The 57,067-nt window shown below is 65.8% G+C and carries 49 protein-coding genes (1 of these 49 only partly in view); 22 read left to right on the forward strand and 27 right to left on the reverse strand.

All coding sequences use genetic code 11. The features are described from left to right. Positions 1-676: 676 nt before the first annotated feature. From C1922_RS02850 to C1922_RS02860, 3 genes are all read right to left on the reverse strand, one after another. Positions 677-1,300: an outer membrane beta-barrel protein gene (locus C1922_RS02850; RefSeq protein ID WP_108748408.1), complete on the reverse strand. Its 624-nt coding sequence runs from the start codon at positions 1,298-1,300 to the stop codon at positions 677-679. A 92-nt stretch (positions 1,301-1,392) separates the two neighbouring features. Next, entirely contained in the window at positions 1,393-2,016 is a 624-nt protein-coding gene (locus tag C1922_RS02855) for a hypothetical protein (RefSeq protein WP_108748409.1), read from the reverse strand. Positions 2,017-2,244: 228 nt separating this feature from the next. Next, positions 2,245-3,654 carry a DEAD/DEAH box helicase gene (locus C1922_RS02860; RefSeq protein ID WP_108748410.1) on the reverse strand — a complete coding sequence of 470 codons (1,410 nt, stop codon included), beginning with the start codon at positions 3,652-3,654 and terminating at the stop codon, positions 2,245-2,247. A 943-nt stretch (positions 3,655-4,597) separates the two neighbouring features. Here C1922_RS02860 and C1922_RS02865 point away from each other — a divergent pair. From C1922_RS02865 to C1922_RS02875, 3 genes are read left to right on the forward strand one after another with little or no spacing between them, the layout of a single operon-like run. Beyond that, positions 4,598-5,587, forward strand: a complete 990-nt coding sequence (locus tag C1922_RS02865; RefSeq protein ID WP_108748411.1) for a fumarylacetoacetate hydrolase family protein — start codon at positions 4,598-4,600, stop codon at positions 5,585-5,587. 14 nt (positions 5,588-5,601) lie between these two features. Continuing rightward, entirely contained in the window at positions 5,602-6,273 is a 672-nt protein-coding gene (gene maiA / locus C1922_RS02870; RefSeq protein WP_108748412.1) for a maleylacetoacetate isomerase, read from the forward strand. Between the two features lie 8 nt (positions 6,274-6,281). Next, positions 6,282-7,112, forward strand: a complete 831-nt coding sequence (locus C1922_RS02875) for a hypothetical protein (RefSeq protein ID WP_159091844.1) — start codon at positions 6,282-6,284, stop codon at positions 7,110-7,112. Positions 7,113-7,318: 206 nt separating this feature from the next. Here the strand turns inward: C1922_RS02875 and C1922_RS02880 are convergent, their stop codons facing one another. From C1922_RS02880 to C1922_RS02890, 3 genes are all read right to left on the reverse strand, one after another. Next, the gene (locus tag C1922_RS02880; protein WP_234413454.1) at positions 7,319-8,764 is read right to left on the reverse strand and encodes a UdgX family uracil-DNA binding protein; all 1,446 of its coding nucleotides are present in this window, start codon (positions 8,762-8,764) and stop codon (positions 7,319-7,321) included. Position 8,765: 1 nt separating this feature from the next. Further along, complete coding sequence (locus tag C1922_RS02885; RefSeq protein WP_108748414.1) at positions 8,766-10,055, reverse strand: putative DNA modification/repair radical SAM protein; 1,290 nt, start codon at positions 10,053-10,055, stop codon at positions 8,766-8,768. Between the two features lie 70 nt (positions 10,056-10,125). After that, positions 10,126-11,256 (reverse strand): PilT/PilU family type 4a pilus ATPase, encoded by a 1,131-nt coding sequence (locus tag C1922_RS02890; protein ID WP_108748415.1) that lies wholly within the window; start codon positions 11,254-11,256, stop codon positions 10,126-10,128. 123 nt (positions 11,257-11,379) lie between these two features. Here C1922_RS02890 and C1922_RS02895 point away from each other — a divergent pair, with 123 nt between their 5' ends. The 11 genes from C1922_RS02895 to C1922_RS02945 all read left to right on the forward strand — a co-directional run bounded on the left by C1922_RS02895 (position 11,380) and on the right by C1922_RS02945 (position 22,756). Continuing rightward, positions 11,380-11,745 (forward strand): DUF4398 domain-containing protein, encoded by a 366-nt coding sequence (locus C1922_RS02895; RefSeq protein ID WP_108748416.1) that lies wholly within the window; start codon positions 11,380-11,382, stop codon positions 11,743-11,745. After that, a complete protein-coding gene (locus C1922_RS02900; protein ID WP_108748417.1) occupies positions 11,742-12,626 on the forward strand; it encodes an OmpA family protein in 885 nt (294 codons plus the stop codon). Before C1922_RS02895 ends, C1922_RS02900 begins: the two co-directional genes overlap by 4 nt. 323 nt (positions 12,627-12,949) lie before the next feature. Further along, positions 12,950-13,186 carry a YdcH family protein gene (locus C1922_RS02905; RefSeq protein ID WP_108748418.1) on the forward strand — a complete coding sequence of 79 codons (237 nt, stop codon included), beginning with the start codon at positions 12,950-12,952 and terminating at the stop codon, positions 13,184-13,186. 404 nt (positions 13,187-13,590) lie between these two features. Next, positions 13,591-14,961, forward strand: a complete 1,371-nt coding sequence (locus C1922_RS02910; RefSeq protein ID WP_108748419.1) for a pyridoxal-phosphate dependent enzyme — start codon at positions 13,591-13,593, stop codon at positions 14,959-14,961. A 123-nt stretch (positions 14,962-15,084) separates the two neighbouring features. After that, entirely contained in the window at positions 15,085-16,260 is a 1,176-nt protein-coding gene (locus C1922_RS02915; protein WP_108748420.1) for a cystathionine gamma-synthase, read from the forward strand. Between the two features lie 50 nt (positions 16,261-16,310). Next, positions 16,311-17,120, forward strand: coding sequence for an FkbM family methyltransferase (locus tag C1922_RS02920; RefSeq protein ID WP_108748421.1), 810 nt, complete (start codon positions 16,311-16,313; stop codon positions 17,118-17,120). Positions 17,121-17,169: 49 nt separating this feature from the next. Beyond that, positions 17,170-18,246 (forward strand): SDR family oxidoreductase, encoded by a 1,077-nt coding sequence (locus C1922_RS02925; RefSeq protein WP_108751460.1) that lies wholly within the window; start codon positions 17,170-17,172, stop codon positions 18,244-18,246. Beyond that, positions 18,243-20,198, forward strand: a complete 1,956-nt coding sequence (locus C1922_RS02930) for a glycosyltransferase (protein ID WP_234413455.1) — start codon at positions 18,243-18,245, stop codon at positions 20,196-20,198. The genes C1922_RS02925 and C1922_RS02930 overlap by 4 nt, the downstream gene beginning before the upstream one ends. Before the next feature lie 16 nt (positions 20,199-20,214). After that, positions 20,215-20,517, forward strand: coding sequence for a hypothetical protein (locus C1922_RS02935; protein WP_234413456.1), 303 nt, complete (start codon positions 20,215-20,217; stop codon positions 20,515-20,517). After that, positions 20,517-21,671: a glycosyltransferase family 2 protein gene (locus tag C1922_RS02940; protein ID WP_108748423.1), complete on the forward strand. Its 1,155-nt coding sequence runs from the start codon at positions 20,517-20,519 to the stop codon at positions 21,669-21,671. Before C1922_RS02935 ends, C1922_RS02940 begins: the two co-directional genes overlap by 1 nt. Then, complete coding sequence (locus C1922_RS02945; RefSeq protein WP_108748424.1) at positions 21,668-22,756, forward strand: acyltransferase; 1,089 nt, start codon at positions 21,668-21,670, stop codon at positions 22,754-22,756. The genes C1922_RS02940 and C1922_RS02945 overlap by 4 nt, the downstream gene beginning before the upstream one ends. Before the next feature lie 82 nt (positions 22,757-22,838). Here the strand turns inward: C1922_RS02945 and C1922_RS02950 are convergent, their stop codons facing one another. The 13 genes from C1922_RS02950 to C1922_RS03010 form a co-directional block, all read right to left on the reverse strand. Continuing rightward, positions 22,839-25,790 carry an FkbM family methyltransferase gene (locus C1922_RS02950; protein ID WP_108748425.1) on the reverse strand — a complete coding sequence of 984 codons (2,952 nt, stop codon included), beginning with the start codon at positions 25,788-25,790 and terminating at the stop codon, positions 22,839-22,841. Further along, entirely contained in the window at positions 25,787-27,103 is a 1,317-nt protein-coding gene (locus C1922_RS02955) for an ABC transporter ATP-binding protein (protein WP_108748426.1), read from the reverse strand. The genes C1922_RS02950 and C1922_RS02955 overlap by 4 nt, the downstream gene beginning before the upstream one ends. Beyond that, a complete protein-coding gene (locus C1922_RS02960; protein ID WP_108748427.1) occupies positions 27,093-27,911 on the reverse strand; it encodes an ABC transporter permease in 819 nt (272 codons plus the stop codon). The genes C1922_RS02955 and C1922_RS02960 overlap by 11 nt, the downstream gene beginning before the upstream one ends. 66 nt (positions 27,912-27,977) lie before the next feature. Beyond that, entirely contained in the window at positions 27,978-28,385 is a 408-nt protein-coding gene (locus tag C1922_RS02965; RefSeq protein ID WP_108748428.1) for a GtrA family protein, read from the reverse strand. Next, positions 28,382-30,256 (reverse strand): hypothetical protein, encoded by a 1,875-nt coding sequence (locus C1922_RS02970; RefSeq protein ID WP_159091846.1) that lies wholly within the window; start codon positions 30,254-30,256, stop codon positions 28,382-28,384. The genes C1922_RS02965 and C1922_RS02970 overlap by 4 nt, the downstream gene beginning before the upstream one ends. A gap of 11 nt (positions 30,257-30,267) precedes the next feature. Then, positions 30,268-31,566, reverse strand: coding sequence for an NAD(P)/FAD-dependent oxidoreductase (locus tag C1922_RS02975; protein WP_108748430.1), 1,299 nt, complete (start codon positions 31,564-31,566; stop codon positions 30,268-30,270). A 92-nt stretch (positions 31,567-31,658) separates the two neighbouring features. Next, on the reverse strand, positions 31,659-32,603 hold the full coding sequence (locus C1922_RS02980; protein ID WP_108748431.1) for an NAD-dependent epimerase/dehydratase family protein: 945 nt from the start codon (positions 32,601-32,603) through the stop codon (positions 31,659-31,661). 1 nt (position 32,604) lies between these two features. Beyond that, positions 32,605-33,336, reverse strand: a complete 732-nt coding sequence (locus C1922_RS02985; protein ID WP_108748432.1) for an SDR family oxidoreductase — start codon at positions 33,334-33,336, stop codon at positions 32,605-32,607. A gap of 2 nt (positions 33,337-33,338) precedes the next feature. Beyond that, on the reverse strand, positions 33,339-34,652 hold the full coding sequence (locus tag C1922_RS02990) for an FAD-binding oxidoreductase (protein WP_108748433.1): 1,314 nt from the start codon (positions 34,650-34,652) through the stop codon (positions 33,339-33,341). Further along, a complete protein-coding gene (locus C1922_RS02995; RefSeq protein ID WP_108751462.1) occupies positions 34,649-36,046 on the reverse strand; it encodes a UbiA family prenyltransferase in 1,398 nt (465 codons plus the stop codon). The genes C1922_RS02990 and C1922_RS02995 overlap by 4 nt, the downstream gene beginning before the upstream one ends. A 144-nt stretch (positions 36,047-36,190) precedes the next feature. Continuing rightward, on the reverse strand, positions 36,191-37,171 hold the full coding sequence (locus tag C1922_RS03000; RefSeq protein ID WP_108748434.1) for a lysylphosphatidylglycerol synthase transmembrane domain-containing protein: 981 nt from the start codon (positions 37,169-37,171) through the stop codon (positions 36,191-36,193). Further along, entirely contained in the window at positions 37,171-38,109 is a 939-nt protein-coding gene (locus tag C1922_RS03005; protein ID WP_108748435.1) for an electron transfer flavoprotein subunit alpha/FixB family protein, read from the reverse strand. Before C1922_RS03005 ends, C1922_RS03000 begins: the two co-directional genes overlap by 1 nt. Further along, on the reverse strand, positions 38,109-38,855 hold the full coding sequence (locus C1922_RS03010) for an electron transfer flavoprotein subunit beta/FixA family protein (RefSeq protein WP_060380126.1): 747 nt from the start codon (positions 38,853-38,855) through the stop codon (positions 38,109-38,111). The genes C1922_RS03005 and C1922_RS03010 overlap by 1 nt, the downstream gene beginning before the upstream one ends. Before the next feature lie 288 nt (positions 38,856-39,143). Here C1922_RS03010 and rfbB point away from each other — a divergent pair, with 288 nt between their 5' ends. The 4 genes from rfbB to rfbD are packed head-to-tail and all read left to right on the forward strand — an operon-like array spanning position 39,144 to position 42,551. After that, a complete protein-coding gene (rfbB, locus tag C1922_RS03015; protein ID WP_108748436.1) occupies positions 39,144-40,199 on the forward strand; it encodes a dTDP-glucose 4,6-dehydratase in 1,056 nt (351 codons plus the stop codon). 14 nt (positions 40,200-40,213) lie between these two features. Beyond that, positions 40,214-41,101: a glucose-1-phosphate thymidylyltransferase RfbA gene (gene rfbA / locus C1922_RS03020; RefSeq protein WP_108748437.1), complete on the forward strand. Its 888-nt coding sequence runs from the start codon at positions 40,214-40,216 to the stop codon at positions 41,099-41,101. After that, positions 41,098-41,655 (forward strand): dTDP-4-dehydrorhamnose 3,5-epimerase, encoded by a 558-nt coding sequence (rfbC, locus tag C1922_RS03025; RefSeq protein ID WP_108748438.1) that lies wholly within the window; start codon positions 41,098-41,100, stop codon positions 41,653-41,655. Before rfbA ends, rfbC begins: the two co-directional genes overlap by 4 nt. Further along, on the forward strand, positions 41,652-42,551 hold the full coding sequence (gene rfbD, locus C1922_RS03030) for a dTDP-4-dehydrorhamnose reductase (protein WP_108748439.1): 900 nt from the start codon (positions 41,652-41,654) through the stop codon (positions 42,549-42,551). The genes rfbC and rfbD overlap by 4 nt, the downstream gene beginning before the upstream one ends. 139 nt (positions 42,552-42,690) lie before the next feature. Here rfbD and C1922_RS03035 read toward each other — a convergent pair whose 3' ends face one another. From C1922_RS03035 to C1922_RS03045, 3 genes are all read right to left on the reverse strand, one after another. Then, positions 42,691-44,094 (reverse strand): mannose-1-phosphate guanylyltransferase/mannose-6-phosphate isomerase, encoded by a 1,404-nt coding sequence (locus C1922_RS03035; protein ID WP_108748440.1) that lies wholly within the window; start codon positions 44,092-44,094, stop codon positions 42,691-42,693. Positions 44,095-44,107: 13 nt separating this feature from the next. Next, positions 44,108-45,454, reverse strand: a complete 1,347-nt coding sequence (locus tag C1922_RS03040) for a phosphomannomutase (RefSeq protein WP_108748441.1) — start codon at positions 45,452-45,454, stop codon at positions 44,108-44,110. Between the two features lie 96 nt (positions 45,455-45,550). After that, positions 45,551-48,865, reverse strand: coding sequence for a DEAD/DEAH box helicase (locus C1922_RS03045; protein WP_108748442.1), 3,315 nt, complete (start codon positions 48,863-48,865; stop codon positions 45,551-45,553). 164 nt (positions 48,866-49,029) lie between these two features. Here C1922_RS03045 and C1922_RS03050 point away from each other — a divergent pair, with 164 nt between their 5' ends. Beyond that, positions 49,030-49,761: a CoA transferase subunit A gene (locus tag C1922_RS03050; RefSeq protein ID WP_108748443.1), complete on the forward strand. Its 732-nt coding sequence runs from the start codon at positions 49,030-49,032 to the stop codon at positions 49,759-49,761. Between the two features lies 1 nt (position 49,762). Continuing rightward, on the forward strand, positions 49,763-50,395 hold the full coding sequence (locus C1922_RS03055; protein WP_108748444.1) for a CoA transferase subunit B: 633 nt from the start codon (positions 49,763-49,765) through the stop codon (positions 50,393-50,395). A 32-nt stretch (positions 50,396-50,427) separates the two neighbouring features. Here C1922_RS03055 and C1922_RS03060 read toward each other — a convergent pair whose 3' ends face one another. After that, entirely contained in the window at positions 50,428-52,494 is a 2,067-nt protein-coding gene (locus C1922_RS03060) for a glycoside hydrolase family 99-like domain-containing protein (protein ID WP_108748445.1), read from the reverse strand. A 118-nt stretch (positions 52,495-52,612) separates the two neighbouring features. Between C1922_RS03060 and C1922_RS03065 the strand changes: the two genes are divergently transcribed. Next, positions 52,613-53,203 (forward strand): alpha-ketoglutarate-dependent dioxygenase AlkB, encoded by a 591-nt coding sequence (locus C1922_RS03065; RefSeq protein ID WP_108748446.1) that lies wholly within the window; start codon positions 52,613-52,615, stop codon positions 53,201-53,203. Positions 53,204-53,295: 92 nt separating this feature from the next. Here the strand turns inward: C1922_RS03065 and C1922_RS03070 are convergent, their stop codons facing one another. The 4 genes from C1922_RS03070 to C1922_RS03085 are packed head-to-tail and all read right to left on the reverse strand — an operon-like array spanning position 53,296 to position 56,814. Continuing rightward, positions 53,296-53,937, reverse strand: a complete 642-nt coding sequence (locus C1922_RS03070; protein WP_108748447.1) for an ABC-type transport auxiliary lipoprotein family protein — start codon at positions 53,935-53,937, stop codon at positions 53,296-53,298. Beyond that, positions 53,934-54,860 (reverse strand): MlaD family protein, encoded by a 927-nt coding sequence (locus C1922_RS03075; RefSeq protein ID WP_108748448.1) that lies wholly within the window; start codon positions 54,858-54,860, stop codon positions 53,934-53,936. Before C1922_RS03075 ends, C1922_RS03070 begins: the two co-directional genes overlap by 4 nt. Before the next feature lie 3 nt (positions 54,861-54,863). Next, positions 54,864-55,691 carry an ABC transporter ATP-binding protein gene (locus C1922_RS03080; protein WP_108748449.1) on the reverse strand — a complete coding sequence of 276 codons (828 nt, stop codon included), beginning with the start codon at positions 55,689-55,691 and terminating at the stop codon, positions 54,864-54,866. A 1-nt stretch (position 55,692) separates the two neighbouring features. Next, positions 55,693-56,814 carry an ABC transporter permease gene (locus C1922_RS03085; RefSeq protein ID WP_199912003.1) on the reverse strand — a complete coding sequence of 374 codons (1,122 nt, stop codon included), beginning with the start codon at positions 56,812-56,814 and terminating at the stop codon, positions 55,693-55,695. Positions 56,815-56,906: 92 nt separating this feature from the next. Here C1922_RS03085 and C1922_RS03090 point away from each other — a divergent pair, with 92 nt between their 5' ends. Then, positions 56,907-57,067 carry the 5' portion of a threonine/serine exporter family protein gene (locus C1922_RS03090; RefSeq protein WP_108748451.1) on the forward strand. 1,099 nt of this gene lie beyond the right edge of the window, so the window shows 161 of its 1,260 coding nt (coding positions 1-161); it begins with the start codon at positions 56,907-56,909; the stop codon falls past the right edge of the window.

A 57,067-nucleotide genomic window follows, 5' to 3' on the forward strand; every position in this document is an offset into this window, starting at 1 on the left:
GTGTCCAGCTCCAGCAACTGTTCGGGCGGATCAAGGGAGAATCCGGCGTGGGCGCCAAGCTACACGGCGATCGTCGAGATCCAGGCTCATACGGCGGCCCACGCCGGCTCTCGACACCTACGCTGCCAGATTTCCATCAGATAAGGCTCGTAGGCGCCATCCATGGCGCCTGCGGTCCTGCGCAACCCCTCCGTCCTCCCCAGACAGTTTCCAGCGGGCGCGGACGCGTCAAACCCCAAGGCGGGAGCAAGGGCAAAAGCAAAAGCAAAAGCAAAAGCCGAAGCTCCTGCTTCGGCTTTTGTTCTTGAACTTGAATTTGAACTTGATCTTTCTTCTCCCGGCTACCCGGCGGGACGAGAAGGCGCTGGAGATGTCTGTAGCGTTGGGGAGCGGGGGCGGCGCAGAACCGCAGGCGCCATGGGCCCGAGGCATGCCTCGGGCGGGTTGGGCAGGACGCCCAACCCCGGTCTTGCCGTGTGCGCAGGATTGCGCACACGAGCAAGGCGCCTACGAGCCCCCATGGATGGGTTAACGGCGTGTTTCGCGCTCCCCCCGCCCCGATCCGCCCCAAGCAGAACCAACCGCAGGCTCTCAAGCCATCCCGGTAGCCAGCCCAAAAAAAGGACGGCGCGTCAGCGCCGTCCCCCGATAGCCCCCCGCGCAGCGGGAAGCACGACTAGAAGCTGGCGCGCACGCCGGCCCGGTACTCGGACGCGTCCTTGTCGAACTGGCCTTCCAGCACCACGCCCCAGGTATCGGTAATGTTCAACTGGCCGCCTGCCACGCCATACCAACGTGCGTCCTGTCCGTCGCCACCGTTCGCGTAACCGCCCTTCAGCCAGCCCTCCAGGTGGTCGGTAAACCGGCCGCGCACACCGACCATGCCCAGCACCTGATTGAACCGCGACGTCTGGCGCGACCGCTCATCGCCAACGCGATAATCCGACTCCGCAGAGCGGTGGTTCCAGGCGAACTCGCTGGTGAAATCCACGCTGTCGCTGATCGGCGCGTGGTAGCCCAGCCCGAGGTACGGGGCATCGACTGTGGTTTTCACCTTCGCAGCGCCGGCGTAGTCGCTGCCGCTGACGCGTGATGCGCCCACGATCACATGGAACTGCGGTGTGACGGCGAACGAACCTCGTACATAGCCGCCATCGCTGGTGAAGTCGCCGGCATTGCCGGCGTCCAGAATCAGTCTGTTCCAGCCACCTTCAACGTAGGTGTAGCTGAGCTCGTCGCTGGCTGTCGCCAGTGCTGGAAGTGCAAGCAACAGGCTGGCTGCCAGCAGCATCTTGCGCATCGTTCAAGTCCTTGTGTCGAGCGAGGGTGCAGGTGGGCGCCGGCACCGCAACGCAGTGCGGGGCCGGGCATTGGGTTTGCAGCGCGGGCGGATCAGAAGCTTGCGCGGACGCCGACGCGGTACTCGGCGAAGTCGTCGTAGAACTGGCCCTCGGCAACCACACCCCAGGTGCGGTTGAAGCTGACCTGGCCACCGAGGGTGCCCGTCCACGTGCCGTCGAAATTGCTGTTGCCGTCGATGTAGCCCGCCTTGAGCCACGCCTCGGTCTTCGCCGACGGCTTGCCGCGTACGCCGAACGTGCCCACGGCCGTGTTGACCGACGTCGTGCTGGAGTAGGTCACCCCATCGGAACGCACTTCGCCCTTGCCGCGGCGGCGGTTCCACGCCAGGTCTGCGGTGAAGTCCACCCGATCGCTCATCGGCATGTGATAACCAATACCCAGGTGGGGCTGGTCAAGCGTGGTCTTCACGCTGGAATAGGCATAACGGGTGGTGTCGGTCACACGCGACCAGCCACCGAACACGTTGACCTGTTCGGCGATGGCGAAGGAGCCACGCACATATCCGCCATCGGCCTTCGGATCGTTGAGTGCACTGGAACTGATCTGCAGCTGGTTCCAGCCCCCCTCCACATAGGTGTAGCTCATGCCGTCGTCGGCGATGGCCGTCAGCGGAGCACCAAGAAGCAACGTGGAGGCCAGGAGAATCTTGCGCATCATGCGTGTCCTTATCGGGTAGCGATCCAGACCGGGACACTCAGGTGGGACCCGGCTGCGACGTCGTGTCGCCGGCCGAGTCTATCCATATTTCACGCCGCGTGAACGGGCTGCGTCCCGAGCACACCGCCCGGTATCGAGCCGTTCAGAAAGATGGTGCGGCCCGTGCCAACGAAAAAGGGGCGCAGTTTTCACTGCGCCCCTTTCTGTTCTGCAACGTCGCCGTAATCAGCCGGCGCGACCGCCGCCGTTGCCGCCCTGGCCGCGGCCACGGCCGCCGCCACCACGACGCTGGCCCTGGCCGGCGCCCGCACCTGCACGCTGCTGGCCATTACCACCGCCTTCGCGACGGCCGCCGCCCGACTTCTTCGGGCCGGCATGCGCGTGGCGCGGCGCATCGCCGTGCGGACGACGGGCGTGGCTCTTGCGTGGGGCGCGTTCACCGGTCTCGTGCTCGGCCTTGCCCGGCGCACTGTTGCCCCAGCGGATCGGCACCTGCAGCTCGAAGCCCGGCACATCGCGGATATCCATGTCGCGGCCCAGCAGACGCGTGATCGCGCGCAGCAGCTTCACTTCATCCTGCGCGACCAGCGAAATCGCCTGGCCAGTGGCGCCGTTGCGGCCGGTGCGGCCAATGCGGTGCACGTAATCTTCGGCCACCATCGGCAGATCGAAGTTGATCACCTTCGGCAGTTCGTTGATGTCGATACCGCGCGCTGCGATATCGGTGGCCACCAGCACGGTCACCCGGCCGGCCTTGAAATCACCCAGCGCACGCAGGCGCTGGCCCTGGCTCTTGTTGCCATGGATCGCCGCAGTCTTGATGCCGGACTTTTCCAGGAACGCAGCCAGCTTGTCGCTGCCGTGCTTGGTACGGGCGAACACCAGGGTCTGCTCGCGGCTGTCCTGCGCCAGCAGGTGCAGCAGCAGGTCGCGCTTGCGGCCGCCGTCGACCGGGTGCACGCGGTGGGTGATGGTTTCGGCCACGGTGTTCTTCGGCGTCACCTGGATCTGTTCCGGGTTGCGCATGAACTCCAGCGCCAGCTGGCGGATGTTGTCCTCGAAGGTGGCCGAGAACAGCAGGGTCTGCCGGTTCTGCTTCGGCAGCTTGGCCAGGATGCGCTTGATGGACGGCAGGAAGCCCATGTCCAGCATGCGGTCGGCTTCGTCCAGCACCAGCAGTTCAATGCCGGACAGGTCGATGCTGCGACGCTCCAGGTGGTCGATCAGGCGGCCCGGGCAGGCCACCAGCAGATCCACGCCACGGCGCAGGATGTCCAGCTGGTTGCCCATGCCCACGCCACCGTAGATGCAGGCGCTGGGAATGCGCAGGTACTTGCTGTAGCCGCGCAGGCTGTCATGCACCTGGGTGGCCAGTTCGCGGGTCGGGGCCAGGATCAGGGCGCGCGGCTTGCGCGGGCCGCTGCGCACTTCCTGCGACGCGGTGCCCAGGTGCTGCAGCAGCGGCAGGCCGAAGGCGGCGGTTTTGCCGGTACCGGTCTGGGCACCGGCCAGCAGGTCGCGACCGGCCAGCGCCAGCGGAATTGCCTGCTGCTGGATCGGGGTCGGGTTTTCGTAGCCCTGCTCGGCAAGCGCACGCAGCAGGAAGGGCGCCAGGCCCAGCGATTCAAAAGACATTGAGTTTGCTCCAAGTACAAGAAACGCCTGACCGATCGGACAGGCGGGGGCAGATCAAACTGATCGGCTGACTCGGAGCGTTCCCGTGAACCGCGCTGCGAGAAGTTGGGTGCAGCCGGCGCGGAGCACAGGCTGGAATGCGTGACGAACGGTGTCGGAGTGGGGGCGGGCGAAGGGGCGGACCCCGGTCGCCGGCGATCCCGAAGGGAAACGGACGGCCGCTGCAGACCCGCCTAGTCTAACCGAAGCCTGAGACCTCACGCAAAAACCCCTGTTCAGGGAAGGGGAGGGGGCAGGCAGGGCTGCGCCCTGCACCCGCTACCGTCAACGTCAACGTCAACGTCAACGTCAACGTCAAAAGCGGGCTATCCGTGGGTTGGCGGGGTGGGTCCGGTTGCGGGGGACGCCGTTAACCCATCCATGGGGGCTTGGCCGCGGCATCCATGCCGCGGACACCCCCGCAACCGGACCCACCCCGCCTTCGACAGTTGGCCGCGAACTGTCGGAACGGCATTCTGCTCTGGTGGGTGTCGACCTTGGTCGACACGGATGAATTCAATCGATATCTGACAGATGTGTCGACCAAGGTCGACACCTACCAACAGCCGCGCGGAACGACAGGCGCAGTTACCAACAGCCGCGTGAACCTGTCGAAGGCGGGGCGGTGTCGGATTGCGGGGTGTCCGCGGCATGGATGCCGCGGCCAAGCCCCCATGGATGGGTTAACGGCGTCCCCGCAATCCGACACCGCCCCGCCATCCCACGGAATGCCCGCTTTTGACGTTGACGTTGCCGTTGCTGTTGCTCCAAGCAGGTGCAGGGCTGCAAGCCCTGCCGAACCCCCTCCTGCGGTAGGGTGAGCCGATGCCGCGCTGCAGCTTGGCTGCACCGTGCATTTGATTACACTTGAAACTTGTTTGCCCACGACTCCGGACACCCACCCATGAAGCTTGGTTCTTTGAAGGAAGGCGGCCGCGACGGCACCCTCATCGTCGTCTCGCGTGACCTGCGCCACGGCGTACGCGCCACCGGCATCGCCGCCACCCTGCAGCAGGCGCTGGAAGACTGGAGCCACGTCGCACCGCGCTTGAACGCCCTGTACGAATCGCTGAACGCCGGCGATGCCGATGGCGTGTTCGACCTGGACCCGCAGGCCCTGGCCGCACCGCTGCCGCGTGCCTATGAATTCGTCGATGGCAGCGCCTACCTGCCGCACGTCGAGCGTGTGCGCCGCGCCCGTGGCGCCGAAGTGCCGGAAAGCTTCTATACCGACCCGCTGATGTACCAGGCCACCAGCGCCGCCTTCTACGGCCCGCGCGATGCCGTGAAGGTGACCAGCGAGGATTACGGCATCGATCTGGAAGCCGAACTGGTGGTGATCACCGACGATGTGCCGATGGCAGTCAGCGCCGAACAGGCCGCCGGTCATATCCAGCTGATCGGCCTGGTGAACGATGTCTCGCTGCGCAACCTGATTCCCGGTGAACTGGCCAAGGGCTTCGGTTTCCTGCAGTCCAAGCCGCGCTCGGCGCTGTCGCCGGTGTTCGTCACCCCCGATGAGCTGGGCGACGCCTGGCAGGACAGCAAGGTGCACCTTCCGCTGCTGACCCACATCAACGGCGCCTGGTTCGGTGCTCCCGAAGCCGGCGTGGACATGCAGTTCAACTTCGCCCAGCTGGTCGCGCATGCGGCCAAGACCCGCCCGCTGGGCGCCGGCGCCATCGTCGGCTCGGGCACCATCGCCAATGAAGACACCAGCAAGGGTGCCTCCTGCTTCGCGGAACAGCGCACCGTGGAAACCCTGCGCGACGGCAAGCCGAGCACGCCGTTCATGTCGTTCGGCGATGTGGTGCGCATTGAAATGCTTGATGCCGCCGGCAACAGCATCTTCGGCGCCATCGAGCAGCGCATCGAACAAGCGGCCAAGCCCTGAGCATGGAGGCGGCGATGGACCTCCTGATTGATGACGGCATCGTGCTGTACACCTACTGGCGATCCAGCGCCGCCTACCGCGTGCGCATCGGCCTGGAACTGAAAGGCCTGGCCTGGGAAGGCCGGCCGGTGCATCTGGTGCGCGACGGTGGCGAGCAGCATGCCGGTGCCTATGCCGCGCTCAACCCGCAGCAACTGGTGCCCAGCCTGCTGCATGACGGCCATACGCTGAACCAGTCGCTGGCGATCCTGGAATACCTGGACGAGCGCTTCCCGCAGGTACCGCTGCTGCCGGCCGACGCCGCCGGTCGTGCACGTGTGCGCGGCCTGGCGCAGCTGGTCGCCTGCGATATCCACCCGATCAACAACCTGCGGGTGATGCAGTACCTGGAGCGCGATCTGCAGGTGCCGGCCGACGCACGCACGCAGTGGACCCTGCACTGGATGGCCGAAGGGCTGGCGGCGATGGAAACGATGCTGGCCAGCAGTGGCGACACCGGCCGCTTCTGCCACGGTGATCGCCCGACCTTGGCGGATCTGTGCCTGATGCCGCAGCTGTACAACGCGCACCGGTTCGGGCTGGACCTGGTGCCGTACCCGACCCTGCGCCGCATCGAGGCCGCCTGCCAGGGCGTGGACGCCTTCGATCGCGCGCGTCCGGAAAACCAGGTTGATGCGGTGAGGTGAGTCATTCAATGGCTGTCTTCAATGGGAAACTTGCAGTCATCGGTGCTGTAGTTGTTGCTGCCGGGGTGGCGATAGGCGCGGCTATGTGGTTCCGAACGGGATCGGCTGAGCCAATTTCGGGCGCCGATGCGGGCTCCGATTCGTTATCCGGCTTAGTCAAAGCAGGGGGGCGGACAATGGAGAGCATTGGAGCAAGCTCCCTTGCTGAAGGGCGGATTGATTCTGTCCAAGTACCCGCGTCGCAGCTTGCGGCCAGTGACCCGCGGCTGGTTGCACTGTCCAAGGCAGAGCTGGCTTGGCTCGAGAAGCATTACTATCCCACTCAGGCGGAACTGGATGCTTTGGATAGGATTGACCTGAAGGAACTTGAGCGATCAGCTGATCCGAAATCGAAGATGCTGTACGGCATTGCTCTCATCCGGCGAGGTCAAGTGCCAGGAGCGATGCCGGCCTTGAAAAATGCCGCCACGCAGGGAGCCTTCTACGCATACGAGGAGGCTGCCGCAGCCGAGTACGCAATGCTTACTAAGAGGGGAATGGATGCTCAGACGGTGCAGGACATGCTGCGAGCGAAGGTCGAAGTCGCCAAAATTCTGGGAGATCACCGGGCGGAGTATCTCCTTGGTAGGAACTTGCCAACCGGATCGGTCGCCAATCCTGCTGCCGTGCAGCAGTACACGACTGAGTTTCTGCGGCAGCTGGGTATGAATGCACAGCTCATGGGCGTGAGTGCGGCCGGTCCAGATCCCCGACCCAATGCGGATCTGTGGAGTGATGTCACAAAGCTGGGGAATTCAGACTCAGCTGACGAACAGATCGACGTCTATAGTCGCAGGTGATCTCACGAGATGAACCCTGACATCCGGTTTTCAGCAAGTCCGGTGTGGGTGGCATCGTTGTTTGAGCAGGCCTCGCAATCAGCAACGATTGCGAGGGCCGCAGCAGCAGTCCAGCCAGACGGTCCTTCGGCCCTGTTTGCGCCGCGCCGCCACGCGGCAACGACGAGGGCAAGCCGTGATACTTGGCCAAGCGTGTGACCCTGGAGTTACCCGCGCGCGTGGCCGGCCTGCGCGTTCACCAGCATCTGCCGCAGGTCCTCGCGGAACAGCCGATAGCCGGCCTCGCGGCGCGCATCATCGCCCTGCCGCAGCACCCACGCCGGGTGCACCGTGGCATAGCCGCGGGTGCCATCGTCCAGCGTGTGCCAGCGCCCGCGATCGCGGGCCAGGCTGAAGTCCCGCCCGAACACGGCCATGGCGGCGGTCGCCCCCAGGCAAACGATCAGCTGCGGCCGCACCCGCGCGATCTCGCCCAGCAGCCAGGGCCGGCAGGCATGCACGTGGCGGCTTTCCGGCCGCTTGTGCAGCCGCACCTTGCCGCGTCGCTCGTGGTGGAAATGCTTCACCGCGTTGGTCAGGTACAGCGTGGCCCGGTCGATGCCCAGCTCGGCCAGCGCACGGTCCAGCAGTTGCCCGGCGGGCCCGGCGAACGGGCGGCCGCTCAGGTCCTCCACATCGCCGGGCTGCTCGCCCACCACCATCACCCGCGCATCGGCCGGGCCCTGGCCGAACACGGTCTGGGTGGCCGGCTCCCACAGCGGGCACTGCTGGCAGGTGCTGGCCTGCGCGCGCAGCGCCGCCAGGCTCCCATCCACGGCTGGGGCCGGCAGCACCCGCGCCGGCACCCGCCGTGCAGGTGCCTGGGCAGGACGGTCGTGCATGTCCTGCACCCGGCCTGCCGCCTCGCGCACCAGGCCCGGCAGCAGCTGCGCCTCGGGCAGGTGCCGCCAGTACTTGGCCGGCATTTCCTGCTGCATCATCCGGGTGTTCAGCCGCGCCGGGTTGAAGATGCTGGCGTAGTAGGTCTGCCACAACGCCTCGCGCGCATCCTCGGCCGGCGCATCTTCGCGCCGGCCACCCGGCCCGAAGCTCAAGGCCTGGCCGTCCCACTGCACGCTGCGGCCGGGGGTCAGGATCGCCCAGCGCATGCCGGCGAAGCGGCGCGCGAAGAACGGTGCCACGCGGTCCACGATGTGGTGCTCCGGTTCGAACCAGGCAATGAACGCGTCCTGTTCGCCGGGCACTTCGCGGAAGCGCACGAAGGCCTTCATCTTGTGCGTGTCGCGGCGCACGGCCTGGGCCATTGCCATGGCCCGCAATACGTCGGCGTCGGTCGGGTTGGACAGCACGGCGCGTTCGCCATGGGTAATCCGCCACAGCAGCCGGTACAGCAAGGCCATGCGTTGTGGCTCGCGGTGGCACAGCACGGTCGCGGCCAGTTCCAGGAAATCGCGCGGTACACCGGGTTGCGCGCCCGGCGCCGGGTTGGGCGCCGCGTCGGGCAGGGCAGGGGCGTCCAGCAGCGAGGCCTCATGGCCCGGCAACCAGTCCAGCTGCGATGGTGGCACCGCAGCCAGCAGCGCCTGCCGCGCGCCATCGCGCCAGGCCTGCAGCGACCACGGCGGGTCCACGCGTAGCGACCAGCGCTGCACGTCAGGCTGCCGGTGGCATGTCGAACAGCGACCCTTGGCGCGGTGGCGGCGCCAGCCGCGCACGCAGCGCGGCCGGATCGTCCAGCGCGCTGCGCGGGTGGTGGTCGGCCAGTTGCACGAACGGCAGCAGCTTGCTCATTGGCGCCTTCAGGCGGGCCACGTCGGCCACCCGCAGCCGACCGTGCCGGCGCGCCATTAGCACCCGCTTCACGTTGCGCACGCCCAGGCCCGGTACGCGCAGCAGCAGTTCCTTCGGCGCACGGTTCAGATCCACCGGAAAACGTTCCGGGTGGCGGATCGCCCAGGCCATCTTCGGGTCGATATCCAGATCCAGCATGCCGTCGCCGCTGTTGTCGGTGATCTCATCCACGCCGTAGCCATAGAAGCGCAGCAGCCAGTCGGCCTGGTACAGGCGGTGTTCGCGCTGCAGCGGCGGTGGCTGCACCGGCAACTGGCGGCTGGCGTCGGGAATGGGGCTGAAGGCCGAGTAGTACACCCGGCGCATGTGGTAGTTGCCGTACAGCCGATCGGCGCTGAGCAGGATCTGCTGGTCGCTGGCCCCGTCGGCACCGACGATCATCTGCGTGCTCTGCCCGGCCGGGGCGAAGCGCGGCGGCCGCGGGCGCCCGCTGCGGGTGGGCGTGGCCGTGGCCGCCACGGCCGGCGGCGCGCGGCGTGCCTCCTTGGCCTCGTCGATGCGCCAGCGCAGTTCGCCCATGGCGCCGCGGATGGTATGGCTGGTCTTTTCCGGGGCCAGCGCGGCCAGCCCGGCATCGGTCGGCAGTTCCACGTTGATCGAAAGGCGATCGGCATGGCGGCCTGCACTGGCCAGCAGTTCCGGCGACGCCTCGGGAATGGTCTTCAGGTGGATGTAACCGGCGAAGCGGTGCTCCTCGCGCAGCTGCCGGGCCACTTCCACCATGCGTTCCATGGTGTAGTCGGCGTTGCGGATGATGCCGCTGGAAAGGAACAGCCCTTCGATGTAGTTGCGCTTGTAGAAATCCAGGGTCAGCGAAACCACTTCTTCCACGCTGAATCTCGCGCGCGGCACGTTGCTGGAGACACGGTTCACGCAGTACGCGCAGTCGTACACGCAGAAGTTGGTCAGCAGGATCTTCAGCAGGGACACGCAGCGGCCATCGGGCGTGTAGCTGTGGCAGATGCCCATCCCCTCGGTGCTGCCAATGCCGCCGGACGTGCGCGAATCGCGTTTGCCGGCGCCACTGGAAGCGCAGGAGGCATCGTATTTGGCGGCATCGGCCAGGATGGCCAGCTTGCGAAGGGTTTCCATGGCCGAAACCTACGCAGGGGCTGTCTCATTCGGTGAGACAGCCCCTTAACCCTTCAGGATTCCCGCCGGCTCAGAACCCGTGGGTGATGCTGGGCTGGGTGGCCGAGGAGAAATCGGCGTAGGGATCGTGCTCGCCACTGCCGCCTTCGGACAGGCGGAACTTCAGCGCCAGACCATCGCGCGAATCGGCCGCACGCAGCGCCTCTTCCTGCTCGATCACGCCGCTCTTGGCCAGCCGGAACAGGCACTGGTCGAAGCTTTCCATGCCTTCTTCCAGCGACGATTCCATCGCCGCCTTGATCTCGTGCACCTGGCCGCGGCGCAGCAAGTCGCGGATCATCGGCGTGTTGATCAGCACCTCGGTGGCCGGCAGGCGGCGTCCGGCCTTGTTCTTCACCAGGCGCTGGCTGATTACCGCCCGCAGGTTCAGCGCCAGGTTCATCAGCACGTTCTTGTGCGCGCTTTCCGGGAAGAAGTTCAGGATGCGCTCGATGGTCTGGTCGGCATTGTTGGAATGCAGGGTGGCCAGGCACAGGTGGCCGGTTTCGGCGAAGGCGATCGCCGCCTCCATCGTTTCCGCATCCAGGATTTCGCCGATCAGGATCACGTCCGGCGCTTCACGCATCGCGTTCTTCAGCGCGTTGTGGAAGGCATGGGTGTCCAGCCCGACCTCGCGCTGGTTGACGATCGACATCTTGTGCTTGTGCAGGTATTCGATCGGGTCCTCGATGGTGAGGATGTGCCCGGTGGTGGTGCTGTTGCGGTGGTCGATCATCGACGCCAGCGAGGTGGACTTGCCCGAGCCGGTGGACCCCACCACCAGCACCAGCCCACGCGGGGTCATGATCACATCCTTCAGCACCTGCGGAAGATTGAGTTCCTCGATGCTGGGAATGCGGCTGCGGATGGCACGGATGACCATGCCCACCTCGCCGCGCTGCTTGAACACGTTGACGCGGAAGCGACCGGCGTCGGGCAGGGCAATGGCCATGTTGAGCTCCAGCTCGCGCTCGAACTGCGGCACCTGGCCTTCGTCCATCAGCGAGTAGGCGATCTTCTTCACCATGCCCGGCGGCAGGCCGGTATTTCCCAGCGGGTACAGCTTGCCTTCGATCTTGATGTACACCGGCGCGCCGGTGGTCAAGAACATGTCCGAGGCGTTCTTTTCGGTCATCAGCTTCAGGAAGTAGCCGATATCCATCGCGAATTTTCCCCAACGAAACCGCCAGCGACCGTTGCAAGCACGGCGTCGGCTTGACGACAATGGCCACGTACCGACAACCGGGCACGGGCCTCCCCAATGAAACGACTTAGCTTCGCACAAATGCGCCAGGGCCTGTATGTGATGGCGTTGGCATTCGCGGTGTCTGCCCCCGTTGGGGCGCAGGAAGCCGCCCTGGAACTGGCCCAAGCCCAGCAGGCCGTAGAAAAGGCCACCCAGGCCGATGCCGACCAATATGCGCCAGACCTGATCGGCCTGGCCCGACAGGGGCTGGAACAGGCCCAGCGCGCCGCCGGCGACCGCCGTGAGCGCAAGAACGCGCCGGCGCTGGCCCTGCGTGCCGCCGCCGACGCCGACCTGGCCCGCGCCCGCAGCGAGGAGGCCACCGCGACCGCCCAGCTGCAGCTGCGCCGCAACGAGGTGAACCAGCTGCAGCGCCAGCTGTCGACCGGGGAGGACCGCCGATGAAGACGCTTTCCACCCTTGCACTGGCCACCGCGCTGGCCCTGCCGGGCCTGGCCCTGGCCGCCGACAACCCCATGGTGGGGCAGTTGACCCAGCGCCTGATGGCGATCCAGGCCAACCCGGACACCGCTGAGCTGGGCGCCTTCGAGCGCATGCAGGCCCAGCAGGCCATCGCTACCCTGGAAAAGGCCAAGCGCCGCGACCAGGAGCTGGCCACCTACCTGGCCGAGCGCCGTGTGGATATCGCCGAAACCAGCGTGCGCGCCGCCCTGGCCGCCCGCGAGGTGGACCACCTGGAGCGCACCCGCAGCGACCTGCTGATCGAAGCCAGCCGCCGCGACGCGGCCCGCGCCCGCCAGGAAGCCGAACAGCTGCGCATGCAGGCGCAGATGCAGGCCGAGGAGTCCGAGCGCCTGCGCCTGGCCGCCGAGGCCGAGACCCTGGCCCGCCAGGACGCCGAAAACGCCCTGACCAGCGTGGCCGGCAAGCAGCAGCAGCGCCTGAGCGCGGCCCAGCAGAACGCGGCCAAGTTGGCCCGCGAAGAGGCCGAGCTGGTGTCCGGGCAGAAGCTGCCGGGCTCGAAGTTCGACGGTCGTGGCGAAGTCTTCACCCTGGGCGGCGACGCTTTTGCCGCCGGTGCGGCCGGCCTGTCCGGCGGGGCGAAGAACCAGGCCAAGGCCCTGGCCGAGTACCTGAACATCGGCAAGAAGGGCCGGGTGCGCATCGAGGCCTACGACAGCGCCACCGGCGTGGGCCAGAAGCGTGCCGAAGCCCTGCGTGACGCGCTGGTGGCGGCCGGTGTCGCAGGCAACCGCATCCAGGTGGCCGGCAAGAAGGCCGCGTCCACCAAAGCCCGCTCGGCCGAGGTCATCGTGGCCCCGTAATTGCTTGAATTTGTTTGTTTTTCGTTGCTTTGAGTATTCAGCCTGAACCCCGCCACGGCGGGGTTCGGTCTTTTTGTCGCAGGGGCTTGAACCCGGCCTGCAGCAAGCGTAGGGTCAATCGTCCGGGACGCAATGCCGCGGACCGGACGATGGGAGGGCCGGGCCGATGCAAGCAGGGCGCGAACCGCAGCAGACCGACGTGCGCAGGCCAGTGCCGCGGGTCGTGGTGCGCACCCATGTGGCCATCTCCCGGCGCTCCTCCATGAACAACGCCCCGTGCCTTGCGGCCGGGGCGTTCGTGTATCTGTCGAAGGAGGTCCATCATGTTTGAAGATCAGCCCCAGAGCGAGATCGACGCCCGTCGCGCGTGTGATCCGGAGTTCCGGGCACTCCATGACCAGCACCGTAAGTTGAACAAGAAGTGCATGGACGCGGAGTTGGGTGTCCTCCCGATCGATGATGTCACCCTGGGTCGAATGAAGCGCGAGAAGCTGCTGGCCAAGCAACGCCTTCTGCGTATGTACGAAACCCCGCTCCCCACGACGTCCCCCACGCACTGACGCACGCGCTCACGCCCGGAACGGCGTGATCCGGCCATCGAAGGCCCGGCCAGGCACGTGACCTGGCCCCGCGGTATCGCCGGAAACGGCGGCCGCGCCAAGGCACCACAGGCGGTGGTGCCTTGGCCCGCAGGCCCCGGCCTGTGGAAAACCCTGCAGCCTGAGTCCACCGATGCGGGCGGTACCGGTCTCCTCGTCGATCCGGGGCCGTCCGCATCCTCCTTTCTTGGCCCGCCTGACCCCGCTTTGGTAGGGGCCAACCTTGGTTGGCCCGCCCTGGTCGCTGTCCAGCCGAGCACGGCTCGGCTCTACAGACACGCACGCATCGCGGTGCCTGACTTTCGGCGCCATCCGTCGGATAATCCATGGTCCGGCCCTGCGCGGCGCGAAACGAAAGTCCCCGAATGCCCATCCATTCTTCCGTCCTCGAACTCATCGGCAAGACCCCGATCATCAAGGCCCAGCGCCTGGATACCGGTGTCTGCGAGCTCTACCTGAAGCTCGAAAGCGCCAACCCGGGCGGATCGATCAAGGACCGCATCGGCCTGTCGATGATCGAGGCCGCTGAAAAGCGCGGCGATCTGAAGCCCGGCGCCACCCTGGTGGAAGGCACCGCCGGCAACACCGGCCTGGGCCTGGCTCTGGTCGCGCAGCAGAAGGGCTACAAGCTCATCTTGGTGGTTCCCGACAAGATGAGCCGGGAAAAGATCTTCAACCTGAAGGCCATGGGCGCCGAAGTGCGCCTGACCCGTTCGGACGTGGCCAAGGGCCACCCGGAGTACTACCAGGATCTGGCCCAGACCATCGCCGAGCAGACCCCCGGCGCCTACTTCATCAACCAGTTCGGCAACCCGGACAACCCGGCCGCGCACGAATTCGGCACCGGCCCGGAAATCCTGGAACAGATGGGCGGTGACCTGGACGCGATCGTGTTCGGTTGCGGCAGCTCGGGCACCATGACCGGCCTGTCGCGCGCCTTCGCCAAGCTGTCGCCGAAGACCGAGCTGGTGCTGGCTGACCCGGTGGGGTCCATCCTTGCCGAGTACATCAACGACGGCAACCTGAACGACAAGTCCGGCAGCTGGCTGGTGGAAGGCATCGGCGAAGACTTCCTGCCCTCGATCTCCGATTTCAGCCGCGTCAAGAAGGCTTATGCCATCACCGACGCCGAGAGCTTCCACACCGCCCGCGAATTGCTGGGCAAGGAAGGCATCCTCGGCGGTTCGTCCACCGGTACCCTGCTGGCCGCGGCGCTGAAGTACTGCAAGGAGCAGACCACGCCGAAGAAGGTGCTGGTGCTGGTCTGCGACACCGGCAACAAGTACCTGTCAAAGATGTACAACGACTACTGGATGCTGGACAACGGCTTCCTGGAGCGCCCGCAGCACGGCGATCTGCGCGATCTGATCCTGCGCCCGTACGGCCAGCGCGACACCGTGGTGATCGGCCCGAACGACCTGCTGACCACCGCCTACCAGCGCATGAAGCTGTACGACGTGTCGCAGCTGCCGGTGATGGACGGCGACCAGCTGGTCGGCATCGTCGATGAAAGCGACGTACTGCTGCACGTCTATGGCGACGAAGCGCGTTTCCGCGACCCGGTGGCTACGGCCATGGTCAGCAAGCTGGACCGTCTGGACGTGAAGTCGCCCATCGAGGCCCTGCTGCCGGTGTTTGATCGCGGCCAGGTGGCGATTGTGATGGACCGCAACGCCTTCCTGGGCCTGATTACCCGCATCGACCTGCTGAAATTCCTGCGCCGCCGCGTGCAGTAAGCGCACGATCGCGCGCGTTCGCTGCTGAATCCCGGTTTATCCGCGTCAAAGCCCGTTAAGGGCGCGCTGATAGACTCCCGCTCCTTCGACGGCGCCGAACACCGGCGCCATTCAGGAAACGAAATGTCCAACGCTTCCAAGCCCGATCGCGCGCTGGCCCTGGCCACGCTGGCCATCCACGGCGGCCAGTCGCCCGATCCGAGCACCGGCGCGGTGATGCCGCCCATCTACGCCACCTCCACCTACGCACAGTCCAGCCCGGGCGAGCACCAGGGTTTCGAGTACTCGCGTACGCACAACCCGACCCGCTTCGCCTACGAGCGCTGCGTGGCCTCGCTGGAAGCCGGCACCCGTGGCTTTGCCTTCGCTTCGGGCATGGCCGCCAGCAGCACCGTGATGGAACTGCTGGACGCCGGCAGCCACGTGGTAGCGATGGATGACATCTACGGCGGCACCTTCCGCCTGTTCGAGCGCGTGCGCCGCCGCACCGCCGGCCTGGATTTCAGCTTCGTCGACCTGACCGATCTGGCCGCCTTCGAAGCGGCGATCACCCCGCAGACGAAGATGGTCTGGATTGAAACCCCGACCAACCCGATGCTGAAGATCGTGGACATCGCCGCGGTGGCTGCCATCGCCAAGCGCCATGGCCTGATCGTGGTGGTGGACAACACCTTCGCCTCGCCGATGCTGCAGCGGCCGCTGGAACTGGGCGCCGATCTGGTGCTGCATTCGGCCACCAAGTACCTCAACGGCCATTCGGACATGGTCGGCGGCATGGTGGTGGTCGGTGACGATGCGCCGTTGGCCGAGCAGATGGCGTTCCTGCAGAACTCCATTGGTGGCGTGCAGGGCCCGTTCGACAGCTTCCTGGCCCTGCGCGGCCTGAAGACGCTGCCGCTGCGCATGAAGGCGCATTGCGCCAATGCGATGGCGCTGGCGCAGTGGCTGGAAAAGCACCCGGCGGTGGAAAAAGTGATCTACCCGGGCCTGCCTTCGCACCCGCAGCATGAACTTGCGGGCAAGCAGATGGCCGGCTTCGGCGGCATTGTCTCGATCGTGCTGAAGGGCGGTTTCGAGGCGGCCAAGCGCTTCTGCGAAAAGACCGAGCTGTTCACTCTGGCCGAATCGCTGGGTGGCGTGGAAAGCCTGGTGAACCACCCGGCGGTGATGACCCATGCGTCGATTCCGGTGGCACGCCGCGAGCAGCTGGGGATCAGCGATGCGCTGGTGCGGCTGAGCGTGGGCGTGGAGGAGCTGGGGGATCTGCAGGTGGATCTGGAAAGGGCGCTGGCGGCATAAGCGCCGCGCCTGGGGCGCGGCTGGGTGGTGACTGCAACCTGGAGCAGAAGATGAACGCATATGACCGTGGCAAGGGAGAAACCATTGCGTCGCGTGTGCCGGAGGGCATCCAGGACTGGCCGGTTGAGCGTGTTGCCACCGACGCAGGCGATCTCTGGTTTCCGCTGGATGATCTGGTGATGCGCGAACATGCGCGCAACAGCGGGCATTGGGATCCAGCCGTAGGCCGTGTCCTGCTGGACGCCGCCAGGAACCGCGGCGACGGGCTGTTCATCGACGTTGGCGCGAACGTGGGCTATTTCTCGTGCCTGCTGTCCAAGCACCATCCCGCGCTGCGCACCCTGGCCTTCGAACCGCAACCGAAGATGAGCAGATTGCTGCAGCTGAACGTATGGCCGCATGGTGACCGCGTTCGCGTGCACGGCTGCGCGCTCGGCGAAGAACGCGGCGTGATCGGTCTGCGCAGCTCCCGCAACAACCTGGGCGACACCCGCGGCGTGGATGAACAGCAAGTCGACATGCTGGCACCCTGCATCAGTCTGGATGCGCTCTATCCCGATCTCCAGGCCGATCTGGTCAAGATCGATGTGCAGGGCTACGAATTGCAGGTGCTGCGCGGCATGGCCGGCGTTATTGCACGTTCGCCGGATATCCGCATCGTGGTCGAGTTCAGCCCAGAGTTGCTGCGAGCCGAGCATATCGACCCCTTGCAGGCGCTGGATGCCTACCGCGCCTTCGGGCTGCGAGTGCTGGTGATAGGCAACGGAACACTGCAGGAACTGAACAACAGCGAGATCATGCGCTACTGCAGCTCTGCTGGCACATCCGGCCAGGTGGATCTGCTGCTGTCGCGCGGCTGAGCGTTTTTGCGTGGTAACGACTAGAAGAACGAAGAAGGAATTCATGACAATGCAGAAGGCAGTAATCGTCACCGGTGGCGCAGGTTTCATTGGCTGCGCGCTCTCATCGCATCTCAAGCAGTTCGGCTTGCCCATCGTTGCGGTGGACAACCTGCACCCCCAGATCCACGCCGAATCGCGCCGTCCCGATGCGCTCGACGCAGACGTCGAACTGCACGTGGGCGACGTGACCGAAGCCAGCACGTGGGAGCAGGTCCTCGATCGCTGGCACCCTGCCATCGTCGTGCACCTGGCCGCCGAAACCGGTACCGGCCAGTCGTTGACGGAAGCGTCCCGGCACGCCCACGTCAACGTGGTGGGCACGACCGCGATGCTGGACGCATTCTCCGCACGCAAGCTGGTACCTGACCATGTGCTGCTGGCCTCCAGTCGCGCGGTGTATGGCGAGGGCGCCTGGCGCGATGCCGATGGCACCACGTTCTATCCGCCGCCGCGTTCGCATGCGGTGCTGGCCCAGGCGCAGTGGGACGCGCTGTCGCCGTCGGCAACCGGTCCTGCGCAGCCGTTGCCACATTCGGCAGCAACCGTGTACCCGGCGCCGACCAGCGTCTATGGTGGTACCAAGCTGGCGCAGGAACACATTCTGGCGGCCTGGTGCGGCGCCATGCAGGTCCCGCTGTCGGTGTTCCGCCTGCAGAACGTGTATGGCCCTGGCCAGTCCCCGTTCAATGCCTATACCGGCATCATCACGCTGTTCCACCGGTTGGCACGCAAGGGTCAGGCGCTGGACATCTATGAAGATGGTCAGATCGGTCGCGATTTTGTCTACATCGACGATGTCGTGGCGGCGTTGATTGCCGGCCTGCGCAAGCCGCCGACCAGCGTGCGCACGCTGGATGTCGGCAGTGGCGTGGTCACGACCATTGCAGACGCCGCCCGCTCCATCGCTTCCATGCACGGCGCGCCGGAACCGGTGGTATGCGGCAAGTTCCGCGATGGTGACGTGCGGTGGGCCGTTGCCGATGCAGCCCCCCTGGCAGCTGGGCTGGATGTGCAGGCGCGGGTTTCCTTCGATGAAGGTGCGCGCCGCGTTGGCGAATGGCTGATCGAGCGGGGTTACGCATGAGCCAGACCGTGTCCGGTGCGAGCTCCATGGCGGTCGTCACGGTGGCGGCAATCACGGGATCGCCGCAGGACTGGCTGGACTCCGTCCGTTCGCTGGGCACCCTGCAGGACAGCGAAGCCTGCTTCATCGCGGCCTGGGATCACATGAACGCGGAGCGCTGCTTCAAGGGTTCTGCCGCACAGTTGCTGCCGATGTGGACGTTGTCGGCCGGTGTGGCGGGCGTGCTGGAGCAGCAGCAGGCCGTGGAGGCCGTGCTTGTGGTCGGCTCGCCTGTCGCGGTGCCCCCGGCGCTGCTGCGCCGCGCGCTGGCGTGGATGCGTGATGACCCACGCATCGCTTCGGTTTCGTTCCTCTCCAACGCGGCTGGGATGCTCAGTTTCCCCTACCGCAATTCGCCAACGCCCTACGGTATTGGCGGCATGGATGAGGCCGGTGTCTGCGAGCGCCTGCGCCAGACGGCTCCGGATAGTGGCCCGGTGTCGTTGCAGGTCCCGGTGGGCCCGGCCGTGCTGGTGAATGCCTCGGTACTGCGCGCGCTGGGCGGGCTGGATGACCAGCGTGACAATCTTGTTTCGCTGTCGCTGGCTGAATTCGGTCTGCGCAGTTCACGCCGCGGGTTCCGCCACGTGCTGGATGCTGGCAGCTATGTCACCGCACAGTGGACGAGCGCCGGTGCGCCGGTAGAAGCGACCGAGGATGCGGCTTCACGCGCGTCACTGCACGCCGTCGACCGTAGCTTCCCCGCCTTGCATGACCAGCTTCGGAGCTCGTCGAAATCGCCGCTGGCCATCGCACTGGATGTGGCCCGGTCGAAGGTGCAGGGGCTGCGTATCCTGATCGACGGCTCCTGCCTGGGGCCGATGGAGATGGGTACGCAGGTGCAGACGCTGGCGCTGGTGCGTGCGCTGCTTCGACGTGACGATGTGAGCCGTCTGATTCTTGCCGTGCCGCACGGTCATCTGCCTGTGTACGCGGCAGACCTGATGCTGCAGCCCAAGGTGACCCTGTGCAACGCGGCTGACCTGCGTTTCGAAGGGGCCGATGAGGTGGACATTCTGCATCGTCCTTTCCAGCCCGACAGCCTGATTCCCTGGGATCGCTGGCAGCAGCTTGCCAAGCGCACCGTGGTGACCCTGCAGGATCTGATCGCCTACCGCATCGGCAGCTACCACGACACCGGCGAACGTTGGTTGCAGTACCGCAGCAACATTGAAACTGCAGCGCGCAATGCCGATGCGATCGTGGCGATCTCGGCCGATACGCGCGATTCCATCGTGGAAGAGCGCCTGCCAGTGGACCTGCAGCGTATCCACATCGCCAAGAACGGCGGTGATCACCTTGGCGATACCGATGTCGAACAGGTACCGGCAGAGCTCGTGGAGCGCGGCATGGCTGCCATGCCCTTCCTGCTGGTGTTGGGTGCCAGCTATTCGCACAAGAACCGCGACCTCGCCATCCGCACCTGGAATGCACTGCGTGAGCGCGGTCATGCCATCGGTCTGGTGCTGGCCGGTGCCGTTGTCGCGAAGGGTTCGTCGCGGCAGGAAGAGGCGCTGGCGCGGCGGAAGTCGTCCGAGGACGCGCTGCTGGTGCTGCCTGACGTGAGCAGTGCCGCACGCAACTGGCTGCTGCGCCATGCCGCGATCGTGCTGTATCCCACTTCCGCGGAAGGTTTCGGGTTGGTGCCGTTCGAGGCGGCTGCCATGGGTACGCCGACCGCTCACGTCAACTTCGGGCCCTTGCGCGAGCTGATCGATTCACCAGACCTGCCGCGCGATTGGGACCCTGCGAAGATGGCAGATTACTGCCAGCAGCTGCTGCAGGATCCGCAGCAGGGTGCCCGCAACATCCGTCACATCCTGGTGAGCGGTGCGGCCCTGACCTGGGATGCAACCGCCACCGACCTGGTCCACGCCTACCGCCAGATTCTGGCCGGCGCACCGCGCCATTAATGGAAGAATTGAACGCATGAATACCACTGACCTGGATGGAATTTCCCTGGAACAGGCGCTGATCGACTTTGAAGTTGCCAACGCCCGTGTAATGGACCTGACGTCGCGCCTGACGTCGATGAGTCGTGAGCTGATCAGCGCACGTTCGGAACTGGAGCGGATCAAGGTCGAGCAGGCCATGCGGGCCGCGGCCGGCACGCCGGCCCCGGGCCTGGTGACCGAGCATGCCCAGCTGCAGGAACGCTTCGAGCGCGTGCGTTCTTCGCGGGCGGTGCAGATCGCGGCGATCTTCAGCGGCAAGCTGCGGCGGTTCCTCTGATGGCACGGCCGCGCATCCTTCATTGCATCACCGTCTACAACGGGCGGGCATTTGTTCCGGCTGCCATTGAAAGTGCGATCCGCATGGACCAGACGCACGCGCAGATCGATGTGCTGGTGCTGGATGATGCCAGTCCCGAGCCGGGCTGGAGCGAGGAATTGGCCGCGTTCTGTCGTGAGCGCGAGGTCATGTACTACCGTACCCCGCGCAACCTCGGAATTCCCCGCAATGTAAGCTTGGGCATGCTGACCGCGGTCAAGCGTGGCTACGACTACGTGGTTATCAGCAACTCCGACGTGCTGTACCCGCGCGACCTGATGGGGCAGATGCTGGAGGTATCGCGCCAGCCGGGTATCGGTTCGGTTACCGCATGGTCGAACAATGTTTCGATCTACTCGCTGCCCAATGAAGACCCCAACCGCTTCCTGCACGACCAGGGTGTGGTGGACTGGGTGCATGCTGGCTTGGCCGGGCATTTCGGCAATGCTGCGATGGATATCCCAGCGGGTATCTCGTTCTGCATCCTCATCTCGACCGATGTCGTCCGCGAGGTCGGCATCATGGATCCCTGTTTCGGTCGTGGTTACTGCGAAGAAACGGATTGGAGCCTGCGCAGTCTGGCGGCGGGCTACCGCATTGCCTTGGCACCGGGCACCTACGTGTTCCATCACGGCCGCGGCTCGAACCTGGACGCCGGTATTGTTTCGCCCAACGCAACCACCGTTCCGGGCAACGAGGCGATCATCGATCTGCGCTACCCTCTGTTCCGCCAGCAGGTGGACGCGTTCGTACAGTCCGGCGTTCTTGCCCGTGCCCATGAAGACGCCATCCGCAAGCTGGTGATCAGTGCCGGGCAGCAGTTCGGTTACGGCATTGACGTTGGTTGGGTGGCGCGGGACCGCAGTGATGAGAGCAGAGTCAATATCCTGCTGTCGCCGGATGGCGTCACGGATGATGTCGTTGCAACGTTCCGTGGTTTCCGTCTGCCCCTTGCCGTGCAGAAGGGGGATATCGCACACACGATCCGGGACGCTTTTGGCAGTGAGCCAAGCGTGGTGAATCTGTTTGATCGCGGGCAGCTTGCCTCTGCCCTGGAGAGTCAGTTTGCGGGCTCGGTGGAGAGCTGCTTCAACTCCTATCCGGTGCGCATATGACTCATGAAAAGAAGGCGGAGCTGAGCCATCGGACCAATAATTTCGATTTCGTCCGCTTCGTGGCGGCGACCAGCGTTCTCATCAGCCACCACTTTGCGCTCTCGGCCTTGCCAGAGCCCTTGGTGCTGAAGTACCAGACGCTGGGGGGATTTGGTGTTTTCGTGTTCTTCTCCATCAGCGGGTTCCTCGTTGCGCAGAGCTGGCAACGGGATCCGAACCTGATCCGCTTCGCGCATCGTCGCCTGCTTCGCATCTGGCCGGGCCTGTTGTGCGTCCTGCTGCTGTGCGCACTGGTCCTGGGTCCAATTGTCACCACGATGCCGTTGGCGGATTACTTCAGCGACGAGCTGACCTGGACGTATTTCAAGACCATGTTGTTCCAGGTACAGCCGTTCCTGCAGGGCGTTTTCCCGCAGAGCCCGGTTGCCTACATTCCGAATGGCGTGCTGTGGACGATTCCGATTGAAGTCCATTGCTATGGATACCTGGCGCTGCTGGGCATGATCGGTGTGCTCCGCTGGCGCTGGCTGCTGCTGGCAATGACCGTCGCCTTGGCGGTCTGGTACTACGGAATCCACGATGCAGAGGGCGTGTTCCGAAACGGTGGTGGGCGGATCCACGAAGTGGAGTTTGCAACGTTCTTCTTCTCCGGTGTCCTGCTGCATTACTTCCGCGAGATCTGGTCGACCCCCGCGCGGGCATTGATGACCTTGTTGCTGGCGGTTGTGATGGGCGGCGTGCTGGTAGCGTTGGACCATCAGCTGATAGCGGCGTTCGTGATTACGCCCTTCATCTTCGTCGCTCTGGGTAACGCCAGTTTTCCGGTGCTGCGCAGGTTCGGGCGCTTCGGCGACCTTTCCTATGGCATTTACATCTACGCGTTTCCGGTCCAGCAGACGATCATCTGGGCGCTGGGCGATCGGCTCTCCTTCTTGCAGAGCCTGGGAATGGCACTGGCCATTACCTTCGTTCTCGCTTGGTTGTCGTGGCACCTGATTGAGCAGCCGGCGCTGCGTCTGAAGCCGAAGACGCCCCGGGCGGCCAGCAGGGAAGGTCAGTTGGCGGCACAGCCTGCTGTGTCCTGATCCGTCCCTTCGGCCGGTTCTACAAAAGCAGAAGGCCCGGGTGTCGATGCCCGGGCCTTCTTCTTTGGTGTCATCGCGACGATTAGGTGCGTGCGCTGCGGTAGACCCGCGCAAGCCCTCGCGCCATGGCCGCCATTCCGGGCAGGCGCAGCAGGCGATCGATCCCCCGCCCCAGGCGCATCCCAGCACGCTGGCCCGACGTGCCCGGGGGCGGCGGCGGCAGGGTGGCCTCCAGTGCATCCAGGCGACGCAGGACGGTAGTGACCTGCCGGCCATCCACGCGGCGCATGGCTTCCGCCAGGGCGGCGTGGACTTCCAGCGCTGATCGGCGCCATCCGTCCTGTTCACCCGGCTGGCGCACCGAGCTCCAAGTCGGCAGCCCCGCACCCAGGCGGGTCACCAGTTCGCGGGTTGTCTGGTAACGGTGGATGTTGGCCGATGCGGAAATCTGCCCGGCCAGTTCACGGTTCAGGCCGGTATCGCGCACGAATACCGGGCGCTGGTGGGCCAGGGCATGCAGCACCGGGAATCCAAAGCCCTCGTAATGGCTGGGGAACACCACCAGTTCCGCATCACGGTAGAACGCGCGGAATGTGTCTTCATCGATGTGTCCGGCCTGGAAGGCCTGGATGTCGGGCGAGCGTTCGATGTCCTGCGGGTAGCCGATTGCGATGATGCTGCGGCCCGGCAGCGCGCTCGCCAGGGCATCCGCGGTCTCCTTCACGAACTTGTGCGCGTAGTGGTTGCCAATCACCAGGATGTGCTGACCTGCAGCAGATGCCTCCGGGGCCGGCATGGCATAGTCGGCGGGGTCCAGCGAGTGGCGAGACACACACTGCAGTACGTGCGGCCCAATGGCGTAGCGCTGCCGGATGCGATCCAGGGTGAAGGCCGAGTTGGTGAACAGCACGCTCATGTTCTCCAGCGCAAAGCGCCAGACATCTTCATCCATCTCCAGCGCCAGATATCCGCAGTCGCTGGAAATGGTGTCAAGCATGAAGATGCCGACCACCGGTGCGGTGGTGAACAGGCGGTTCAGTACACCCACCTGGTAGGGCTGGCCAATCCGAACCACGGCAGCCGCACGTTCGCTGGTCTGGCCCGGCTCGAGCCTTGCAAGCCCAGCGAACTGCTCCATGCCGTGGAAGGTCCAGGCTTCCAAGCTCATGATCACACCGATGCGTACGTCGTCCGGCCAGGACTTCAGCGCTGCAGCGACCAGCTTTACCCCGGACTCGAAGGTGCCGTTGTGGAAGGCGCCAAACGAAGAGAAGTCGAAGGCGATCAACCTGCGTCCGTCGGCGGGATGCAGCGTCTCCAGCAGCGATTCGGCGCGGTACTCCGGCGAACGGTAGTAGCGCTCCACCAATGCCTGGTACTCCGGATACCGCTCGCGCAGCACCGTGGCGTTGTGTGCATCGCGTTCACTGCGTTGCTGCTGGGTGGTGGCGAAGGATTGTTCCCCCTGGTGCCACACGAAGGCATGGTTGGCCAGTACGGCGCGGTAACCTGCGCGATTGGCGCGCATGATCAAATCGTTTTCTTCGTTGTATCCCTTGCCGTAGATGGCGTCGAAGACGCCGAACTCGGCCAGCAGCGTGCCGCGGATCCAAAGTGCGAAACCGATCGCGGTCGGCGCAAGACTGAAACGGGGCAGGCGACGTGCCAAGGGCTGGAAGCGGGCAAACGCTTCGGCCGCGCCCAGGTCCTGCAGTTCCAGCGAATGAGGCAGCGTCGCCAGCGTGGCATTGTTGCTGCGCGGGCAGACGAAACCGAACATCGGATCGAGCGCGGCCACGGCCAGCATTTCTGCGATGGCGCCGGGCAATACCTCGGTGTCCGAATTGAGCAGCAGAACGTCTGCCCCCTCGGCGATTGCACGCGCGAACGCATGGTTACAGGTGCCGATGAAGCCCAGGTTCTCGTCGTTGGCGACACCGTGAACAGGCACGCCATCAATCCCTTCGCGCAATGCAATGTCCAGCGTGTCTGCCAGGCCTGCATGTCCAGGGCTGTCGTTGTACAGCCAGACCGATGCCCCTGCCTCGATCAGTTCGCCAGCCACGCTGCGCAGGCCCCGCATCAACGGTGTTACCAACTGCTCGTTGCGGTAGAAGGGTACTACCACGTGCAGCGTCGCGGCGGCAGCGGACTCTGCTGGCGTAGCCGTCGTTGCAACCTGGCGTCGCGCGGGTTCAACCGCGGGCGCTCCTGGCAGCATCTCGGGCAGATACTGCGGCTTCTCCAGCAGCAGGGCCACCACGTCTTCCAGGGTGTTGATCGGTCGCATGTCCTGCAGCGGCAGGGTGTCCACGCGTTCTTCGGGCACCAGGAACAGGGCACATTCGGCATTGTCACCGAAGAAATTATCGGCGCAGCCGTTGATGTTGTCGGGGTTGAACGCAGGATAGATGGCGCCGAATGCGCGATAGCCCAGACTGTCGGTGGATGCCAGCGTGGCCGCCGCACCGCTCACTGAATTGCACTCGGCGAACACCACGGGGCGGCAACGCCGCAGCGTCTGCCGTGCGCCGGAGATGACGTTCGCTTCCATGCCCTCGACGTCAATCTTCAGCAGATCAAGCTCTGGCAGTTCCAGCATGTCCAGGGTGATCAGCTCAACCTGGTAGCCCTCGCCCTGGTCGATCAGGGCCAGGCTGCCAAGATTCTGCGTGCCCGCTTCCGGATCCTGCAGATGGATGATGCCAGGCTGGTCGGACACGCCGACGTTGCGGGCACGAATGCGCGCATCCAGACCGTTACGGTGGATGTTGCGTCCGAGCACGGCAAACGTGTCGCGGCGTGGCTCGAACGCGAGCACCTGCCCCAACGCGCCGGTGGCGTGGGCCAGGGCGATGGCATGGGTGCCAATGAACGAGCCGACGTCGGCGACCACGCTGCCCGGCTGGACGAAACGGCGCAGCAGGTCCAGCTCCGTTTCCGCCCACTCGCCATACCAGCGCAGTGAATCGGCGACGACTGAATCACCGGGGAGGGTTTCGAAGACGCCATGGCGTCCGCTGATCGTGGTCATGAGCTGTGCGAGGTACGGAACGAGACATCCAGCGGATAGGCGCCGGAAATGCCGTGGACGAGCTGGGAGTTGAGGGCCGTGAGAACAATCACATCGTGCAGCCAATGGTGCTGCACATGATCATCGCCGGGGCCTTCGGCTAGGGCTACATCCAGGCTGTACTCGCCACGGACCAGGCGCGGCAGCCGCATCTGGAAGGTGACGGTGAACTCGCTGCCGGCTTCGACCGAAATGGCTTCTTCCCGCAGATAGCTGTCCGAACTTTCTGCAACAACAAACTGCCCCTTGCGGTCTTTCAGCATGAAGCCGATGGCCGGGTAGGACAGGGTCTTGCTTGCCCGCGCGGTAATGGACAGGCGGACGTCGTCACTGGAGGTGAATTCGGTGAGCAGGTTGCCCTCCACATCGGTGAACACCGCGCGTTCGATGGATGCACCGCCTGCGCCGAATCCATCGGCGTCGGCGCGGAAGCTGCCGGCATGGAACTGCGTGGGCTGTACGTTGGCAGCCTCATAGCTGCCCGGTCGGGCTACCGGCGTGCTGGCAGACTCGGGCGCATCGAGTCGATCGGCGTACAGGTCACGCAGATAGATCGCGGAAATCTCCCGGGCACTACCGACATCACACAGGTAATGGCCGTCTTGGCGCCGCAGCAGGACGGCCGATGCGCACAGCGCATTGACCGCGCCCATATCGTGGCTGACGAACAGCAGCGTGCCGCCCTGGCGCTGGAAACCGGCAAGGAAGCGCATGCACTTCTGCTGGAAGTAGGCATCGCCAACGCTCAGTGCCTCGTCAATGATCAGGATGTCAGCATCTACGTGGGCGATGACGGCAAATGCCAGGCGCACGTACATGCCGCTGGAATAGGTCTTCACCGGCTGCTCTATGAAAGCGCCGATGTCGGCGAACGCGGCGATCGCATCGAAGCGCTTGGAGACCGTCTCGCGATCGACCCCGTACAGCGATGCAGCAAGGAACACGTTCTCGCGGCCGGAGAATTCCGGGTTGAAGCCCGCACCCAGTTCCAGCAGCGCCGCCACGCGGCCGTTGACCGTGATCTGGCCTTCCGTGGGCGTGAGCGTGCCGCAGATCATCTGCAGCAGGGTGGATTTTCCCGCGCCGTTACGGCCGATGATGCCCACGGTCTCGCCACGACGGATCGTGAACCCGACTTCGCGCAGGGCCCAGAATTCGCGGTAGTACTGGCGACGGCCGCGAAACAGCATCTGCATCAGGCGGTGTGCCGGCTTCTCGTACACATTGAAGCACTTGCCCAGGTCGCGGACCTGGATCGCAATGTCAGAGCACATCGGCAAACCCCTTGCGCGTACGCTGGAAGAAGGAGAAGCCGAAGAAAAACACCGCGGCCGAAACCAGCAGGCAGATCGGGTAAACCACCGGGTCCAGACCCTTGCCCCAGATCAGGACATCGCGCATCTGCGCCACGATCGGCGCCAGCGGGTTGATGTTGAGGAACGGTTGCAGCGACGCCGGGATGGCATCGATGGGATAGAAAATCGGGGTCAGGAACATCACGGCCGTGGTGATGATCGCGGTGATCTGCGCGGTATCACGGAGGAAAACACCCAACGCCGACAGCAGCCAGGCCAGGCCGGTCATGAACAGGATCATGGGCAGCATCACCAGGGGGGCCAGCAACGCGGTGAGCGGTGGCAGCCCTGTGGAGACCAGATAGAACAGGAGCCAGACCACCAGGTTGACTGCCAGGCTGAACATCGCCGTCAGCACGCTCACCCACGGCAGGACTTCCAATGGGAAAACGACCTTCTTCACATAGTTGGCATTGCCAACGATCAGGCTGGGAGCCCGGTTGAACACTTCGGAGAACAGGTTGAAGACCAGCAGCCCGCTGAACAGCACCAGTGCGAACTCGGTGCGGGACCCACTGCCGCCAGGCCAACGGGCCTTGAACACCTCGCTGAACACGAAGGTGTAGATGGCCAGCATGAAGATGGGCTGCACCAGCGCCCAGGCCAGACCCAGCAGGGAGCCACGGTAGCGGGCGGCGATCTCGCGGGCGGCCAGGGCCAGGACAAGGCCTCGGTTCTGGCGCAGGCTACGCAGCAGGTGGAGCGGGGAACTTGGGTAGGCTTCCATTCATCGCTGACAAAGGGATCGACCTCCTAGTTTACTGTGCAGCGCAGGGGGGTGCAGCGTGAATGTTCAGGTTGGCCCGCGCCCCTGGCGCGCGAACGTGAAATGCTTGTGCCCCAGGTAGGCGGTGGCAATCGGGACGGCGACGCCGACCAGGTGCGCGCTCAGTGGAATGTCCAATGGCCAGGACAGGGCGGGCAGTACCCAGCGCTTCAGGAGCACGCTGATGGCCAGGGTCTGCAGCAGGCTGATGGCATTGATGCCGACGAACCATGCGAGCTGCTGTGCGATCGGGCGATCCGATCCCTTGAACACCAGAAGTCGGTTGAGGATGAAGGCGGTCAGCATGCCCAGGCCATAGGCCAGGCAGACCGCTACCTCAAACGGGGCCACCAGGCTGAACAGGATTCGACTGCCCACGTTGACCGCTGCCGCGGTGCCACCACAGAGCACGAAGAGCAGGAACTGGCGGCTCACGCGGGTTCCCCACGGCGGTGATTGGAGGACAGGGCAACCGCGCCGGTCAGGATCATCAGTGTCACTACCAGCGCAATGAACAGCCCCTGTCCGCGCCGATCCTCGGCCATTAAGCGCAACATGCTGAGTGTTCCAACCGGAATCGGTGGGGTCACGGCGACCCACCCATGCGGATCCTTGTCGATGATCTGCAGTTGGTACTCGTCGGCGGGAAGGGTCAGTACATGCGGCTGCCAGCGCTCGCCGGCAACGCCGCGAGAGGCCAGCTCGATGGTGTGCTGCCTGCCCACCAGCGTCGCGGCAACCAATGGCGGGCCATAGCCGCCCTGGAAGTACAGCATGCGGCCGCCTGGGAAGGGCACCGTGGTGCTGCGGCACTCTGTGATGTTGCTGTCACCGCTGTCGACGAGATAACTGCCGAAGGCCTGTGCGCGGTGCGGCAACCCGGCGAATGCGCCGGGCTGCTCGATCGCGCTGCAATGGTCCATCGAGAAGGGCAGGGGGCGCCTGATCTCCACGGGCATCAGGTCGGCGGCATCGGGTTGCGAGAGCACGCGACCGATGCGGTCCGCGTCGGGGTAGGGTAGGCGTCCTGGTGCGTCCCGCAGCGCTTCAACATCGGTGTCACGCAGGTAGTCGCTCAGTATCTGTTCCTGCCTGACACCCGCTACGGAACGTTCCTGCATGCCATTCTGGGCGATCAGGAACGATGGGAACGAGGACAGAGCGACCCAGCCGATGAAGACGGCAGGAGCCAGTGATCGCAGCCAGAGTCGCCGGCCGTCGGCGTTTCCGAAGCATGCGTGCAGCACCAGCCACAGGTTGTTGATTACCCCGATGGCCAGCAGATCGGTGTAGCGCGAGCTCACGGCATTGTGGACTTCGGTGCCCCGTGAATACGCCATAGCGACCGCTTGAACCAGCACCCAGCCAGCAATAGCGAACGCAAATCTCTCGCCGCGCGAAACACGGTGGCGCGACACGACGCGGCGCAGGAGCACCGCCGTCAGCGCGGCCGTTGGCAGCCACAGAACCACTACGCTGATCCAGCGAGGACGCAGCGGCCACGCCAAGGTGTTGCGCAACGCGTCGAGGAACTGGCCCACTGACTGCGCATGGAATGCGTCGCCATGCGGTGGGTCTGGAAGGATCAAAAAGCCGGAGACGACCACTGCCAGCATCAGTGCAAGCGCAATGATTCCGCCGCGACGGTCCACGTCGGCAGCCAGCAGGCGATAGATGAGCAGGCCTGCGGCCGCGGCGGCGGCAAAAATGCCACTTGCCATCGTAAACAGCGCCAGCACGGCGCAGACAAGCATGCCGATGAGGCGGCGTCGGTCAAGTGCGTCGGCCGACGCCAGCCACGCCGTGAATACTGACAGCAAGGCCAGGATGAAGAACTGGTTCTGGAAGCCGGCGATCAGGTTCTCCCATCCGAATGGCGCTGCGGCCAGACAGAACACGCCGATTGCCAGGAACGGACGTGCCGCCGGTGGCAAGGTGCGCATGCCGACCCAGGCCATCGCACCCAAGGCGGCGGCATGGGGGATGATGTTGAACAGCATTTCCACCTTGGCATCGAACTGGTTGCCATTGGCGGCAAACAGGCCCAGTGAGATCAAGCGGGTGAACAGGATGCGATGTTCATTGTGCGCAGCGAAGAAATGGCCGACGCCCAGCTCGCCGCGCAGGTAGGGCAGCAGCAGGTTGTCGAACTCGGCGTCCCACTGGTCCCAGAAAGGGCTGCTGCTGCCAAAGCGCAGCACCAGGTAAGCGCGCACGGCCATCATCGGCACCACCAGGATGCCCAACAGGAACACCGGGTTCAGCGGCTCGAAGCAGCGGGACATCCGGTCAAGCGCAGCGCTCACCATGGGCTTCATCAGCGCAGTGCCTCGTCCACCAGTGCCTGGGCCGTGTTGATGCTCTCGTTGATCGAACGGTCCTCCGGGTAGTAGTACGCGGTATCGGCCATGAAGAAGCCCTGCACCGGCGTGCGCATGGACGGCAGCATGTCCTGGAAGCCCGGCGGGCAGATGGTCTGGGCGAAGTCGTAGCGATGGCAGTGCGAGGCCAGAACCCAGTCGCGCTGGAAGGCCGGGTTGATGCGCGCCAGGTAGCCCAGTACCTCTTCGATCAGCTCGGCGTTTGAACGCTGCCACTTCGGATGGGTCTTGGGCATGTAGTAGGGCGCGTACAGGATCTTCTGGCCCGGATCGTGGCCCGGGTTAAGGTTGCTGTATTCGATCACGCCGGGAATCTCGATTCCCGGATCGCTGATGTTCATCCAGAAGTTCTCGCTCACCGCATGCTTCAGCTTGAGGATCACGCAGGCGACGGGAATGTTCTGCACGGCGGCGACCTTGTCGCGGAAGTCGGCAGGCAGCCCCGGCACCAATGCCGGCACATACTGGATGGGGGCAGTGGAGATCACTCCGTCATAGGCGGTGAACTCGCCGCCGATCGATACGCCGGTAACCCTGCCGTTCTCCGATACCACCTCATCGATGCCACGGGAGAGCTCGATACGGCCTCCTCGCGCCTGGATGTCCTGCACCATGCGGTCCAGCAGCGTCATTGAACCACCTTCCAGGTAGCCCATGCTTTCATTCATCAGGTTGCGACGGGACAGCGCCACGCGCTTGATGCGCGTGCCGATCCAGCTTGCCGACAGATTGTCCTTGAACTCGAAGAACTTCAGTCGGAAGGCGTCCTTCCACATCACGTCGTAGGCCTTCTGGCCGACCCAGCGCCGGATCCAGGTGCCCGCTTCCTCTTTGTCCAGTGCCGTCCAGTCCTTGATGCCCTTGGTGTACATCACGTGCAGGGCATAGCGGAACTTGCTGATCGGCCCCAGGTGCGGGAAGGCAAGCAGTGCAAACGGATTGCCCCACTTGTAGAGCTTGCCCTGATAGAAGTAGCCCATCTTCGTGTCGGTCCAGCGCAGCGCCTTGGACAGGCCATAGCGCTCCAGCAGAGCAAAGAGTGGGTAATCGGTCTTGCAGATGAAGTGGTAATAGCGCTCGATCGACAGTCCGTCGAAGTCGAAGTTGGCCGACATACCGCCAATGCGATCATCACGCTCGTAGATCGTGACCGAGTGGCCAGCGTCGAGGAGTTTCACGGCGGCCATCAGGCCCATGGGGCCAGCGCCGATGATGGCAAATCGCTTTTGGGTCATGACTGGTTACTCGATTCTGAAGGGCATGCTGGCGGCGTACGAAGGGTTGCAGTACGCGGCCTTTTCGATTTTGTAGCGAGCGTCAGCGTGGTTCAGCGCTGCAGCACGATGTGGCTGTAGCGCGGGTCGGTATAGCTTTCGCGGATCGCTTCCTCGAACGGCGTCTGCTTCACGCCGAATGTGGCTTCGGTGTCGATACCCTTGAAGTCGTCGCCGGCGCTGAGCGCCTTCAACTGGTCCGCGGTGAACGGCGGTTTGCTGCTGAACAGGCTGTAGACCTTCAGCAGGAACCCGAAGAAGCCGATCGGGATATGCACGATCACCGTGTGCAGCTTCTTCACCCGCTTGATGGTGCGGATGATGTCCACGTAGTCCACGCGGGTATCGCCCACGATGTCGAACACCTCGCCATTGGGCTCGGTCTCGATGCACTTGGCGATGCAGCGGCAGAAGTCGCGTTCGTACAGCGGCTGGCGCATGAACCTGCCGTCACCCGGAATCGGGAATACCGGGGTGCGCGCCATGAAGCGCGACAGCCAGCCCAGATGCTTGGGATCGAACCATCCGAACATCAGGGTAGGGCGCAGCACGCAGTGGCGCTGGCCACTGGCCACGACCATCTCTTCCTGCTCGCGCTTGGTGTTGGTGTAGTCATCCTTGGCCACCGAGTTCACCACCGACGAGCTGATGTGCACCATGTAGGGCACGGCGGCATCCTGGGTGGCCTTCAGCACATGCTCGGTAGCGGTGATGTTGTTGCGTACGAACAGATCGGTGGTCTTGCCGGTGATCTGTGCATGCAGCTGCACCACGCAGGCCGCGCCGTTGAACTCGGCTGCCCATGCGCCCGGCTCGGCAAGGTCTGCGTGCAGTACACGCACGTCCGGGTGCAGGTCCTGCAGGATGCGCAGATTGTGCGCGTGCTTGTCGATGGCGACCAGCTGGGTGTAACCCTGCTGCTTGAGCTCGACGATCAGGTTCTGACCGACCAGGCCGGCAGCGCCGGTAATCACGATCTTGGCGTGCTTGTCGGTCATGTCAGAGCTTGATCCTGCGGAAGATGAATTCGGGAATGTTCTTGATGATCATCATGATCGCCCACCAGAAACCCGGCAGGTAGGCCACGGCCTTGCGCTTGCCGATGGCCTTGAGGATGCCGGCCGCCACCTTGTCCGGAGTAGCCCACAGGGCGCCCTTCTTGAACGCGGCGGTCATCGGCGTGTCGACGAAGCCCGGTTTGATCACCAGCACGTTCACCCCGGCCGGGCGCAGGCGCTGGCCCAGCCCGCTCAGGTATGCGGTAACGGCGGCCTTGGCGCTGCCGTACAGGTAGTTGCTGGCGCGGCCGCGGTCACCGGCCACCGAAGAAATCACCGCCAGGCTGGCACCGGACTGCAGCCGCTGTGCAAGCGCGGCGGACAGGGCGATGGTGGAGGTGCCATTGGTCGCGAATTCCTGCAGGGACAGGTCGACCGAGGCATCGCAGGCCGCCTGGTCGGGCAGGGTGCCGTGGGCGATCAGGACGGTGTCCACACCGCCCAGCGCGCCCCAGGCGTTGTCCAGCAGGGCGCCATGGGCGGCCACATCGTTCACGTCCAGCACGCCGCTGTGCACGTGCGGTGCACCGCGTACGCGCAGGTCGGCGGCAATGGCGTCCAGCCTGGCGGCACTGCGGCCGACCAGATAGAGCGCGGCACCGCGTGCGGCGTACAGGCGGGCCACCGATTCGGCGATGGCCGAGGTTGCGCCGATGATCAGGATCTTCTGCATGCTTACTCCATCACCCGGCGCCAGAAGCCGGATGAGAATCGGGGGTCGATGAAGCGGGAGAATGCTTCCCAGGCCGGGTAGGCCTGGCGGAACAGGGTGCCGGACATGCGTGCATCCTTGGCCGCATACACTGCACCGCCGGCCTCACTGACGATGCGGTCCAGGCGGTCGAGCATCTTCAAGAGGTCGGCGCCGTCGTTCGGGAAATCCAGGGCCAGGGTGGTCCCCGGCCGCGGGAAGGAGAGCATGCCCGGGGAGGGCCGGTCACCGAATTCCTTCAGCACCGCCAGGAACGAACCGCGCCCGCTGCGGGCTATTTCGCCCAGCAGCGCGGCAGTGGCATCGCGTGCGGTGGCCGGCGGCAGTACGCACTGGTGCTGCAGGAAGCCGCGCGGGCCATACATGCGGTTCCAATGGTTGATGCCGTCCAGCGGATAGAAGTAGCTCTGGTAGTGCGAGACGTGGCGTGCGCGGCGCGCCGGCTGGCGCCAGTAATACAGCGTATTGAACGGGCGCAGGGTAAGGCTGTTGACCAGCGAGACCGGCGGCACCAGCGGCATGCTGCGCTTGGGCGCCGAACTGGGGGTAGCCGCATGCGCGTCGCCCGGTGCATGGTCGCCGCGCAGGAAGTGCCCGCGGCCCAGCGCGCTGCCCTTGGCCAGGCAGTCGATCCAGGCAACGGTGTATTCGAAGTCATTGGCCGAATCGCGCGACAGCGCGAAGAACTCGTCCAGGTTGTGGAAGCGGATCGATTCGGTTTCGATCCACGGGCCGGGCACACGCCGCAGCTGCAGTTCGGCCCAGGTGATGAAGCCGGTCAGGCCCAGGCCGCCCACGGTGGCGGCGAACAGGCCGTTGTCATCGGCCGGGCTGAGTTGCTGGCGAACACCGTCACTGCGCAGCAGTTCCAGACAGCGCACGTGGTGGCCGAAAGTGCCGGCACGATGGTGGTTCTTGCCGTGCACATCGTTGCCGATTGCACCGCCCACGGTGGCATAGCGGGTACCCGGGGTGACCGGCAGGAACCAGCCACGCGGCAGCGCGATATCCAGGATGTCGGCCAGGGTGACCCCGGCCTCGCACCGCACGATGCCGGTGGCCGCATCGAAGTCGATGAAGCGGTCCAGGGCGCGGCTGGTCAACAGGGTGGCGCCCGGGTTCAGGCAACTGTCGCCGTAGCTGCGGCCATTGCCGTGGGGCAGTACCGTGCCGCCTTCCGGCGGCAGCGGCAGCAGGGCCGCACGGTCGAGCACCGGAACGATCCGCTGTTCGACCCGCGGGTAGCGCCCCCAGGACTGGCCGAGCGCTGCACTCATATGGCGATCAGCACAATCAGTACGCACAGCGCGATGACGATCTGGCTGCCGCGGTCCATGGCCGCGAACACGATCGGGTCATCATGCATGTCGCCGCGGTGGGAGACGATCCACATGCGGCTGATCCAGTACAGCAGGATCGGGCACAGCAGCCAGAGCAGCTTGGGGTTCCTGTACAGCTCCATGCTCTCGGGGCTGTTGATGTAGAGCGCGAACACCAGCACGCCGATATAGCCGGCGGCGGCACCCAGCGACTGCACCAGCGGCAGGTCGGCCACCGAGTAGCCGCGGCCGATGGCCATTTCCTTGCCGTTGGCCAGCGCCGAAGCCAGTTCGGTATAGCGCTTGAGCATGGCCAGGCTGAGGAACACGAACATCGAGAACGCCAGTAACCAGAACGACAGTTCGGAATTGATCGCCACCGTGCCGCCGATGATGCGCACCGTATACAAGGCCGCCAGCAACACCACGTCGATCATGACGATGCGCTTGAGCTTGAGCGAATAGCCCAGGGTCATCACGTAGTAGCACAGCAGCACGCCGGCGAAGGCCGGGCTGCACCACAGCGCCAACGCGAAGCCGGCCAGGGTAATCAGCGGTGCCACCAGCAGGCCGTGCAGCAGCGGCAGCGTGCCGGCGGCGAAGGGCCGCTTGCGCTTGCGCGGGTGCATGCGGTCCGGGGTCAGGTCCAGCAGATCGTTCAGCAGATAGACGCCGGATGCACACAGGCCGAAGGCCAGGAAGGCCACCGCTGCGTCGACAATGGCCACTGGATCCAGGAAGCGGTGGGCGGTCAGCAATGGCACCAGCACCAGCAGGTTCTTCAGCCACTGGTACACGCGCAGGGCCTTGATCCAGGTCAGCAGGCCGCCGTTGTGGGCGGGCAGGTGTGCCAGGACTTCGGTCTGGCGGGCGGCATCGCGGGCCAGGCCGCTGCCGTTGTTCACTACGATGGCGCCACCGGCACGTGCCCAGACCTTCAGGTCGACGCGGCCGTTGCCCATGTAGTCGAAGCCGCGCTCACCGAAACGCTCGGCCAGCGCGGCGCCCTTGTTGTTGCCCGACAGGTTGGTGTGGCCATCGCTGGCCATCACTTCTTCGAACAGCCCCAGATGGTCGGCAATCGGCTGCACCAGCAGTCGGTCAGACGCCGTGCACAGCACGCGCGGCCGTTGCGTGGTGGTGCGCAGCATCTCCAGCACCCGCTCGTCGTAGGGCAGCGTTTCGGCGGGCAGCTGCACGCGCGAGGCCAGCTGGCGCTTCACGTGGGCCTTGCCACGCAGCAGCCAGAACGGCACCAGGAAAATGTACAAGGGGTTGTGGGCCAGCAGGGCCAGCAGCGATTCGTACAGGATGTCCGAGCGAAGCAGGGTGCCATCCAAGTCGACGCACAGGGCACGTGATGAGGTCACAGCGAACGTGCCTCTGCGCAGAAAATGGCCTGATACTGCATGTACTTCCCTATCCGCGCGATTGAATTCGTCCTGAATGATAAGGGAACCCAGCGTTGCCCGCAGCGGCCAGTGCCTGCCCGCAATTCAGCGAGTGAACGGCGCTGTGCGGCGCATTTCCAGCCATGCCACGGCGATCATACCGACCACGACTGCCAGCCACAGGCTGACCGTTCGGATGCCAATCGCGACGGTCAATGCGGTATCCACCGCAACACCTGCTGCGCCAAGCATGAGAACGATAGCGGCTTCAGTGGTACCCACGCCGCCGGGCACGAACGAGAGCGCACCGACCAGCATGGCCAGGGGGTAGATGCCCAACGCCAGGGGCCAAGGCAGCGCAATGCCCATGGCGTGGCACAGCAGCGCAAAGGCGGCAGCGGTCAGCAGCCAGGCGGCGAAACCGTGCAGGCTGGCGTGCAACAGCAGGCGAACGCGCAGCAGCGGGCCCAGTGCGCTCGCACCGCTTACCAGGAAATGACCAAGGCGGCGCAGCTGCGCACCCGGCAGGTGTTCGATGCACCGATGGGCGGTGCGCGCCAACGGGGGCCAGCAGCCCAGCAGGGCCAAGGCCAGCACCACAGCCAGAATGATCGCGGCCAGCGCGCCGAACGCGGGAATCAGGTGGGCGGCACCGATCGCCAGAGCGGTGATCACCAGCAGGTCCTGCGCACGTTCAAAGATGAAGGTGGCCAGGGTGGCGCTGGCCGGAATGCCCTGCCAGCCGAAATAGCGGATGCGCAGCAGTTCGCCGGCCTTGCCGGGCGAGGCGGTGAAGGCAAAACCCGCAAGGTAGGCCAGCGCGCCCCGGCCCCAGCTGTGCGGGCGCAGGCGCTGCTCAGCGAGCACGGCGCGCCAGCGCTGGTAGCGGAACAAATAGCTCGCCACTACCAGGGCACTGCACAGCAGCAGCGTACTGGCGTGGTCTGCCAGTTGCGAAAGGATGTTGCGGTCGCGGTCGAGGTACCACAGGACCGCCAGATAGGCCGCCGCCGTGGCGGCGACCCAAAGGCCTGCGCGGCCCCGGCGAGCCGGCTTCACCGGCGCCGGGGACGTGCAGTCAGGCATTACAGCGCCTTTTCCAGCTCCGGCAGGATCGCAAACAGATCCCCGACCAGGCCGATATCGGCAATCTCAAAGATCGGGGAGTCCGGATCCTTGTTGATCGCCACGATCGTGCCGGCATCCTTGATGCCGGTCAGGTGCTGGATGGCACCGCTGATGCCCACGGCCACGTACAGTTCCGGCGCGATGATCTTGCCGGTCTGGCCCACCTGCAGATCGCTGGGCACGTAGCCGGCGTCGACCGCGGCACGCGAGGCACCGACGGCGGCACCCAGCTTGTCGGCCAGCTGGAAGATGACCTTGAAGTTCTCTTCCGAACCAACGCCGCGGCCACCGGAGACCACGCGCTTGGCGGCCTGCAGGTCCGGGCGGTCGCTGGCACCGGCGGCCAGGCCCACGAAACGGGTGTGGGTCGGCAGGGCCGCATCCACGCTGGCTGCTTCAACGGTGGCATTGCCGCCCTGGGCCGCTTCCGGCCACGAGGCGGCGCGCACGGTGGCGACCACGATCTGATCGGCCGGGGCTTCCACGGTGATGATGGCGTTGCCGGCGTAGATCGGGCGCTTGAAGGTGTGGCTGCCTTCCACGCTCATCAGGTCGGAGACCTGGTTGACGCCCAGCAGGGCGGCCACGCAGGGCATCAGGTCCTTGCCGAAGGTGGTGGACGGGCCGAACACGTGGCTGTAGCCCTTGGCCAGCTGCGCGATCTGCGGGGCCAGCACCTGGGCAATGGCCTGCGCATTGGCGGCGTTGGCCACGGTCAGGACCTTGGCCACGCCAGCGATTTTCGCGGCTTCAGCGGCAACGGCGGTCGGGTCGGCGGCCAGCACCAGCACGTCGATGCTGGCACCGCTGATGGCGGCGGCGGCGCTGACGGTCTTGGCGGTGGCGGCGTTGAGCTTGCCGTCGTGGTGCTCGGCGATGACGAGAATCTTGCTCATTACAGCAGCCCCTTCTGCTTGAGTGCGGCAACCAGTTCGGCCGCGTCCTTGACCATCACACCCTTGCTGCGCTTGGACGGCGCGGCGTACTGGGTGGTCTTGAAGGTGTCGGCGGCTTCAACGCCCAGATCGGCCAGCTGCAGGGTTTCCAGCGGCTTGGCCTTGGCCTTCATGATGTCCGGCAGCTTGATGAAGCGCGGCTCGTTCAGGCGCAGGTCGGTGGTGACCACCGCCGGCAGGTCCACTTCCAGCGTTTCCAGGCCGGCGTCGACTTCGCGGGTGACCGTGGCCTTGCCGTCGGCAATGTCCAGCTTGCTGGCGAAGGTCGCCTGCGGGCGGCCCCACAGCGTGGCCAGCATCTGGCCGGTCTGGTTGGCATCGTCGTCGATGGCCTGCTTGCCCAAGATCACCAGGTCCGGCTGTTCCTTCTCGATCAGCTTGAGCAGGGTGCGCGAGGCGGTCAGCGGCTGGATGGCCTGGTCGGTCACCACGTGGATGGCGCGGTTGGCGCCCATGGCCAGGCCATTGCGCAGGTGCGCCTGGGCGTCGGCCGGGGCGATGGTGGCGACCACCACTTCCGTGGCGATGCCCTTGTCGCGCAGGCGCAGCGCTTCTTCCAGTGCGATTTCATCGAAGGGATTGGGGGACAGCTTGACGCCGTCGGTGACCACGCCGGAACCGTCCGGCTTGACCTGAATGCGGACGTTGTAGTCCACCACGCGCTTGTACGCGACGAGGATTTTCATCTGGTACTCGATCCTTGTAGTGCCGGCCGTTGGCCGGCTCACAGTAACGGGAAACGTCCGGTCCTCGCACAGCAACCGGTTCGGGGGTGGGATCTGGATTCTAACTGGCCTTGCGTGACCATGCGAATGCGTATGGTTTTGTTGCGTTGCGTCAAAAAAACCCTGAATCTGCCTGCGCCGTTCACCTCGCGCAGGCAGTCGTGAAGAACGCCGCCCTGTATGCTGTGGCGCTGTGTTGGAGCACCTGCGGGTGCTCCCAGGATGAATTCACTAACAGGAGAACAGGTAGTGCCCACTTGGCTTGTCACCGGCGGCGCCGGCTTCATTGGCGGTAACTTCGTTCTCGAAGCCGTCGCCCGCGGCATCAAGGTCGTGAACCTGGATGCGCTTACCTACGCCGGCAACCTGAAGACCCTGTCCAGCCTGGAGGGCAATCCGAACCACGTGTTCGTGCAGGGCGACATCGGCGACCGTGCCCTGGTGGCGCGCCTGCTGGCCGAACACCAGCCCGATGCGGTGCTGAACTTCGCCGCCGAAAGCCACGTGGACCGTTCCATCGACGGCCCGGGCGCCTTCATCCAGACCAACGTGGTGGGCACCCTGGGCCTGCTGGAAGCGGTGCGCGACCACTGGAAGGGCCTGCCGGCCGACGAGAGCGCGGCCTTCCGCTTCCTGCACGTGTCCACCGACGAGGTGTACGGCACCCTGGGCGAGACCGGCAAGTTCAGCGAAACCACCCCGTATGCGCCCAATTCGCCGTACTCGGCGTCCAAGGCGGCGTCGGACCACCTGGTGCGCGCGTTCCACCATACCTACGGGCTGCCGGTGCTGACCACCAACTGCTCGAACAACTACGGCCCGTACCACTTCCCGGAAAAGCTCATTCCGCTGGTGATCGCCAAGGCGCTGGCCGGCGAGCCGCTGCCGGTGTACGGGGATGGCAAGCAGGTGCGCGACTGGCTGTTCGTGACCGACCACTGCGAAGCGATCCGCACCGTGCTGGCCAAGGGCCAGGTGGGCGAGACCTACAACGTGGGCGGCAATTCGGAAAAGCAGAACATTGAAGTGGTGCACGCGATCTGCGCGCTGCTCGATGCACGTCGTCCGCGCGACGATGGCCAGCCGCGCAGCAGCCAGATCACCTACGTGACCGACCGCCCCGGCCATGACCGCCGCTATGCGATCGATGCGTCCAAGCTGAAGAACGACCTGGGCTGGGAACCGGCGTACACCTTCGAACAGGGCATCGCCTTCACCGTTGACTGGTACCTGGACAACCAGGAATGGGTGAACGGCGTGCTGGATGGCAGCTACCGCCTGCAGCGCATCGGCACTTCGGCCTGAACCCGGGAGACGACATGACCCAACGCAAAGGCATCATCCTGGCCGGCGGTTCCGGCACGCGGCTGTATCCGATCACCAAGGGCGTCAGCAAACAGCTGCTGCCGGTGTACGACAAGCCGATGATCTACTACCCGCTGAGCGTGCTGATGCTGGCGGGCATCCGTGAAGTGCTGATCATCAACACCCCGCACGAACAGGCGTTGTTCCAGCAGCTGCTGGGCGATGGTTCGCAGTGGGGCATGGATATCCAGTACGCCGTGCAGCCCAGCCCCGATGGGCTGGCCCAGGCCTACCTGATCGGCAAGGACTTCGTCGGCGGCAAGCCGAGCTGCCTGGTGCTGGGTGACAACATCTTCCACGGCCACGGCCTGCGCGAAGTGCTGCGCAACGCCGACCAGCGCCACCAGGGCGCCACCGTGTTCGGTTACTGGGTGAATGATCCGGAGCGCTACGGCGTGGCCGAGTTCGACAAGAACGGCAAGGTCATCGATCTGGTGGAAAAGCCCGAGAATCCGCGCTCCAACTACGCGGTGACCGGCCTGTACTTCTACGACGGCAACGCCAGCGACTACGCCGCCGAGCTGAAGCCTTCGCCGCGTGGCGAGCTGGAGATCACCGATCTGAACCAGCACTACCTGCGCGAAGGGCAGCTGCACCTGGAAGCGCTGGGTCGTGGTTATGCTTGGCTCGATACCGGTACCCACCAGTCGCTGCTGGAGGCATCCAACTTCATCGAAACCATCCAGACCCGCCAGGGTCTGCAGGTCTGCTGCCCCGAGGAAATCGCCTTTGGCAAGGGCTGGATCAGCGCCGAACAGCTGGAGGCGCTGGCCGCACCGCTGATCAAGAATGGGTACGGCCAGTATCTTCATAAACTCGCATTGCGTGGAGTCGTTCCGTGAAAGTGATTGAAACCAAGTTGCCCGGCTGCGTGGTGATCGAACCGGCCGTGTTCGGCGATGCCCGCGGCTATTTCTTCGAAACCTGGAATGCCGAGCGCTTCGCTGCGCTGGGCCTGCCGGATCGTTTCGTGCAGAGCAACGTCTCAACCTCTGCCAAGGGCGTGCTGCGCGGCCTGCATTACCAGTGGCCGCGCCCGCAGGGCAAGCTGGTCAGCGTGCTGGAAGGCGAGGTCTACGACGTGGCCGTCGACATCCGTCGCGGCTCGCCCACCTTTGGCCAGTGGGAAGCGGTGGTGCTGAGCGCGGAGAACAAGAAGCAGTTCTGGATTCCGGAAGGCTTCGCGCATGGCTTTGCGGTGCTGTCCGAGCGTGCGGTGTTCAGCTATCTGTGCACCGAGGTCTACCTGAAGGACTTCGATGCCGGCGTGCGCTGGAACGATGCCGATATCGCCGTGGACTGGCCGATCAGTGCGCCGACGCTGTCGGCCAAGGACGAGGCCGCGCCGTTCCTGAAGGACATTGCCGAGGACCGCCTGCCGGTCTACACCGCATGACCGTGCTGGTGCTTGGCGGCAACGGCCAGGTCGGACAGGAGCTGCTGCGCGCACTGGCCCCGCTGGGGCCGGTGGTGGCGACCACGCGTAGTGGCCAGCTGCCCGATGGCAGTGCCTGCGAAGTGGCTGACTTCGGCCAGCCTGACAGCCTGCCGGCGCTGCTGGACCGCCTGCAGCCTTCGGTGGTGGTGAATGCCGCCGCCTACACGGCGGTGGATCGTGCCGAACAGGACGCGGAGGCCGCCTTCGCGGCCAACGCGCAGGCGCCGGGCGTGATCGCGCGCTGGTGCGCGGCCCATGGCGTGCCGTTCGTGCATTACTCGACCGACTACGTGTTCGACGGCCAGGGCAGCGCGCCGTATCGCGAAGACGAGCCGACCGCACCGCTGGGCGTGTACGGCACCAGCAAGCGCGACGGCGAGGATGCCGTGCGTGCCGCAGGTGGGCGCCACCTGATCTTCCGCACTGCGTGGGTGTATGCCTCGCATGGCGCGAACTTCCTGCGCACCATGCTGCGGGTGGGCGCCGAGCGTGACCAGCTGCGGGTGGTGGCCGACCAGATCGGCACGCCGACGCCGGCCGCGCTGATCGCCGATGTCACCGCGCAGGCGCTGCAGCATCCGGGGCAGCTGTCGGGCACCTGGCACCTGACCGCCAGTGGCCAGACCAGCTGGCATGGCTTTGCCGAGGCGATCTTCGCGCAGGCACTGGCGAGTGGCGTGCTGGCGAAAGTGCCGGCGGTGGAAGCCATTGCCAGTTCCGAGTACCCGACCCCGGCCAAGCGTCCGGCCTGGTCGGTGCTGGACAATCGCAGGCTGCAGGAGGACTTCGGCATCGAACTGCCGGCATGGCAGGACGGCTTGAAGCGGGTGATGGCGGAGATTGCCACCGCGTAGCGTCGAGCTTGCTCGACTGCGGGCGGTCGCGGCATACGCGCCGCTCCGCTTGTGGATCCACGCATGGCGTGGATCTACTGGTCAGGGAAGGGGTCAGAGCCCGTTGCGCAGCAACGGGATCCGACCCCAGCGGTCCAGCTCAGCTGCGCCCGTAGGTGTCCTCGAAGCGCACGATATCGTCTTCGCCCAGGTAGCTGCCCGACTGCACTTCGATCAGTTCCAGCGGCAGCTTGCCCGGATTGCGCAGGCGGTGGGTCACGCCCAGCGGAATGTAGGTGCTCTGGTTTTCGCTCAGCAGGATCACTTCATCGCCACGGGTGACTTCGGCGGTGCCGCTGACCACGATCCAGTGCTCGGCACGGTGGTGATGCATCTGCAGGCTGAGCGTGCCACCGGGCTTGACGGTGATGCGCTTGACCTGGAACCGCTCGCCGTTGTCGATGGAATCGTAGGCGCCCCACGGGCGGTAGACCTTGCGGTGCCAGGTGGCTTCGCTGCGGCCATCGGCCTTCAGCTGCGCCACCACGGTCTTGACCTCCTGCATGCGATCGGCCTTGCCGACCAGCACTGCATCGTCGGTCTCGACCACGATCACGTCATCCAGGCCGACCATGGCCACCAGACGCTGGCCGTAGGCGTAGGTGTTACGGCAGTCAATGGCGATCACATCGCCCTGGTGGGCGTTGCCGTCGCCATCCTGCTGCGACACATCGCGCAGCGCCGTCCAGGAACCCACATCGTTCCAGCCGGCATCCAGCGGCACGACCACGGCATCGGCGGTCTTTTCCATCACCGCGTAGTCGATGGAGTCCGACGGCACCGCAGCGAACGCATCCTTGTCCAGGCGGGTGAAGTCGGCATCGCGGCGCGCCTGCTGCCAGGCGCTGCGACTGCCGGCCAGCATCTGCGGCTGGAAGCGCTCCAGTTCCTGCAGGTAGCGCGAGGCCTTGAACAGGAACATGCCACTGTTCCAGTAGTACTGGCCACTGGCCACGTAGCCGCTGGCGGTTTCAAGGTCGGGCTTTTCGACGAAGCGCTCGACCGCACGCGTACCCTGGCCGTCGGCGGCCTTGATGTAGCCGTAGCCGGTTTCCGGGCCGGTCGGCACGATGCCGAAGGTGACCAGCTTGCCCGCTTCGGCAGCGCCAGCCGCCGCCTGCACGGCGCTGCGGAACGCGGCTTCATCGGTGATCACGTGGTCCGAGGGCAGCACCAGCAGCAGCGCATCGGCGCCGTCACGGGTGGCCTCCAGCGCGGCCACGGCAATGGCCGGGGCGGTGTTGCGGCCCATCGGTTCCAGGATGATCGCGGCCGGTTCGGCACCGACCTGCTGCAGCTGTTCGGCCGCCACGAAGCGATGTTCTTCGTTGGCGATCACCAGCGGGCCGCGGCTGGCGATCGGCGCCACGCGCTGCCAGGTGGCCTGCAGCATGGTGCTGTCGCCGGCCAGGGGCAGGAACTGCTTCGGGTAGGCTTCGCGCGACAACGGCCACAGGCGCGTGCCGGAACCACCGGACAGGATGACGGGTTGGATGATGCTCATGATCTTCCTTTGATTATTTCTGCAGCAGGGAGGAAATCTCGTCGGTGCGCGCCTGCATCAGCGCAGCGTCGCCTCGGGATTCCACGTTCAGTCGAAGCAGCGGCTCGGTATTGGAACTGCGCAGGTTGAAGCGCCACTGGCCGAAATCGGCGCTGATGCCATCGGTATGGTCCAGCGCCGGGGCCTGGTCCGCGAAGTGCGCCATCACCCGCGCCACGGCGGCCTTGGCATCGGCCACCTTGAAGTTGATTTCGCCGCTGCAGGGGTAGGCCGCCATGCGGTCTTCCACCCAGTCGGCCAGCGAACGCCCACTTTCAGAGACCAGCTGCGCGATCAGCAGCCACGGAATCATGCCCGAATCGGCATAGGCGAATTCGCGGAAGTAATGGTGCGCGCTCATTTCGCCGCCATACACGGCATCTTCGGCGCGCATCTTTTCCTTGATGAAGGCATGGCCGCTCTTGCACAGCACCGGCACGCCGCCGGCCTGTTCCACCATGTCGGTGGTGTTCCAGACCAGGCGGGGATCGTGCACGATCTTGCCGCCCGGGTTGCGCGCCAGGATCGCCTTGGCCAGCAGGCCGACCAGGTAGTAGCCCTCGATGAAGCGGCCGCTGTGGTCGAAGAAGAAGCAGCGGTCGAAGTCGCCATCCCAGGCAATGCCGAAATCGGCGCCGTGTTGGCGCACGGCCTCGGCGGTTGCAGCGCGGTTTTCCGGCAGCAGCGGGTTGGGAATGCCATTGGGGAAGTTGCCATCGGGTTCGTGGCAGATGCGGATGAACTCGAACGGCAGGTGCGGTGCCAGCAGGTCGACGATGGCGCCGGCACCACCGTTGCCGGCGTTGACCACCAGCTTCAGCGGCTTCAGCTTGCCGGCATCGACGTAGCTCAGCAGGTGCTGGATGTAGGCGCTCTTGTCGTGCTGCGTGGTCTGCGCGGCACTCGGCGGCTGCTCGCTGCCGGTATCGGCGGCCACGGCATCGGAGATAGCGAACAGGCCGGTATCGGAACTGATCGGCCGCGCGTTTTCCTTCACCAGCTTCATGCCGTTGTAGTCCATCGGGTTGTGGCTGGCGGTCACCATCACGCCGCCGGCCGCACCCAGGTGGTCGGTCTGGAAATAGACTTCCTCGGTGCCGCACACTCCGATGTCGATCACTTCGCGGCCCACGCCGCGCAGGCCCGCGGCCAGCGCATCCTGCAGGGCCGGGCTGGTCAGGCGCACGTCGTGGCCCAGCACCACCGGTCCGGGGGCGAGCTGCGCGGCCAGGGCCACGCCGATGCGGCGGGCCAGGTCTTCATTCAGTTCTTCCGGCACGCGGCCGCGGATGTCATAGGCCTTGAAGGCGGGCAGGGGCATCGAGCGAGTCCTTGGTGAGATCAGTCCTCTAGTGTAATCCGAGGTGGGTTTGGGAATCGTTCCCATGCTGAAACGCCACCTGACCGGCGGGCGTTTTCACGTGGGGACAGGCTTGCGTCGCCGCCGCGCCTTTGGTGTCACCCCCGGCAGTGGCGCCAGCAGCGCCTCCAGATCCTCATCGTTGAAGCGTGGTGCGGCCGAATCGGCGCCTTCCAGCAGGGTGTCGGCCAGCGCGGCCTTGCGCTGCTGCAGCTCGGCAATGCGCTCTTCGATGCTGCCGGCGGCAATCAGCCGGTAGACGAACACCGGTTGCTGCTGGCCGATGCGGTGCGCACGGTCGGTGGCCTGGCTTTCCGCCGCCGGGTTCCACCAGGGGTCGAAATGGATGACCGTGTCGGCCGCGGTCAGGTTCAGGCCGACGCCGCCGGCCTTCAGGCTGATCAGGAAGATCGGCACCTCGCCCTGCATGAAACGCTGCACCGGGGTGGCCCGGTCCTGGGTGTCGCCGGTCAGCTGCACATAGCCCAGCCCCAGCTCGTCCAGGGTCTGGCCGATCAGCGCCAGCATGCTGGTGAACTGCGAGAACAGCAGGATGCGGCGGCCTTCTTCCACCATGTCCGGCAGCATGTCGCGCAGCAGCTCCAGTTTCGCCGAGGGCGCCTGCCGGGCCGGCGCTTCACCGGGCAGCAGGCGCGGGTCGCAGCAGACCTGGCGTAGCTTCAGCAGCGCATCGAGCACCACGATGTGGCTGCGGCCCAGCCCCTGGCTGGCTACCGCTTCGCGCACCTTGGCTTCCATCGACGCGCGCACGGTTTCGTACAGGTCGCGCTGCGCGCCTTCCAGTGCCACGCTGCGGGTGATCAGCGTCTTGGCTGGCAGTTCGGTGGCCACCTGGTCCTTGCGCCGGCGCAGCATGAACGGACGCAGGCGCTGCGCCAGCAGGTGCGCGCGCTGCGGGTCGGTGCCGCGCTCGATCGGGTGCCGCCAGTGCTGGTTGAACAGCTTCTCGCTGCCCAGCAGGCCGGGCAGCAGGAAATCGAACTGGGTCCAGAGTTCGCCCAGGTGGTTTTCCAGCGGTGTGCCGGTCAGGCACAGCCGGTGCCGTGCATGCAGCGTGCGCAGGGTGACCGCCGCGCGCGACTTCGGGTTCTTCACCTGCTGCGCCTCGTCCAAGATCAGCAGGTGGTAATCGTGGGCCTGCAGCGCCGCTTCATCGCGCCACAGCAGCGGGTAGGTGGTCAGCACCAGGTCGTGTTCGCCAATACGCGCGAAGTCGTCGGTGCGGTCATTGCCGTGCAGGACCAGTACGCGCAGGTCGGGGGTGAAGCGCGCGGCTTCGCTCTGCCAGTTGTGCAGCAGCGAGGTGGGCACTACCACCAGGGCCGGTTGCTGCAGCCGACCGGCCTCTTTTTCCAGCAGGATGTGCGCCAGCGTCTGCAGGGTCTTGCCCAGGCCCATGTCGTCGGCCAGCACGCCGCCCAGGTCCTGCTGGCGCAGGTACTGCAGCCAAGCCAGGCCCTCGCGCTGGTATGGGCGCAGAGTGGCGGCCAGGCCGGCGGGCGGCTCCACCTCGCCCAGTGCGGGCGCCTGCATCAGCCGTTGCACCAGCGCCCGGGTGTCCTTGCGGCTCTTGAACTGCAGGCGGGCATCGTCCTGCAGTGCCCGCAGGCGGCCACGGTCGCGCGCGGACAGGCGCAGGGCGCCGCCGCGCTGGGTGAACAGGTCGGCCAGCAGGGCGATGACCGGCTTCAGCCGGCCGGCGCGAAGTGCGATGCGGGTGTTGTCGCCGGCCGACAGCAGGATGTTCTCGTCGTCGCCAATGCTGTCGATCTGCCCGCGCAGCCAGCGCGGATCGGTCTGCAGCACCTGCTGCAGCAGCGGCGCCAGCGCCACGCTGCGGTCATCGACCTGGATATCCAGCGCCAGCGTGAACCAGCCCTCATCCTTCGGGTCGGCCTGGATATCAAGCTGGATATCGTCCACCCGGGTGATGCGGTGGCGGAAATCGTCGGCCGGTTCGATCTTCCAGCCCAGTGCCTCCAGGCGCGGCACTTCATCCAGCAGGAAATGGGTCCAGTCGTGCGTGCGCAGGTCGAACTGCGGGCCGGCGCCGTCCAACACCGCGCGCGGGTTCTGGTCGCGATACAGCTGCGCGCTGCGCAGTTCTTTTTCGCGCCGGGCTTCTTCGGCCAGGTCGCGCGGCAGCAGGGCCAGACGGCCCTCGGCATCGTGCGCGAACAGGGTGGGGTCATCCAGGAAGCGCACGTGTTCGTCGTACTCGAACGCCACGGTGGCCACGTCGGCCCACTGCGACGGCGCGCGGTAGCCCAGCCAGGCCGGACGGAATTCCACCGTATGCAGGCGCAGCACCGGGGTCATGGCCTGCACCTTCAGCGTCGCAAGCGCGGCGCTACCGCCGGGGCGCGGCAGGGCCGGGTCGATCTGCATCAGCAGCTGGGCCACGATGGGTTCTTCGTTGGGCAGCAGCGGCGGCAGCTCCAGGAACTCATCGGCGTCGGCCACGGCCACGTCCAGCAGCAGCGCTCCGACTTCGCCGGTGGCCGGGTCCAGGTAGCAGGCCGACTGCCCCAGCACCATGCCCTGCGCACCGCCTTCCACTTCCAGCCAGGGGGTGGGCAGGGTCGTGCCCTGCTGAGGCAGGCTGCGCCAGCCCAGGGTGCCACGGCGCGGTGCACCGCTGCGGGCGGGCACGCGCTGGCCCGGGCCGTCGCCATGGATCCAGCCATGGCCACTGGCCACGATCAGCTGCAGGGTCGCGTTGAAATCGAACTGGCGGCCCTTCATGCGGCCCTGGCGCAGCGCCCACAGCTGTGCCAGCACGGCCACGTCGTCCTGGCTGAGGTAGCCGGGCGGTTCCAGCAGCAGGTCGGGGGTGACGTCCAGCAGCTTTTCGAAGGTCAGCGGTCCGCCGGCGGCCTGATGAGTGCGGTGCGGCAGGATCGCAGGCCGGTTCTGGAAGGTGGCCAGGTCGAAGGCGATGCCACGCGGCTGTACGCGCGCCGGCGTGCTGCGCGCGGCCTGCCAGCGCGACAGTTCGTCCAGCAGTTCGGCACGCGGCGGCATGGCCAGGTCCTGCGCGCTCAGGGGTGTCGGGTCCTGCGCCAGCTCGGGTTCCAGCAGCTGGATGACCAGCACCGTGGCCACGTGCTTGCAGTTCTGCCCCACCGGGCAGGTGCAGTGGCTGTGCAGGCGGCTGCGCGCGGTGCGCGTGCTGGCGGCCAGGTCGATTTCCACGTGGTAGGGCTGGCGCGCGCTGCCCTGGACTTCGGCAGTCAGCAGATCGCCCTGCAGCTGCAGGTCGCGCACGCTGGACAGGTAGTGCGCGGTCTTCTGCAGCGTGCGCTCGTCGATCCAGCGCAGAAGGTCTTCGTCGGTGTAGGTCAGGGCCATCGCTACCTGCGGGGGCGGCGGCGTGGTGCGAGCCACGCTGCGTGGAGGGTGCGGCATTCTACCCAAAGCCCCTGCAACGCCCCGACAATGCTGCGGCGCATCCAGGGCCCGGGCGGGCCTGCGGCTAGAATGCCCTCATTCTTACCGTGCAGGGCAGTACAGCAATGCAGCAATCGACTTCCAGCAGCAAGCGCAGCAAGCGCTTCGCCTCGGCGGCGCAGGCGCTGCAGGGCGTGGTCGCCGATGGCCAGATCCTGGCCGTGGGTGGCTTCGGCCTGTGTGGCATTCCCGAAGCGCTGATCGCGGCGCTGCGCGACAGTGGCGCCAAGGGCCTGACGGTCATTTCCAACAATGCGGGCGTGGATGGCTTCGGCCTGGGCCAGCTGCTGGAAACGCGGCAGATCAAGAAGATGATCTCGTCCTACGTGGGCGAGAACAAGGAATTCGAACGCCAGTTCCTGGCCGGCGAGCTGGAACTGGAATTCAACCCGCAGGGCACCCTGGCCGAGCGCCTGCGCGCCGGCGGTGCGGGCATTCCGGCGTTCTTCACCGCCACCGGCTACGGCACCGTGGTGGCCGAGGGCAAGGAAACCCGTGAATTCGACGGCAAGCACTACGTGATGGAAACCGCGCTGCGTGCCGACGTGGCCCTGGTGAAGGCGTGGAAGGCCGACGAGGCCGGCAACCTGGTGTTCCGCAAGACCGCGCGCAACTTCAACCCGGCCTGCGCGATGGCTGGCAAGGTGTGCATCGTGGAAGTGGAGGAGGTGGTGCCGGTGGGCGCGATCGACCCGGACCAGGTGCACCTGCCGGGCATCTACGTGCACCGCATCGTGCACAACCCGCATCCCGAAAAACGCATTGAACAGCGCACGATCCGCGCGGAGGGCAACTGAGATGGCGTGGACCCGTGACGAGATGGCGGCCCGCGCCGCCCGAGAACTGACCGATGGCGCCTACGTGAACCTCGGCATCGGCCTGCCGACCCTGGTGGCCAACCACATTCCCGAAGGCGTGGACGTGTGGCTGCAGTCCGAGAACGGCCTGCTGGGCATCGGCCCGTTCCCGACCGACAGTGAAGTGGACGCCGACCTGATCAACGCCGGCAAGCAGACCGTGACCGCGCGCGCCGGTGCCAGCTACTTCGGCAGCCACGACAGCTTCGCGATGATCCGCGGTGGCCACGTGAACCTGGCCATCCTGGGCGCCATGCAGGTGACCGACAAGGGTGACCTGGCCAACTGGATGGTGCCGGGCAAGATGGTCAAGGGCATGGGCGGCGCGATGGACCTGGTGGCCGGCGTGCAGCGCGTGGTGGTGCTGATGGAACACACCGCCAAGAACGGCGAGCACAAGATCCTGGCCGAATGCTCGCTGCCGCTGACCGGCGTGGGCGTGGTCGATCGCATCATCACCGACCTGGCCGTGTTCGACGTGACCGACAACGGCCTGCTGCTGGTGGAGGCCGCGCCGGGTGTGGGCGATGATGAACTGAAGGAAAAGACCGGCGTCGCGTTCGCGCGCGCCTGATTGAACGCACGGGGGCCGTTGGCCCCCGCTGCTCAACTGCGGCGGGCGTAGGCGTACGTCGTGTCCGGGGGTGAGGGCAGCCCGAGCAGCGTGGCTGCATCCCGCTGGTGGTAGCCCGCATGGCGCGCGACCAGCGTGAACGTCCGCTCGACCGCATGGGCGAGGGTGCCGTCCACCTGCCCGGCCTCGGTATCGAACAGCGAAGGCTGCAGGTGCGTGTCCAGCATGGGCCGCAGAGCTTCAAGCCGCACCCAGAACATGCTCCCAGCGATGAAGCTGTCGGCGTTGATGTCGCCCTGCGCCACGCCAAAACGGCTCAGCAATGCCTGCACGTTGCGTTCGTTCGCGCCCCAGAAGTAATCCAGGCGTTGTACGTGCCCTTCCGGCGGCACCAGGCCCAGCGCGGGGTCCTTGGCAAAGGCCTCCACGATGCGGGATGCCCGGTCTGGCGCCATCAGACGATCAATCAGCTCGTTGCGCCAGCGGTCGCCATCGCTGCGGTGCGTGGAGCGCTTGGTGTGCAGCTTCAGGACCACGTCCTCGCCCTGTTCAAGCAGCGAATCAGCCACGTGCAGGAAGGGAAGAATGTCCCGGCCATGGTTGGCAAATGCATGGATTTCAGCATCGATGCTACTGGCGGTCAGTACCTGCTTGATCTGCGCATGCCGCTCGTGAGTGGTGGTGACCACCACGCGCCACTGCAGGCCGGTGGCTTTCACCTTGTCCAGCAGTTCGGCGAACACGTCCGGATACCATGCATGAATCACCACGCACGGTCTTGTTGTCCTCTGCCGGAGTCCTGCCGGCGACAACGCCTCACGCGTGGCCTGCAGCCAGGCATGCCCGAGCCGTGCGTCCGGTTCCAGCACGGCGCCTTCGGCCCATTCGTTCCAGGCATTGATGAACACCATGCGCTGGTTCTGCGGGGCCTGCGCCAGGCGCTCATGCACGGTGCTGCGCAGCCAGTCGCGGTAGCCGCGCGGCGACGCATGCAGATACACGCGCCCGCGCCCGGAACGCCGGGCCTCGTTGTCCCAGCCCGGGTTGACCCCGGGATAGAGCGGGTAATCGGGCAGGGGCCGGGCGGCGATTTCGCTGGCCAGCTCGCGCCAGTCGCGTACGTCGCCGTTGAAGTCGGGATTGAGCAGCCACTGCTGCGCCGACAGCGAGCGCGGGTTGCTCATGTTGGGCGGGAACTCGACCGCCGCATCGAATCCAATGTCGCGCGGATCGGGGCGCTCGAAGCCCTGCACATAGGCCAAGTGGATCTCGCCCACGCCGTTGTCGCGGCACCAGCGCCGCCAGCGCTCGGCGGTGGCGCGCGCATCGGGCAGCAGGTTCGGGCGGTAGACCAGCAGCATCGGTCGGCCATCGACTTTCAGCGCACGGCGGTCGCGCAGGTACGGCGCCACGCGGGCGATGAATGCCAGGTCATCATCGGCGCTGTGCTGCTGGCCGATCAGGATGTCGTCGTCGCGGCCGTCCCAGCGCCGTGCCCAGTTTTCATTGGCCCAGCACAGGCAGAACGGCAGCGCGATGCTGTCATCTTCCAGCCACTGCCGCAGCGGGTCTTCCATCAGCGTGCGGCCGCTGAACCAGTAGTAATAGAAGCAGAACGCGCCAATGCCGTGCTCGGCGGCAAGCTGCGCCTGGTCACGCATCACCTGCGGATTGCGCAGGTCATAGAACCCGAGATCGGCAGGCAGTCGCGGTTGGATGTGGCCTTCGAACTGCGGCAGCGCACGGGTGACGTTGCGCCATTCGGTGAAGCCCTTGCCCCACCACGCGTCGTTCTCGGCAAAGGTGTGGAACTGCGGCAGGTAGAACGCGACCAGGGTGGCGGGCATCGGCTCAGGCAGCGCGGCCGTCTGCTGCGGGCGGTGGCCGATGGCGGCTTCGTCGGCACGCCAGCGCAGTTGCGCGCTGGCCCGTGGGCCACCGGTGTCCTGCTGCCCCTTCGGCGGCGGGGGCACCCAGTCGCCATGTCGGGCCAGCAGGCGGGTGCGCAGGCGGTCGCGCTGCGCCTGCGACATCGGCAACGCGCGGAACACCGCGCGCAGCAGCGGAAACAGGGCCTGGCGCAGGCGGCTGCTGCTCATGGCTGGGCGCCCCGGTAGTGGACGTGGACGGCAGGCGGCGGAAGCGTGGCAACGGTCATGCCGCCATTTTCGGTGCTGGCGGCCACGACGGCAAACGCGGCCGTGCTAGCGTGTGGCGATGCTGTTTCCCCATGACCTGCCCGACGCGGATGTGCGCCACCTGCCGGGTTGGCTCCCCCCCGCTGCGGCCGATGCCCTGCTGCCGGCCCTGCAGGCGCAACTGCCGTGGGAGGTCCACCGCATCCGCATGTTCGGCAACTGGGTGGATTCGCCACGCTTGAGCTGCTGGATCGGCGATCCGCAGGCGCGCTATCGCTATTCCGGCGCATTCTTCGAACCGCGGCCGTGGACGCCGCTGTTGGAATCCTTGCGTGAACGGCTGCTGGCCGAAGGCATCGGCCGCTTCAACAGCGTGCTGGTGAACCGCTACCGCAGCGGCGGGGATTACATGGGCTGGCATAGCGATGACGAGCCAGAGCTGGGGACTGAACCGCTGATTGCCTCGTTGAGCCTGGGCGCGGCACGCCGCTTCCTGCTGCGTCGCCGCGATGAACCGGCGCGCAAGGCCGAATTCCTGCTGGGCCATGGCGATCTGTTGCTGATGGGCGGCAGCACCCAGCGCTATTACCAGCATGCGCTGCCGAAGATGGCGCGGGTGCAGGGCGAGCGCATCAACCTGACGTTCCGGTGGATCACCCCGCGCGGGTGACGGTTGGGTCAGAGCCCTTCCCTGCGGGAAGGGGGCATGCCAATGGGGTCGGATCCCTTTCCCGACGGGAAAGGGCTCTGACCCCTGCAATCTCAGCGCGGCAGCGCCTGGCGGTCGCGCTGCCCGCTCACCAGCGTCCAGCCCACCACATCCTGCGCGATCTGCTGCAGACCGCGTTCGAACGCGGCGGCCACGGCCGGCACATCGGTGCTGCCCACCGGCTGTTGCTGGCGGAAGGTGCGGTCGGCGACCACGCGCTGGTCGGCCACGTGAATGAGTTTGGCGTTCAGTTCAATCACCACCGTCGGCGTGGCCTGGCCCTGGTAGTCGGACTCGAAGCGGCGCACATCGGTGGTCAACTTGTAGTCGGCGCGGATGCCGGCGGCCACGCGGGCCACGCCGGGCAGGCGGCCGGAATCTTCGAAGCCGCGCAGCAGGGTGTCTTCGATCATGTCGGTGGCCGGCTGTGCCCAGCTGGCGCCGCGGTAGATCTCCAGTTCCGACGGCGTGGGCCGCACGTTGATGCGCGGGCTGTCGACCATGCGTGCGGCGCTGGGCTTGGCCAGCACCAGCTGCCAGTCGCCCTGCGGCCAGGCCGGGTCCACCTTCACCTGCACCGCAGGCGAATACAGGGTGACCGGGTTCTTGTCGCCGCTGCCGAGGATCGAGCAGCCACCCAGCAGGGCAACCGCCGAGGCGGCCAGCAGCAGGCGCGGAAGGGTCATCGGGCTCATTTGGGTTCGAACTCCTTCGGTGCATCGCGGCCCAGCAGGTAGCGCGCGGGGTTGTTTTCCAGGCGGTCGCTGACCCGGCGCAGGTCGCGGATCAGGCCGCGCAGTTCGGTCAGCGTCGGGCCCAGCTGGCCCAGGCCGTCGTTGGCGAAGCTGTTGATGGCCGCGCGGTTCTCGCCCAGGATCGAATCGGCATTGCCGGCGGCCGAATCCAGCTTGCCCAGGGTGGCATCGAGCTTGTCGATGATGCCCGGCAGCTGCTGCACCAGGTTCTTGTCCAGGCGTTCGATGGTGCCGTTGGTGGTCTTCAGCGTGGCATCCAGGCTGCGGGCCGCGTCGCGCGCACTCAACAGCAGCGCCTGGGTGCCCTGGTCACGGTCGGCCAGGCCGCCGCTGATCGTTTCCAGGTTGGCCAGGGTGGCGTTGATCGAGGCGACGTTGCGGTCGCTCAGGATCTGGTCCATGCGTTCGACGATGCGGTTGGCCACGTCGGTGATGTTCTGCAGCGCTGACGGCGTGGTCGGGATGATCGGCGCCGGGTCCTTGTTCACCGTGGTCAGGGTGGGCGCCTGCGGGGTGCCGCCACTGAGCTGGATGATCGACGGGCCGGTCAGGCTGGTGATGGCCAGCTTGGCGCGGGTATCGGTCTTCACCGGCGTGTTGGAATTCAAGCGGATGCGCGCGACCACCTGGCGCGGGTCGTCGGGCACCAGGTTCAGTTCAGTGATCGACCCCACCGCGATGCCGTTGTACTGCACCGGGCTGCCCACCGACAGGCCGGTGACCGCTTCGCGGAACACCACGCGGTATTCCTGCCAGGTACGGTCGGAGGAGTACTTGGCCGCCCACAGGCCGAAGGCCAGCAGGGCCAGGCCGGTGATCAGGGTGAACGCGCCGATCAGCACGTAGTTGGCTTTGGTTTCCATGGCTCAGGCACTCTCGATCTGTTCGCCACGCGCGGCGCGCGCGCGGGGTCCGTGGAAGTATTCCTGGATCCACGGATGATCCAGTTTCTCGATGTCCGGCAGCGGCGCGTTGGCCACCACCTTGTGGTCGGCGATCACCGCCACCCGGTCGCAGATGGCGTACAGCGTGTCCAGGTCGTGGGTGATCAGGAACACGGTCAGGCCCAGCGCTTCCTGCAGGGTCTTGATCAGGCGGTCGAACGCGGCCGCGCCGATCGGGTCCAGGCCGGCGGTGGGCTCGTCCAGGAACAGCAGCGGTGGGTCCAGCGCCAGCGCACGGGCCAGGCCGGCGCGCTTGCGCATGCCGCCCGACAACTGCGACGGCAGTTTGTTGATGGCATCGGCGGGCAGGCCGGCCAGCTTCACTTTCAGCAGGGCCAGTTCGTAATGCCAGCGTTCGGGCAGTTCGCGGTGGTGTTCCTTCAGCGGCACCTGCACGTTCTCGCCCACGCTGAGCGAAGAGAACAGGGCGCCATCCTGGAACAGCACGCCGGTGTTGCGCTCGATGTGCAGGCGGCTTTCCGCATCATCGGCGCGTGCATCGCGGCCCAGCACCTCGATCTGGCCGGCGTCGGGCACGCGCAGGCCCAGGATCGACCGCATCAGCACCGATTTGCCGGTGCCCGAACCGCCGACCACGCCCAGGATCTCGCCGCGGCGCACGTCCAGGTCCAGCCCTTCGTGCACGGTCTGGCTGCCGAAGCGGTTGGTCAGCCCACGCACGCGGATGGCCAGGTCGTGGCCTTGGTCATCCTGCATCGGGGTGTCATCGGGGTGTGGGTGTGTGCTCATCTCACCAGTCCATGTGCATGAACCACAACGCCGCGAAGGCGTCGATGATGATCACCAGCGAGATGGTCTGCACCACGCTGGAGGTGGTGCGTTCGCCCACCGACTGCGCCGTGCCTTCCACCTTCAGCCCTTCCAGGCAGCCGATCAGGCCGATCACCAGGGCGAACACTGGCGCCTTGGACAGCCCCACCAGCATGTGCCGCACTTCCATGGTTTCGTGCATGCGCGCGATGTACATCTGCGGCGGAATATCCAGATCGAACGCGCCCACGGTGATGCCGCCGGCCAGGCCGGCCGCCATCGCAATGAAGGTCAGCAGCGGCAGGGTGACCAGCAGTGCCAGCAGGCGCGGCAGCACCAGCAGATCGATCGGGTCCAGGCCCAGGGTGCGCATCGCATCGATTTCTTCGCGTGCCTTCATCGCGCCGATCTGCGCGGTGAACGCACTGGCGGTGCGGCCGGCCAGCACGATGGCGGTCAGCAGCACGGCGAATTCGCGCAGGAAGGCGATGTTCACCAGTTCCACCACGTAGATCTCTGCGCCGAAGTCGCGCAGGATGGTGGAGCCGAGGAAGGCGATCACCGCACCCACCAGATAGGACAGCAACGCCACCAGCGGTACCGCGTCCAGGCCCACCTGTTCCATCTGGTGCACGGTGGCGGTCAGGCGGAAGCGGCGCGGTTCCTTGAACAGGCGCGCGGCCTTGACCAGGTTTTCGCCCAGGAAGCTGCACAGCGCCTTGATGTTGTGGCCGGTGGTGTGGACGCTGACGCCCAAGCGCTCCAGCGCGGCCAGCACGCCGAAGTCGCGCTTGGGCTTGGGCCGGTCGTCGGCCACTTCTTCGATCGTGCACACCAGCGCCTGGTGGTCGGGGCGGAAGTGCAGGGCCTGTTCGCCCAGGTCGGCACGATGGGCTACCCGCAGCACCTGCAGCACGCCGGCCGAATCCAGCTGTTCGATGGCGGTGGCGTCGATGCCGGTCAGTTTCTCGGGAACGTCGCGCAGCACCTCGGCCGCCGCAAGTGCGGTCTTCAAGGTCCAGTGGCCGGACAGATGGATCAGCCCGGGGTCGTGGGCATCCTGTTCCAGCCGGGGGCTGTGGTTCGGGGTCATGGGGGCCATTCGGGTCGCAGCATAACCGTTCTGAATTGCACGTCGCGTCGAACCGGGATGAATTTCTCCTGCCGGGCCCGCTGTAGGTAATACTACGGCGCATGTCCGCCGATGCTCACGCCATCCCCACGCCCCAGGCCACCTATGCGCAGCGCGTGGCCTTTGTTTCCGAGATCGCCGGTCGCCTGCACAGCTATGGCACCACGGCCCAGCGCCTGGAGGCCGCCGTGGTGGCGCTGGCGCGGCAACTGGACCTGGATTG

Origin of the sequence: Stenotrophomonas sp. ZAC14D2_NAIMI4_7, assembly GCF_003086675.1 — a bacterium.
In the GTDB taxonomy this organism is placed as follows: domain Bacteria; phylum Pseudomonadota; class Gammaproteobacteria; order Xanthomonadales; family Xanthomonadaceae; genus Stenotrophomonas.

What these genes read in the sequence shown, in the direction of transcription:
- rfbA (WP_108748437.1), top strand. Translation starts at nt 40,214, where the DNA reads ATGACCCAACGCAAAGGCATCATCCTGGCCGGCGGTTCCGGCACGCGG.
- C1922_RS02940 (WP_108748423.1), top strand. Translation starts at nt 20,517, where the DNA reads ATGGCACGGCCGCGCATCCTTCATTGCATCACCGTCTACAACGGGCGG.
- C1922_RS02920 (WP_108748421.1), top strand. Translation starts at nt 16,311, where the DNA reads ATGAACGCATATGACCGTGGCAAGGGAGAAACCATTGCGTCGCGTGTG.
- C1922_RS02955 (WP_108748426.1), bottom strand. Translation starts at nt 27,103, where the DNA reads ATGTGCTCTGACATTGCGATCCAGGTCCGCGACCTGGGCAAGTGCTTC.
- C1922_RS02910 (WP_108748419.1), top strand. Translation starts at nt 13,591, where the DNA reads ATGCCCATCCATTCTTCCGTCCTCGAACTCATCGGCAAGACCCCGATC.
- C1922_RS02905 (WP_108748418.1), top strand. Translation starts at nt 12,950, where the DNA reads ATGTTTGAAGATCAGCCCCAGAGCGAGATCGACGCCCGTCGCGCGTGT.
- C1922_RS02935 (WP_234413456.1), top strand. Translation starts at nt 20,215, where the DNA reads ATGAATACCACTGACCTGGATGGAATTTCCCTGGAACAGGCGCTGATC.
- C1922_RS03040 (WP_108748441.1), bottom strand. Translation starts at nt 45,454, where the DNA reads ATGCCCCTGCCCGCCTTCAAGGCCTATGACATCCGCGGCCGCGTGCCG.
- C1922_RS03000 (WP_108748434.1), bottom strand. Translation starts at nt 37,171, where the DNA reads ATGCCTGACTGCACGTCCCCGGCGCCGGTGAAGCCGGCTCGCCGGGGC.
- C1922_RS02865 (WP_108748411.1), top strand. Translation starts at nt 4,598, where the DNA reads ATGAAGCTTGGTTCTTTGAAGGAAGGCGGCCGCGACGGCACCCTCATC.
- C1922_RS03075 (WP_108748448.1), bottom strand. Translation starts at nt 54,860, where the DNA reads ATGGAAACCAAAGCCAACTACGTGCTGATCGGCGCGTTCACCCTGATC.
- C1922_RS03050 (WP_108748443.1), top strand. Translation starts at nt 49,030, where the DNA reads ATGCAGCAATCGACTTCCAGCAGCAAGCGCAGCAAGCGCTTCGCCTCG.
- C1922_RS02985 (WP_108748432.1), bottom strand. Translation starts at nt 33,336, where the DNA reads ATGCAGAAGATCCTGATCATCGGCGCAACCTCGGCCATCGCCGAATCG.
- C1922_RS02990 (WP_108748433.1), bottom strand. Translation starts at nt 34,652, where the DNA reads ATGAGTGCAGCGCTCGGCCAGTCCTGGGGGCGCTACCCGCGGGTCGAA.
- C1922_RS02895 (WP_108748416.1), top strand. Translation starts at nt 11,380, where the DNA reads ATGCGCCAGGGCCTGTATGTGATGGCGTTGGCATTCGCGGTGTCTGCC.
- C1922_RS02900 (WP_108748417.1), top strand. Translation starts at nt 11,742, where the DNA reads ATGAAGACGCTTTCCACCCTTGCACTGGCCACCGCGCTGGCCCTGCCG.
- C1922_RS02875 (WP_159091844.1), top strand. Translation starts at nt 6,282, where the DNA reads ATGGCTGTCTTCAATGGGAAACTTGCAGTCATCGGTGCTGTAGTTGTT.
- C1922_RS03065 (WP_108748446.1), top strand. Translation starts at nt 52,613, where the DNA reads ATGCTGTTTCCCCATGACCTGCCCGACGCGGATGTGCGCCACCTGCCG.
- C1922_RS02850 (WP_108748408.1), bottom strand. Translation starts at nt 1,300, where the DNA reads ATGCGCAAGATGCTGCTGGCAGCCAGCCTGTTGCTTGCACTTCCAGCA.
- C1922_RS03055 (WP_108748444.1), top strand. Translation starts at nt 49,763, where the DNA reads ATGGCGTGGACCCGTGACGAGATGGCGGCCCGCGCCGCCCGAGAACTG.
- C1922_RS02960 (WP_108748427.1), bottom strand. Translation starts at nt 27,911, where the DNA reads ATGGAAGCCTACCCAAGTTCCCCGCTCCACCTGCTGCGTAGCCTGCGC.
- C1922_RS02855 (WP_108748409.1), bottom strand. Translation starts at nt 2,016, where the DNA reads ATGCGCAAGATTCTCCTGGCCTCCACGTTGCTTCTTGGTGCTCCGCTG.
- C1922_RS02925 (WP_108751460.1), top strand. Translation starts at nt 17,170, where the DNA reads ATGCAGAAGGCAGTAATCGTCACCGGTGGCGCAGGTTTCATTGGCTGC.
- C1922_RS02980 (WP_108748431.1), bottom strand. Translation starts at nt 32,603, where the DNA reads ATGACCGACAAGCACGCCAAGATCGTGATTACCGGCGCTGCCGGCCTG.
- C1922_RS03035 (WP_108748440.1), bottom strand. Translation starts at nt 44,094, where the DNA reads ATGAGCATCATCCAACCCGTCATCCTGTCCGGTGGTTCCGGCACGCGC.
- C1922_RS03010 (WP_060380126.1), bottom strand. Translation starts at nt 38,855, where the DNA reads ATGAAAATCCTCGTCGCGTACAAGCGCGTGGTGGACTACAACGTCCGC.
- C1922_RS02975 (WP_108748430.1), bottom strand. Translation starts at nt 31,566, where the DNA reads ATGACCCAAAAGCGATTTGCCATCATCGGCGCTGGCCCCATGGGCCTG.
- C1922_RS02950 (WP_108748425.1), bottom strand. Translation starts at nt 25,790, where the DNA reads ATGACCACGATCAGCGGACGCCATGGCGTCTTCGAAACCCTCCCCGGT.
- C1922_RS02930 (WP_234413455.1), top strand. Translation starts at nt 18,243, where the DNA reads ATGAGCCAGACCGTGTCCGGTGCGAGCTCCATGGCGGTCGTCACGGTG.
- C1922_RS03005 (WP_108748435.1), bottom strand. Translation starts at nt 38,109, where the DNA reads ATGAGCAAGATTCTCGTCATCGCCGAGCACCACGACGGCAAGCTCAAC.
- C1922_RS02885 (WP_108748414.1), bottom strand. Translation starts at nt 10,055, where the DNA reads ATGGAAACCCTTCGCAAGCTGGCCATCCTGGCCGATGCCGCCAAATAC.
- C1922_RS03070 (WP_108748447.1), bottom strand. Translation starts at nt 53,937, where the DNA reads ATGAGCCCGATGACCCTTCCGCGCCTGCTGCTGGCCGCCTCGGCGGTT.
- C1922_RS03085 (WP_199912003.1), bottom strand. Translation starts at nt 56,814, where the DNA reads ATGGCCCCCATGACCCCGAACCACAGCCCCCGGCTGGAACAGGATGCC.
- C1922_RS03045 (WP_108748442.1), bottom strand. Translation starts at nt 48,865, where the DNA reads ATGGCCCTGACCTACACCGACGAAGACCTTCTGCGCTGGATCGACGAG.
- maiA (WP_108748412.1), top strand. Translation starts at nt 5,602, where the DNA reads ATGGACCTCCTGATTGATGACGGCATCGTGCTGTACACCTACTGGCGA.
- C1922_RS03060 (WP_108748445.1), bottom strand. Translation starts at nt 52,494, where the DNA reads ATGAGCAGCAGCCGCCTGCGCCAGGCCCTGTTTCCGCTGCTGCGCGCG.
- C1922_RS02915 (WP_108748420.1), top strand. Translation starts at nt 15,085, where the DNA reads ATGTCCAACGCTTCCAAGCCCGATCGCGCGCTGGCCCTGGCCACGCTG.
- C1922_RS02860 (WP_108748410.1), bottom strand. Translation starts at nt 3,654, where the DNA reads ATGTCTTTTGAATCGCTGGGCCTGGCGCCCTTCCTGCTGCGTGCGCTT.
- rfbD (WP_108748439.1), top strand. Translation starts at nt 41,652, where the DNA reads ATGACCGTGCTGGTGCTTGGCGGCAACGGCCAGGTCGGACAGGAGCTG.
- C1922_RS02890 (WP_108748415.1), bottom strand. Translation starts at nt 11,256, where the DNA reads ATGGATATCGGCTACTTCCTGAAGCTGATGACCGAAAAGAACGCCTCG.
- C1922_RS03080 (WP_108748449.1), bottom strand. Translation starts at nt 55,691, where the DNA reads ATGAGCACACACCCACACCCCGATGACACCCCGATGCAGGATGACCAA.
- C1922_RS02945 (WP_108748424.1), top strand. Translation starts at nt 21,668, where the DNA reads ATGACTCATGAAAAGAAGGCGGAGCTGAGCCATCGGACCAATAATTTC.